The 51,780-nt window shown below is 64.7% G+C and carries 49 protein-coding genes and 2 pseudogenes; 19 read left to right on the top strand and 32 right to left on the bottom strand.

The features are described 5' to 3' along the window. Positions 1-889, bottom strand: a pseudogene (locus GTP41_RS25860) (hypothetical protein); the annotation flags it as partial. A gap of 115 nt (positions 890-1,004) precedes the next feature. Here GTP41_RS25860 and GTP41_RS27560 point away from each other — a divergent pair. Both GTP41_RS27560 and GTP41_RS25855 read left to right on the top strand, forming a co-directional pair. Then, a complete protein-coding gene (locus tag GTP41_RS27560; RefSeq protein WP_229503082.1) occupies positions 1,005-1,265 on the top strand; it encodes a hypothetical protein in 261 nt (86 codons plus the stop codon). Positions 1,266-1,278: 13 nt separating this feature from the next. Further along, positions 1,279-3,558, top strand: coding sequence for a catalase (locus tag GTP41_RS25855; RefSeq protein WP_371867421.1), 2,280 nt, complete (start codon positions 1,279-1,281; stop codon positions 3,556-3,558). Positions 3,559-3,573: 15 nt separating this feature from the next. Here GTP41_RS25855 and GTP41_RS25850 read toward each other — a convergent pair whose 3' ends face one another. The 3 genes from GTP41_RS25850 to GTP41_RS25840 are packed head-to-tail and all read right to left on the bottom strand — an operon-like array spanning position 3,574 to position 9,289. Further along, positions 3,574-6,699 (bottom strand): efflux RND transporter permease subunit, encoded by a 3,126-nt coding sequence (locus GTP41_RS25850; protein ID WP_161028473.1) that lies wholly within the window; start codon positions 6,697-6,699, stop codon positions 3,574-3,576. Between the two features lie 12 nt (positions 6,700-6,711). Beyond that, positions 6,712-7,869, bottom strand: a complete 1,158-nt coding sequence (locus GTP41_RS25845; RefSeq protein WP_161028472.1) for an efflux RND transporter periplasmic adaptor subunit — start codon at positions 7,867-7,869, stop codon at positions 6,712-6,714. A gap of 16 nt (positions 7,870-7,885) precedes the next feature. Then, on the bottom strand, positions 7,886-9,289 hold the full coding sequence (locus GTP41_RS25840) for an efflux transporter outer membrane subunit (RefSeq protein WP_161028471.1): 1,404 nt from the start codon (positions 9,287-9,289) through the stop codon (positions 7,886-7,888). A 140-nt stretch (positions 9,290-9,429) separates the two neighbouring features. Here GTP41_RS25840 and GTP41_RS25835 point away from each other — a divergent pair, with 140 nt between their 5' ends. Both GTP41_RS25835 and GTP41_RS25830 read left to right on the top strand, forming a co-directional pair. Beyond that, the gene (locus tag GTP41_RS25835; protein WP_161028470.1) at positions 9,430-10,791 is read left to right on the top strand and encodes a DUF1800 domain-containing protein; all 1,362 of its coding nucleotides are present in this window, start codon (positions 9,430-9,432) and stop codon (positions 10,789-10,791) included. A gap of 13 nt (positions 10,792-10,804) precedes the next feature. Then, on the top strand, positions 10,805-12,049 hold the full coding sequence (locus tag GTP41_RS25830) for a DUF1501 domain-containing protein (protein WP_161028469.1): 1,245 nt from the start codon (positions 10,805-10,807) through the stop codon (positions 12,047-12,049). Between the two features lie 176 nt (positions 12,050-12,225). Here GTP41_RS25830 and GTP41_RS25825 read toward each other — a convergent pair whose 3' ends face one another. From GTP41_RS25825 to GTP41_RS25790, 8 genes are all read right to left on the bottom strand, one after another. Continuing rightward, entirely contained in the window at positions 12,226-13,041 is an 816-nt protein-coding gene (locus GTP41_RS25825; protein WP_161028468.1) for a response regulator, read from the bottom strand. Beyond that, positions 13,023-14,384 carry a hybrid sensor histidine kinase/response regulator gene (locus GTP41_RS25820; protein ID WP_161028467.1) on the bottom strand — a complete coding sequence of 454 codons (1,362 nt, stop codon included), beginning with the start codon at positions 14,382-14,384 and terminating at the stop codon, positions 13,023-13,025. The genes GTP41_RS25825 and GTP41_RS25820 overlap by 19 nt, the downstream gene beginning before the upstream one ends. Before the next feature lie 42 nt (positions 14,385-14,426). Then, on the bottom strand, positions 14,427-15,137 hold the full coding sequence (locus tag GTP41_RS25815) for a 2OG-Fe dioxygenase family protein (protein ID WP_229503088.1): 711 nt from the start codon (positions 15,135-15,137) through the stop codon (positions 14,427-14,429). Between the two features lie 59 nt (positions 15,138-15,196). Further along, entirely contained in the window at positions 15,197-17,251 is a 2,055-nt protein-coding gene (locus GTP41_RS25810) for a TonB-dependent receptor (RefSeq protein WP_443094245.1), read from the bottom strand. After that, complete coding sequence (locus GTP41_RS25805; RefSeq protein ID WP_161028465.1) at positions 17,232-17,720, bottom strand: DUF6702 family protein; 489 nt, start codon at positions 17,718-17,720, stop codon at positions 17,232-17,234. Before GTP41_RS25805 ends, GTP41_RS25810 begins: the two co-directional genes overlap by 20 nt. Further along, positions 17,717-20,095, bottom strand: a complete 2,379-nt coding sequence (locus GTP41_RS25800; protein WP_161028464.1) for a M1 family aminopeptidase — start codon at positions 20,093-20,095, stop codon at positions 17,717-17,719. Before GTP41_RS25800 ends, GTP41_RS25805 begins: the two co-directional genes overlap by 4 nt. A 132-nt stretch (positions 20,096-20,227) precedes the next feature. After that, positions 20,228-21,226: an alpha/beta hydrolase gene (locus tag GTP41_RS25795; protein WP_161028463.1), complete on the bottom strand. Its 999-nt coding sequence runs from the start codon at positions 21,224-21,226 to the stop codon at positions 20,228-20,230. Positions 21,227-21,376: 150 nt separating this feature from the next. Further along, entirely contained in the window at positions 21,377-21,832 is a 456-nt protein-coding gene (locus tag GTP41_RS25790; RefSeq protein ID WP_161028462.1) for a MarR family winged helix-turn-helix transcriptional regulator, read from the bottom strand. Between the two features lie 123 nt (positions 21,833-21,955). Between GTP41_RS25790 and GTP41_RS25785 the strand changes: the two genes are divergently transcribed. From GTP41_RS25785 to GTP41_RS25775, 3 genes are all read left to right on the top strand, one after another. Beyond that, on the top strand, positions 21,956-22,267 hold the full coding sequence (locus GTP41_RS25785) for a hypothetical protein (protein WP_161028461.1): 312 nt from the start codon (positions 21,956-21,958) through the stop codon (positions 22,265-22,267). A 39-nt stretch (positions 22,268-22,306) separates the two neighbouring features. After that, positions 22,307-23,374, top strand: a complete 1,068-nt coding sequence (locus GTP41_RS25780; RefSeq protein WP_161028460.1) for an HD domain-containing phosphohydrolase — start codon at positions 22,307-22,309, stop codon at positions 23,372-23,374. A gap of 67 nt (positions 23,375-23,441) precedes the next feature. Beyond that, positions 23,442-25,757 (top strand): CHASE domain-containing protein, encoded by a 2,316-nt coding sequence (locus GTP41_RS25775; protein WP_161028459.1) that lies wholly within the window; start codon positions 23,442-23,444, stop codon positions 25,755-25,757. A gap of 3 nt (positions 25,758-25,760) precedes the next feature. On the opposite strand, the gene GTP41_RS25770 is transcribed toward GTP41_RS25775, so the two are convergent. Then, on the bottom strand, positions 25,761-26,117 hold the full coding sequence (locus GTP41_RS25770; protein WP_161028458.1) for a carboxymuconolactone decarboxylase family protein: 357 nt from the start codon (positions 26,115-26,117) through the stop codon (positions 25,761-25,763). A gap of 136 nt (positions 26,118-26,253) precedes the next feature. On the opposite strand from GTP41_RS25770, the gene GTP41_RS25765 reads away from it, so the two are divergent. Genes GTP41_RS25765 through GTP41_RS25755 form a run of 3 tightly spaced genes read left to right on the top strand, consistent with a single transcriptional unit; the run spans position 26,254 to position 28,842 of the window. After that, positions 26,254-27,966 (top strand): ribonucleoside triphosphate reductase, encoded by a 1,713-nt coding sequence (locus tag GTP41_RS25765; RefSeq protein ID WP_161028457.1) that lies wholly within the window; start codon positions 26,254-26,256, stop codon positions 27,964-27,966. After that, the gene (gene nrdD, locus GTP41_RS25760) at positions 27,963-28,142 is read left to right on the top strand and encodes an anaerobic ribonucleoside-triphosphate reductase (protein WP_161028456.1); all 180 of its coding nucleotides are present in this window, start codon (positions 27,963-27,965) and stop codon (positions 28,140-28,142) included. The genes GTP41_RS25765 and nrdD overlap by 4 nt, the downstream gene beginning before the upstream one ends. Beyond that, positions 28,135-28,842 carry an anaerobic ribonucleoside-triphosphate reductase activating protein gene (locus GTP41_RS25755; protein ID WP_161028455.1) on the top strand — a complete coding sequence of 236 codons (708 nt, stop codon included), beginning with the start codon at positions 28,135-28,137 and terminating at the stop codon, positions 28,840-28,842. Before nrdD ends, GTP41_RS25755 begins: the two co-directional genes overlap by 8 nt. Here GTP41_RS25755 and GTP41_RS25750 read toward each other — a convergent pair. The 8 genes from GTP41_RS25750 to GTP41_RS25715 form a co-directional block, all read right to left on the bottom strand. After that, entirely contained in the window at positions 28,820-29,266 is a 447-nt protein-coding gene (locus tag GTP41_RS25750) for a hypothetical protein (protein WP_161028454.1), read from the bottom strand. The genes GTP41_RS25755 and GTP41_RS25750 overlap by 23 nt on opposite strands. Positions 29,267-29,268: 2 nt before the next feature. Then, positions 29,269-29,700, bottom strand: a complete 432-nt coding sequence (locus GTP41_RS25745; RefSeq protein ID WP_161028453.1) for a hypothetical protein — start codon at positions 29,698-29,700, stop codon at positions 29,269-29,271. 131 nt (positions 29,701-29,831) lie between these two features. Beyond that, the gene (locus GTP41_RS25740; protein WP_229503086.1) at positions 29,832-30,803 is read right to left on the bottom strand and encodes a serine hydrolase domain-containing protein; all 972 of its coding nucleotides are present in this window, start codon (positions 30,801-30,803) and stop codon (positions 29,832-29,834) included. A 64-nt stretch (positions 30,804-30,867) separates the two neighbouring features. Next, positions 30,868-31,206 (bottom strand): GFA family protein, encoded by a 339-nt coding sequence (locus tag GTP41_RS28045; RefSeq protein ID WP_161028451.1) that lies wholly within the window; start codon positions 31,204-31,206, stop codon positions 30,868-30,870. 6 nt (positions 31,207-31,212) lie between these two features. Beyond that, positions 31,213-31,524, bottom strand: a complete 312-nt coding sequence (locus GTP41_RS25730) for a hypothetical protein (protein WP_161028450.1) — start codon at positions 31,522-31,524, stop codon at positions 31,213-31,215. A gap of 155 nt (positions 31,525-31,679) precedes the next feature. Next, positions 31,680-32,507, bottom strand: coding sequence for a transporter substrate-binding domain-containing protein (locus GTP41_RS25725; protein ID WP_202419887.1), 828 nt, complete (start codon positions 32,505-32,507; stop codon positions 31,680-31,682). 43 nt (positions 32,508-32,550) lie between these two features. After that, entirely contained in the window at positions 32,551-33,030 is a 480-nt protein-coding gene (locus GTP41_RS25720) for a hypothetical protein (RefSeq protein ID WP_161028449.1), read from the bottom strand. Between the two features lie 6 nt (positions 33,031-33,036). Beyond that, positions 33,037-33,501 (bottom strand): GNAT family N-acetyltransferase, encoded by a 465-nt coding sequence (locus GTP41_RS25715; protein WP_161028448.1) that lies wholly within the window; start codon positions 33,499-33,501, stop codon positions 33,037-33,039. 249 nt (positions 33,502-33,750) lie between these two features. On the opposite strand from GTP41_RS25715, the gene GTP41_RS25710 reads away from it, so the two are divergent. Beyond that, positions 33,751-35,025 (top strand): acetamidase/formamidase family protein, encoded by a 1,275-nt coding sequence (locus GTP41_RS25710; protein ID WP_161028447.1) that lies wholly within the window; start codon positions 33,751-33,753, stop codon positions 35,023-35,025. An 81-nt stretch (positions 35,026-35,106) separates the two neighbouring features. Here the strand turns inward: GTP41_RS25710 and GTP41_RS25705 are convergent, their stop codons facing one another. The 9 genes from GTP41_RS25705 to GTP41_RS25665 all read right to left on the bottom strand — a co-directional run bounded on the left by GTP41_RS25705 (position 35,107) and on the right by GTP41_RS25665 (position 41,403). Then, positions 35,107-36,087 carry a 2-dehydropantoate 2-reductase gene (locus GTP41_RS25705; RefSeq protein WP_161028446.1) on the bottom strand — a complete coding sequence of 327 codons (981 nt, stop codon included), beginning with the start codon at positions 36,085-36,087 and terminating at the stop codon, positions 35,107-35,109. Positions 36,088-36,090: 3 nt separating this feature from the next. Next, positions 36,091-36,711: a hypothetical protein gene (locus GTP41_RS25700; RefSeq protein ID WP_161028445.1), complete on the bottom strand. Its 621-nt coding sequence runs from the start codon at positions 36,709-36,711 to the stop codon at positions 36,091-36,093. A 68-nt stretch (positions 36,712-36,779) separates the two neighbouring features. Next, on the bottom strand, positions 36,780-37,397 hold the full coding sequence (locus GTP41_RS25695; RefSeq protein WP_371867422.1) for a response regulator transcription factor: 618 nt from the start codon (positions 37,395-37,397) through the stop codon (positions 36,780-36,782). Next, a complete protein-coding gene (locus GTP41_RS28040; protein ID WP_229503081.1) occupies positions 37,301-37,807 on the bottom strand; it encodes a response regulator transcription factor in 507 nt (168 codons plus the stop codon). The genes GTP41_RS25695 and GTP41_RS28040 overlap by 97 nt, the downstream gene beginning before the upstream one ends. Positions 37,808-37,812: 5 nt before the next feature. Continuing rightward, positions 37,813-38,481, bottom strand: coding sequence for a sensor histidine kinase (locus tag GTP41_RS25685; protein WP_161028443.1), 669 nt, complete (start codon positions 38,479-38,481; stop codon positions 37,813-37,815). 140 nt (positions 38,482-38,621) lie between these two features. Then, positions 38,622-38,963 (bottom strand): low molecular weight protein tyrosine phosphatase family protein, encoded by a 342-nt coding sequence (locus GTP41_RS25680; RefSeq protein WP_161028442.1) that lies wholly within the window; start codon positions 38,961-38,963, stop codon positions 38,622-38,624. 142 nt (positions 38,964-39,105) lie between these two features. Beyond that, positions 39,106-39,426, bottom strand: coding sequence for a ribonuclease E inhibitor RraB (locus GTP41_RS25675; RefSeq protein ID WP_161028441.1), 321 nt, complete (start codon positions 39,424-39,426; stop codon positions 39,106-39,108). 322 nt (positions 39,427-39,748) lie between these two features. Next, positions 39,749-40,567: a sugar phosphate isomerase/epimerase family protein gene (locus GTP41_RS25670; RefSeq protein WP_161028440.1), complete on the bottom strand. Its 819-nt coding sequence runs from the start codon at positions 40,565-40,567 to the stop codon at positions 39,749-39,751. Further along, positions 40,564-41,403, bottom strand: a complete 840-nt coding sequence (locus GTP41_RS25665; RefSeq protein ID WP_161028439.1) for a phytanoyl-CoA dioxygenase family protein — start codon at positions 41,401-41,403, stop codon at positions 40,564-40,566. Before GTP41_RS25665 ends, GTP41_RS25670 begins: the two co-directional genes overlap by 4 nt. Positions 41,404-41,518: 115 nt before the next feature. Between GTP41_RS25665 and GTP41_RS25660 the strand changes: the two genes are divergently transcribed. From GTP41_RS25660 to GTP41_RS25650, 3 genes are read left to right on the top strand one after another with little or no spacing between them, the layout of a single operon-like run. Then, positions 41,519-42,466: a LysR family transcriptional regulator gene (locus GTP41_RS25660; protein ID WP_229503080.1), complete on the top strand. Its 948-nt coding sequence runs from the start codon at positions 41,519-41,521 to the stop codon at positions 42,464-42,466. 7 nt (positions 42,467-42,473) lie between these two features. Then, positions 42,474-43,646 carry a DUF418 domain-containing protein gene (locus GTP41_RS25655; protein WP_161028438.1) on the top strand — a complete coding sequence of 391 codons (1,173 nt, stop codon included), beginning with the start codon at positions 42,474-42,476 and terminating at the stop codon, positions 43,644-43,646. Then, positions 43,643-44,830, top strand: coding sequence for a DUF418 domain-containing protein (locus tag GTP41_RS25650; protein WP_161028437.1), 1,188 nt, complete (start codon positions 43,643-43,645; stop codon positions 44,828-44,830). The genes GTP41_RS25655 and GTP41_RS25650 overlap by 4 nt, the downstream gene beginning before the upstream one ends. Before the next feature lie 40 nt (positions 44,831-44,870). Here the strand turns inward: GTP41_RS25650 and GTP41_RS25645 are convergent, their stop codons facing one another. Beyond that, positions 44,871-45,899: a M29 family metallopeptidase gene (locus GTP41_RS25645; RefSeq protein ID WP_229503079.1), complete on the bottom strand. Its 1,029-nt coding sequence runs from the start codon at positions 45,897-45,899 to the stop codon at positions 44,871-44,873. Positions 45,900-46,043: 144 nt separating this feature from the next. On the opposite strand from GTP41_RS25645, the gene GTP41_RS25640 reads away from it, so the two are divergent. From GTP41_RS25640 to GTP41_RS25630, 3 genes are read left to right on the top strand one after another with little or no spacing between them, the layout of a single operon-like run. Beyond that, positions 46,044-46,499 carry a hypothetical protein gene (locus GTP41_RS25640; protein ID WP_161028435.1) on the top strand — a complete coding sequence of 152 codons (456 nt, stop codon included), beginning with the start codon at positions 46,044-46,046 and terminating at the stop codon, positions 46,497-46,499. Positions 46,500-46,559: 60 nt separating this feature from the next. Next, positions 46,560-46,841, top strand: a complete 282-nt coding sequence (locus GTP41_RS25635; RefSeq protein WP_161028434.1) for a hypothetical protein — start codon at positions 46,560-46,562, stop codon at positions 46,839-46,841. Positions 46,842-46,879: 38 nt separating this feature from the next. Next, a complete protein-coding gene (locus GTP41_RS25630; RefSeq protein WP_161028433.1) occupies positions 46,880-47,173 on the top strand; it encodes a hypothetical protein in 294 nt (97 codons plus the stop codon). Positions 47,174-47,192: 19 nt separating this feature from the next. Here GTP41_RS25630 and GTP41_RS25625 read toward each other — a convergent pair whose 3' ends face one another. Continuing rightward, complete coding sequence (locus GTP41_RS25625; RefSeq protein WP_371867416.1) at positions 47,193-49,301, bottom strand: tetratricopeptide repeat-containing diguanylate cyclase; 2,109 nt, start codon at positions 49,299-49,301, stop codon at positions 47,193-47,195. 259 nt (positions 49,302-49,560) lie between these two features. On the opposite strand from GTP41_RS25625, the gene GTP41_RS25620 reads away from it, so the two are divergent. Further along, on the top strand, positions 49,561-50,424 hold the full coding sequence (locus tag GTP41_RS25620) for an ABC transporter ATP-binding protein (RefSeq protein ID WP_161028431.1): 864 nt from the start codon (positions 49,561-49,563) through the stop codon (positions 50,422-50,424). 1,253 nt (positions 50,425-51,677) lie between these two features. Further along, positions 51,678-51,780: pseudogene (locus GTP41_RS25615) on the top strand (methyl-accepting chemotaxis protein); the annotation flags it as partial.

Genomic DNA, 51,780 nt, shown 5'->3' with positions numbered 1-51,780 from the left:
GGCGCGCCAGCGCGAGGCGGGCCGCCAGCTGGTCCTCGGCTTCCGCCGTTGCCGCCTGCTGCGCCACCAGCTGGCGCGCGGCATCCAGGCGCTCGGCGGCGGCGCGTTCGGTACGGCTGCGGCTTGGCAACTGGCTGGCCTCGGCCTGCTGCTGCGCCGCCCGGCGCGCCGCCTCCAGGCGCTCGGCCAGGGCCTGCGCCGCCAGATCCTGCGCGCGCGTGCTCTCGAGCTGGCGCAGCTCGGCCACGCGCAATTCCGCCGCGCGCTGCTGCTGCGTATCTTCCAGCGCATTGTCGGCCAAGGCCTCTTGCGCCGCGCGCCGCGTCTGCGCCAGGCGCTCGGCGGCAGCGCGCTGCTGCACCGTGAGTTCCGCCAGGTTGGGCGAGGGCGCAAAGGCGGGCCCCGGGGCCGGGGCGGGCCCCGCCTCCGCTTCCGCCGGCAGCAACCCTTGCGCCGCCTGCGCCAGCCGGCCGATCGTATTCTCGAGCGCACCCAGCGCGCCTTGCGGTGCCGCGCGGAAAGCCGCGTTGAGCGTGTCCTCGCTGGACGCGAGCGCGCCATCGCTGCCGACGCCGATCCCGGCCTGCGCCAGCACCGGCCGCTGCGCGAACAGCACGCTATTTAGCGCCGGCGGCGCATTCGCGTTCACATTCGCCGTCAACTGCTGCGCCGCGCTGGCAAAGGCCGCCGCGTCGCCGCCATTGGCGGCCAGCTCGCGCACATTGCGTTGCGCCAGAACAAGGTTGGACAGGAAGAGGCCAAGCGAGGACACCGTCGGCGCGCTGGCGGCAGCGGCCGCCGCAGCTGGCAACGATGCCGGCTCCACCCGCGTTGGCAGGCTGGCCGGCACCGGCGCGGTCGCGCCGGCAACTGGATCGACGGGAATCATGCCAACAAGGTTGCCAGAAAACGCTGGCGCACATCGTTAGCTGGCGCACGGTGGATGCAGCGGGACGGCCTTATCGTGACCCTTCCACCCAACATTCACGAGAAGGATACTGATCATGGATCACAACATCAGCAAAACCGACAATCCCGCCAAAGACCTGCGCGCCGGCGTGCACAGCACGATTGACAAAGTGGCGGACAATATCAGCACGATCGGCGACACCATGGGCGTGCGCGGCGAGCAGCTCAACGCCGCCTACAAACGCTTCGCCGAATCCGGCCGCAACTACGTGCGCAAGAGCCCCGGCACGTCGCTGCTGGTCGCGCTGGCGGCCGGCTACGCCGTCTCCAAGCTGCTTGGCTCGCGCAAGCACTGAGCGGGAGAGCGCCGTGCCCACCTCCAAACCCGACCCGGCCAAGCGCGGCGCTGCATTGGCCGCGCAGTTTCCCTATAACGTCAATAAAGTAGCCGAGCATGGGGCGGGTGTGCCGCCGGCCGGCGCTGCGAGCAACACCAGCGACCCGCTGCAAACGGCCAGCACGGCCAGCGAAAGCGCCGTTTCGCCCAAGGTCGGCGACGGCGTGCCGCCGCAGGGGGTGAACCCGAACAACGGCCCGCTCGACCGTGTGCGCACCGACAGCGGCGGCCAGGTGCTCAGCACCAACCAGGGCGTCGCGGTTGCCGACAACCAGAACTCGCTCAAGGCCGGCCTGCGCGGGCCGGCACTGCTGGAAGACTTCATCCTGCGCGAAAAGATCACGCACTTCGACCATGAGCGCATTCCCGAGCGCATCGTGCACGCGCGCGGCTCGGCGGCGCATGGCTATTTCGAATGCTATAAGGAGTTGTCCGCCCTGACGTGCGCCGCGCCGTTCGCGGCGGCGGGCAAGCGCACGCCGGTCTTCGTGCGCTTCTCCACCGTGGCCGGCGAACGCGGCTCCACCGATACCGCGCGCGACGTGCGCGGCTTCGCCGTCAAGTTCTATTCCGACCAGGGCAACTGGGACCTGGTCGGCAACAACATCCCCGTTTTCTTCATCCAGGACGCGATGAAGTTCCCCGACCTGGTGCACGCGGTCAAGCCCGAACCGCACAACGCCATGCCGCAAGCGGCCAGCGCGCACGACACCTTCTGGGATTTCGTGTCGCTGATGCCGGAATCGATGCACATGCTGATGTGGGTCATGTCGGACCGCGCCATCCCGCGCAGCTACCGCACCATGCAGGGCTTCGGCGTGCACACCTTCCGCCTGGTGAACGCGCACGGGCAATCGCAGTTCGTGAAATTCCACTGGCAGCCCAAGCAGGGCACGCACTCCCTGGTGTGGGACGAGGCGGTGCGCATTTCCGGCGCCGACCCCGACTTCCACCGGCGCGACCTGTGGGAAGCGATCGAGCAGGGCGAATATCCGGAATGGGAGCTGGCGCTGCAAGTGTTCAGCGAAGAAGACGCCGCCGAATTCCCCTTCGACGTGCTGGACCCGACCAAGATCGTGCCGGAGGAAATGGTGCCGCTGCAGGTGGTGGGGCGCCTGGTACTGGACCGCAATCCGGACAATTTCTTCGCCGAGACCGAGCAGGTGGCGTTCTGCGCCGCCCACATCATCCCCGGCATCGATTTCAGCAATGACCCCTTGCTGGCCGGGCGTATCCATTCCTATGTGGACACCCAGATCAGCCGCCTGGGCGGACCGAACTTCCACGAACTCCCGATCAACGCGCCGCTGGCGCCGGTGCACAACAACCAGCGCGACGGCATGCACCGGCAAGCCATCCACCGGGGCAGGGTCGCCTATGAACCGAACTCGCTGGGCGGCGGCTGCCCGTTCCAGGCCGGGCGCATGGGCTTTATGAGCTTCCCGCAGCCGGTGGAAGAGGACAAGGTGCGCGGCAAGCCCGAACTGTTTGCCGAGCACTATGCGCAGGCCCGCCTGTTCTGGCACAGCCAGACGCCGGCCGAGCAAATGCATATCGCCCACGCCTTCAGTTTTGAGCTGAGCAAGGTGCAGGTGCCGGCCATCCGCGAACGCACCCTGGCCATGCTGGTGAATGTGGACGCCGCGCTGGCCGACATGGTCGCGCTGCGGCTCGGCACCCTGGTGCCCGACCCGCAGCCCATGGCCTATGCCGGCGAGCTGCCGGCGTACCCGCCGTCGCCCAGCCTGTCGCTCCTGTCGCGGCCCGGCGCAAGCGGCATCCATGGCCGCAAGGTCGCGATCCTGGTGGCGCCCGGCGTGGATGAGGTGATGGTGGCCACCCTGCAGGCTGAGCTTGAAGGGCAGGGCGCGGTCACGCGCCTGGTCGGCCCGCACGTCGGCATGGTCGGGGGGCTGGAAGCCGACATGTCGCTGGAAACCGGCCCCGCCGTGGTGTTCGACGCCGTCGTGGTGCCGGACGGCGAGGTGGCGGCGGACGATCTGTCCGGCAATGCGCTGGCAGTGGAATTCGTCACCTTGCAGTACCGCCACTGCAAGCCGCTGATGGTGGTGGGCGCCGGTGCCGGGCTGCTGGCGGCGGCCGGCATCCCGGCCACCTTGCCCGATGGCGCGCCCGATCCGGGCCTGGTGGGCAGCACCCCGGCCGACCTGCCGGCCGCGCTGGCCGCCTTCGTGCAGGCACTGGCCAGCCACCGCGTATTCGCGCGCGAGACGGACCCGCCGCGCGTGTGAAGCGTCTAGCCCACGTCAGCCACCGGGGGCAGCTTCGTTGGTGGACACGGAATCAGCGCTCGTGGCGTGGTGGTGGGGCTTTTTCACCTTGCGCACCAGGCGCTGGAACAGGTGCTCGGCGTCGTCGACGTAGGTGAAGACGGCGGGCACCACCAGCAGCGACAGCAGGGTGGAGGTGATCAGGCCGCCAATCACGGCAATCGCCATCGGCGAGCGGAAGCTCGGGTCGGCGCCCCAGCCCATGGCCAGCGGCATCATGCCGGCGCCCATGGCGATGGTGGTCATCAGGATCGGCCGGCTGCGCTTGTGGCAGGCGTCGACCAGGGCGTCGAAGCGGCTCATGCCCTCGGCGCGCGCCAGGATGGCGTAGTCCACCAGCAGGATCGAGTTCTTGGTCACAATCCCCATCAGCATGATCAGGCCGATCATGGACGGCATCGAGAGCGCCTTCTGCGTCACCAGCAGGGCGACGAAGGCGCCGCCGATCGACAGCGGCAGCGCGGCCAGAATGGTCAGCGGCTGCAGGAAATCGTGGAACAGCAGCACCAGCACGCCGTAGATGCACAGCACGCCGATCAGCATGGCGATGCCGAAGCTGGCGAACAGGGCTTGCATCTCCTGCGTGTCGCCCAGTTCAGCCTTGGTCACCGTGGGCGGCAGGTTCTTCATCGAGGGCAGCTGGCGCGTCTCCTCATCGAGCTCGCCCAGGGTGCGGCTGCCCAGCTCCACGTCGAGCGTGACGTTGCGGCTGCGGTTCAGGCGGTCGATCTGGGCCGGGCCGGATTCCATCGTGATGCTGGCGACGTTGGCCAGCATGACCGGGCCGTTGCGGCCCGGGACGGTCAGGCGGCCGATGGCGTCCAGGTCGGCGCGCACGCTGTCGGGCAGCTTGACGCGGATCGGCACCTGGCGTTCGGCCAGGTTCATCTTGGTCAGCTCGAAGTCGTAGTCGCCGGCGGTGGCCACGCGCACCGTTTCGCCGATGGCGTTGGCGGTCACGCCCAGGTCGGCGGCGCGCGCAAAGTCGGGGCGCACGATGATCTCGGGGCGCACCAGCGAGGCGCTGGAAGTAACGTTGCCGATGCCCTGCAAGGTGCGCAGGTCGCGTTCCACCTTGCGCGCCGAGTCGAGCAGGGCGACCGGGTCTTCCGAACGCAGCACCAGCTGCATCTTGACGCCGGTGTCCGGCGGGCCGACGGTGAAGCGGGCGCCGGGCAGGTTGGCCAGCTTGTCGCGGATCATATTGTCGATGTCGGAGATCGATTCGCTGCGCTCGCTGCGGTGCTTGGTGGTGATGGTCAGCACGGCGCGGCGCGCTTCGGCCGCCGCGCCCGGGGCGAAGGCGTCGCCCGAGGAGCCGCCGCCGATGGAGCTGAAGACATTGGTCACCGGCTTCACTTCCATGATGGCCAGGCGCGCGCGTTCTGCAACGGCGCGCGTCTCGGCCAGGGTGGAGCCGGGCGGCAGTTCCAGGTTGACCATGGTCTGGCCGCGGTCGGCCGGCGGCACGAAGCCGGTCGGCAGCAGGCCCACCAGCATGATGGAGCCGATGAAGAAGGCGCCCGCCGCCAGCGCGGTCTTGCCGCGGTTGTTCAGGCACCAGCGCATGGTCTGCATATAGCGCTGCATGATCCAGCCGTCTGCCTGCACCGGCTTGCTGGTCGGTTTCAGCAAGTGGGCCGCCATCATCGGCGTCAGCAGGCGCGCCACCACCAGGGAGGCCAGCACGGCGATCACGGCGGTCCAGCCGAACTGCTTGAAGAACTTGCCGGGGATGCCGCCCATGAAGGCGGTCGGCAGGAACACGGCGACCAGGGCGAAGGTGGTGGCGATCACCGCCATGCCGATTTCGTCGGCCGCTTCCATGGCGGCCTGCATCGGGCTTTTACCCATGTGCAGGTGGCGCTCGATGTTTTCGATTTCCACGATGGCGTCGTCCACCAGCACGCCCACCACCAGGGCCAGCGAGAGCAGGGTCACGGTGTTCAGGGTGTAGCCCATCCAGTACATGCCGAGGAAGGCCGGCAGCACCGACAGCGGCAGGGCGGAGGCGGCCACCAGGGTGGCGCGCCAGTCGCGCAGGAACCACCACACCACCAGCACCGCCAGCAGGGCGCCTTCGTACAGCAGCTCCATCGAGCCGTCGAAATTCTCGTCCACCGGGTCGGCGTTGTCGATGGTTTCCGTGACGGCGATGGTCGGATGCGCCTTGCGCAGCTCCTCCACCGCCGCGCGCGCGTCGGCGGCAACCTGGGTCTCGCTGGCGCCCTTGGTGCGGAAGATTTCAAAGGCCACCACCTTCTTGCCGTCCTGCGTCGCTTCCGAGCGCGGTTCGGCGATGGTGTCGCTGACCTTGGCCACCTGTTCCAGGCGGATGTGGCGGCCGTCGCCCAGCGGAATGTCCATCTGCGCCAGCTCCTGTGCGCTGCGCACGGTGGCGATGGTACGCACCGATTGCTCGGCGCCGCTGATGTCGCCGCGCCCGCCCGGCGCTTCCTTCTGCACCTGGCGCAGCATGCGCGACACGTCCAGCGCCGAGACGCGCAGGGCGGCCATGCGGTCGTCGTCGAGTTCCACGCGGATCTCGCGCGTCACGCCGCCGACGCGCTTGACCGCGCCCACGCCTTTCACCGACAGCAGCTTTTTCGAGACGGTGTTGTCGACGTACCAGCTCAGGTCGGCATCGTCGATCCGCGTGCCCTCCTTGGGGGCGGCGACGAAGGTCAGGATCACGCGGCCGGCGGTGGAGACTTTGCTCACCACCGGGTCGCGCATTTCGCCCGGCATGTCGGCGCGCACCTGGGTCACGGCGTCGCGCACCTCGTTCACCGCGTCGGACAGGTTTTTCTCGAGGATGAATTCGACCGTGATGGTGGCGGTGCCGTCCAATACCTTGGAATAGATGTTCTTCACGCCTTGCAGCGTGGCGACCGAGTCTTCGATCTTGCGCGCCACCTCGGTTTCCAGCTGGGCCGGCGCGGCGCCGGGCAGGGAGGCCGAGACGGTGACGATGGGCAGTTCAATATCGGGGAAGTCCTGCACCGGGTTGGCCACATAGGCCATCCATCCCGCCAGCGAGAGCAGGATGAAGAGCATGATGGCGGGAACCGGGTGCTTGATCGAGAGGGCGGAAAAATTCACGGCGCCTCCCTATCAGCGGGCCGGGGCCGGCTTGACGGCGGCGGCGGCCTGGCCCGGCGCGGGCGCGCCGACATTGCGTACCAGGTCGCCGTCGTTCAGGAAGCCGGCGCCGGCGGCCACGATCAGCGCCTCCGGCGCCAGGCCGGACAGCACTTCGATGCGGTCGCCCACGCGGCGGCCCGGCTGCACCTTGACCTGGCTCACGCGCTGGTCCTGGTTCAGGCGGAACACGTAGCTGAAGCCGTCGCGCACGGTGATGGCCTGCTGCGGCACGGTGAGCGCGTCGGAGGAGCCCAGCTCGAACTGGCCGGTGGCGAACATGCCGGCCTTGAACGGCGGCTGCTTGCCATGATTAGGGGGCAGGTCCACATACACCAGGGCGGAGCGGGTCTGCGGGTCGATGGTCGGCGCCACCATGCGCACCTTGCCGGTCAGTTCGCTGCCGTTGGCGGCTTTGACCAAGGCATTGGCGCCGATCTTGATGCTGCGCAGGTCGCTGGCGGTGACTTCGGCGCGCCACTCCAGGCGGCCCTGGCGGATCATGCGGAACAATTCGGTGCCGGGACCGGCCACGGCGCCGACGGTGGCATTGCGCGCCGAGATCACGCCGGCGTCGGGCGCCAGCACCTTGGTGTAGCGCAGGCGCAGTTCGGCGGCCGCCAGCATGGCGCGGGCGGAAGCGGCGCGCGCCTGGGCGGTGGCTTCGGCCGTGGTGTACTGGCTGATTTGCTGGGCGCTCAGGGCGCCCGTGCTTTCGATCGAGCGCGCGCGGTCGGCGTTGGCTTTTGCTTCCGCGGCGGCGGCTTGCGCTTCCATCAGCGCGGCCCTGGCCTGCGCCACTTCGGCTTGCGGGGTTTCCGGCGCGAACACGGCCAGCACTTCGCCTTTCTTGACTACATCGCCCACGTTGACCTCGACCTCGGACAGGCGCAGGCCGTTCGACTCGCTGCTGATGATGGCTTCCTGCCAGGCGGCGACGTTGCCGTTGGCGGTCAGGCGGATCGGCAGGCTGGTTTTCTGCGGCTTGACCGTGCTAACGGTCAGGGATGGTTTGGCGGCGGCCGGCTTCTTGTCGTCGGCCACGGCGACGGGCGCCTGCGCCAGGGCGGCGAGGGCGCTGGCGACAGCGATGGCGGCAATGGCGGACGGGGTGCGGTGCAGTGGTTTCATAAAAATTTTTCCGGTCTCAAGGGGCGGCGGGCGCGGTCCAGCCGCCGCCTGCTGCGCGGTACAGGGCGATCCAGGCGGCGCTGCGTTCGCGCTGCAAGCTCACCACCGTGTTTTCTGCCGCCAGCCGGGTGCGGCGGGCGTCTTCCAGTTCGAGCAGGCTGGCCAGCCCGTTCTTGTAGCGCTCCTCAGTCGCGCTGAAGAAGGTGCGGTAGCCGTCCAGCGCGGTCTGCGCGTCGGCGGCGCGCTCCTGGGTACTTTGCAGAGCCACCAGCGCCTGTTCCACTTCGGCCACGGCCTGGCGCACGCTGGCCTTGTAGGCGCTGACCGCCGCCTCGTAGCGGGCGCGCGAAGCGTCCACATTGGCGCGGCGCACGCCCCAGTCGATGATGGGCAGGGTCATTTGCAGCGGGCCGATGGTCCACACATTGGCGGTGATGTCGCGCCCTTCGCTATGCAGGCGGCCGCGCCCCACGGAGCCGGTCAGGCCCAGGCGCGGCAGGCGGTCGGCGCGCGCGCTGGCCACATCGTGGCTGGCGGCCGCCAGTTCGCGCTCGGCATTGAAGACGTCGGGGCGCTGCGCCAGCACCTGGGCCGGCAGCGAGTCGATGGCCACGCCGGAGGCGGGCGACAAGGGGGCGGCGGCGGCGCTGTCGGCCAGGCGGCTGCGCAGCTCCGGCTCGGTGATGGCGGTCAGCGCCACCAGCACTTTCAGTTCGCTGTCGCAGGCGGCGCGCTGGGCCACCGCGCGGTTGTTGCCGTCGGCGGCGCTGGCGCGCGCCAGCGCATTGGCGGAAGGCGACTGGAAACCGGCCTTGGTGGTGATGTCAGTCAGGCGCGCGGTGTGGGCGCGCGAGGCGGCGTCCATGCGCGCCACGGTCAGCAGCTTCTGGCAGGCGCGCAGGCTGTAGTACTGGTTGGCCGTTTCGGCCGCCACGCTGACGCGTGCCTCGTGCCAGCCGGCCTGGGCGCCTTCGGCGCGGGCGATGGCCGCCTGGCGGCGCGCGCGGCCGCCGCCGAACAGGTCGATCTCCCACTGCGCCTGGGCCAGCAGCTGGGTGGTGGTATTGGTGGCGGCGTCGGCCGACTGCCGGCTCATGCGGGTCGAGGTGAGCACGCCGGTCAGGGACGGGGCGAGGGCGGCGCCGGCTGCCGTGCGCTCGGCGCTGGCGGCGGCAAAGCGCGCCTGGGCGCTGGCAATGGTGGGACTGGCCGCCTGCGCGGCTTCGATCAGCTGCACCAGCAGCGGGTCGGACTGGCGCTGCCACCAGTTGGCCAGTTCACCCGTGCTGCCGTTGTGCGGCAGCGGCGTGTGCCATTGCTGCGGCGCGTCCTGCACCACCTTGCTCGCGGGCCCGGTCACGCCGCAGGCGCTGAGCGCCAGCGCGGCAAATACGGTTAGCGTGCCCTGGATTCTTTTCATGCTTCCCTTTCATTATGCGCAACGTGAATTAAAGCATATAAATCAACTAATTAACATCCCGATACAAAGGAGTCTTTGCCTTTAATTCGGCGCTTAGCGTATAAAGAAATCCAGCCAATTCATTGTATCGGGACGACACCATGCGACTTCGTTTGCTGCTGGCCGCCGCGGCGCTGCTTTCCCCCCTTGCCAGCTGGGCCGCGCCCCTGGCCGGCGACCAGGCCGCCGTGCATGTGCTGAACCGGGTGGCGTATGGGCCGCGTCCGGGCGATATCGACCAGCTGCGCCAGTCCGGCGTGCAGGCCTACATAGAGGAGCAACTGAACCCGCCGGCCCTACCGCTAGCGCTGGCGCAGCGCCTGGACCAGCTGGAAACCCTGAAGTGGAGCGCCGGCGAAGCCCTGGCCAAATTCCAGGAAGCGCGCGGCATGGAGCAGGGCGCGCGGCGCGCAGTGGTGGCGCAAATGGCCTCGGAGGCGGCGCAGGCGCGCCTGCTGCGCGCTATCGAAAGCCCGCGCCAGCTGGAGGAGGTGATGGTTGACTTTTGGTATAACCACTTCAACGTTTTCGCCGGCAAGGGCCAGGACCGCGCCCTGGTGGCGAGCTACGAGCGCGACGCCATCCGGCCCTACGTGTTCGGTTCCTTCCGCCAGATGCTGGGCGCCACGGCGCGCCACCCGGCCATGCTGTTCTACCTGGATAACTGGCTGTCGAAAGCCGGCGGCCTGAACGAAAATTACGCGCGCGAGCTGATGGAGCTGCATACGCTGGGGGTGGACGGCGGCTACACGCAGAAGGACGTGACCGAGCTGGCGCGCATGCTGACCGGCTGGACCTACGCGCCGCGGCGCGACGCGCAGTTCGTGTTCGACCCGCGCCGCCACGACAACGGCGCCAAGACCTGGCTGGGCAAGCCGGTCACGGCGCGCGGCGTGGCGGAGGGCGAGTACGCATTGGACGTGCTGGCCGCGCACCCGGCCACGGCGCGCCACATCAGCCGCAAGCTGGCGCAGTACTTCGTGGCCGACACGCCGCCCGCCGCGCTGGTGGAGCGCATGGCGCAAACCTGGAGCGCCAGCAACGGCGATATCCGCGCCGTGCTGCGCACCCTGTTCGCCAGCCAGGAATTCATGGACCAGCAGTACGCCGGGGCCAAGTTCAAGACCCCTTACCAGTACGTGGTGTCGGCAGCGCGCGCGGCGGCCCTGCCGACGGGCGAGGTGAAGCCGCTGGTGGGCATCCTGGGCCGCCTGGGCATGCCGCTGTACGGCTGCCAGACGCCGGACGGTTACAAAAATACGGAAAGCGCCTGGCTCAATCCGGATGGCCTGGGCCGCCGCATCAGCTACGCGGTGACGCTGGCGGGGGCCGCCGACGCCGGCACCTTGCAGCAGGCGCTGGGCCCGGCGATTTCCAAGCGCACGGCCGACATTGTGGCCGACAGCAATGAGCGCCTGCGCGCCGCCATGCTGCTCGGCAGCCCTGATTTCATGCAGCACTGACCCGGAGCCCGCTATGCAACGACGCCAATTCCTGAACGCTTTTGCCGCCAGCGCCGGCCTGCTGCTGCCCCTGGGACCGCACGCCTGGGCCGCCACCCTGGCGCCGGGCAGCGCGGCGCCCACGGCGAAAAAGCTGATCGTGGTCATGCTGCGCGGCGCGGTGGACGGCATGAACGTGGTGGCGCCGGTGGCCGACCCTGAATATGCGCGCCTGCGGCCCAGCATCGCCCTGGCGCGGCCAGGGCAGGAGGACGGCGCGCTGGACCTGGACGGCTATTTCGGCCTGCATCCGGCGCTGGCGCCCTTGCTGCCGTTGTGGCAGCAGAAGAAGCTGGCCTTTGTGCACGCCAGCGGTTCGGCCGATGCCAGCCGCTCGCATTTCGACGCGCAGGACTATATGGAGTCCGGCACACCGGGCGTGAAGGGCACGCAGGACGGCTGGATGAACCGCCTGCTGGGCGCTTTGCCGGGGGAAACCACGCCCACGCGCGCGCTGTCCATCGGCCCGCTGATGCCGCGCATCCTGGCCGGCGCCATGCCCGCCACCAACCTGGCCAACGGCGCCGCCGGCACCCGCGCCACGCCGCTCGACCGGCCCGCCGTGGGCCGCGCCTTCGACCGCCTGTATGCGGGCCATGAGCGCTACGGCAAGGTCTACAACGACGGCCGCATGGCGCACCAGGAAGTCATGAACGCGGCCAACGGCGGCATGCTGGCCGAAATGCAGGCGGCCGATAACGGCGCGCCGCTGCCGAACGGCTTTCCCGACGATGCTGCCCGGCTGGCAACGCTGATGCGCAACAAGCCGGATATCCAACTGGCCTTCATTGCGCTGGGCGGCTGGGACACCCACGCCAACCAGGGCGCGGGCAAGGGCCAACTGGCCAGCCGCCTGCAGCCGCTGGGGCAGGGGCTGGCGACCCTGGCGCAGCGCCTGGGGCCGCTGTTCGACGAGACGGTGATTGTGGTGATGTCCGAATTCGGCCGTACCGCGCGCGAGAACGGCAACCGCGGCACCGATCACGGCCACGGCAACGCCATGTGGCTGCTGGGCGGGAAAATCCAGGGCGGCAAGGTGGCGGGCGAGTGGCGCGGCCTGGCCGAGGCCCAGCTGAACGAGGGGCGCGACCTGCCGGTGACGACCGACTTCCGCCAGGTGCTGGCGCACGTGGCGGAGCGCCACCTGCGGCTCGACGGCAGCGCCCTGGCGCGCACTTTCCCCGGCCTGCCGGCGGGGGCGGGACTGCAGCTGATTTAAGCGCGGCGCGCTGCGCTGCCAGGTGCTAGACTGGACGCAGGAGGTTGCAATGCTGAGATTTCTCTGGAAACTCATCAGTGACGACGAGCGTTCGGAAGACGTGATGGCGCTGTTGCTGGTGGTGTTTAGCCTGGTGGCACTGGGCTGGTTCTCGCTGGGCTAGGGGCGGATTCACGCTAAGCCAGCAGGGCGTCGATCGCCGCCACCAGTTGCTGCGGCTCGAGCGGGTGCGTCAGCATGCTGCGGCGCCGTCCCGCGCCCAGGGTGCCCAGGTCCTCGTCATCGTCCGGGCGGATCAGCAGCACCGGCAAGCCCGGCGCCATCTCCAGCGCATCGGCCAGGAAGGACAGGCGGTGCGCTTCAAACAATCCCAGGTCGCAGACCGCCAGCTCGTAGGCATGGCCGTCCAGCAGGGCGCCCGCTTGCGCCGGGTTGACGGCGCTGTTTACCGCATAGCCGGTGTGGGCCAGGATGGCGGCCACCAGGCCGGCGTTTTCCGGCGCGGCGTCGAGCAGCAGCACGCGCCCACGCGGCGCGCCCTGCGCGGAAGGCGCGGGCGCTGCGGTTACCGGGGCGGGCGCCGCAGACGGGGCGCCCGACTGCGGCACGGCGCCGGCGCGCAGCTGCGGCGGCAGGAAGGTTTCCAGCGCCGGGAGCAGGACGTCGGGCTCCAGCGACTTGGGCAGGCAGCCGGAAAAGCCGGCACGGCGCAAGGCGGCGCAACCGTCGGTCACCGGCAGTGCGCTGGCGGCCAGGATGGGGATGGCGCGCGTGGCCGGGTCGGCGCGCAGTTTGGCCACCACGCCCAGGCCGTCCAGCTTGGGCAGGTGCAGGTCGCACAGGATCAGGTCGGGCCGTTCGCTGGCGGCCAGCGCGCAGCCCATCTCGCCGTCCGTCGCCAGCAGCGGGCGATGGCCGAAGGCCTGCAGCAGGTAGGTCATCAGGTCGATATTGGCCTGGTTGTCCTCGATGATCAGGATGCGTGCCGACATTTGAGCGCAAGCGTAAAGGTGCTGCCTTTGCCGAAATCGCTGCTGAAGAACAGCGAGCCGCCCAGCAGGTTGGCCAGGTTCTGGCTCAGGTACAAGCCCAGGCCCGCCCCTTCGGCGTGCCGGGTCGAGGTGCTGTCCAGCTGGGAGAAGGCCTGGAACAGTCTGGCCTGGTCTTCCTCCTTGATGCCGCTGCCGCTGTCGATCACATTGAATTCAGTGATGTCCTGGCCCTGGTCGTCCTTGTGCGTCGACAGGGTCAGCTTGACCATGCCTTTTTCCGTGAACTTGATGGCGTTGTTGGCCAGGTTGATCAGGATCTGGGCCAGGGCGCGGCGGTCGGTCTGCAGCATGATGGGCTGCTGCGGCAGCTCGATGAACACTTCCAGCCCTTTTTGCGCGGCCAGCGGGCGCAGGGTGTCGGCCACTTCGCCCATCAGCTGCTGGCAGTGCACCGGCTCCAGCGACAGGGTGACCTTGCCGGCCTCGATCTTGGCCACGTCCAGGATATCGTTGATCAGCGACAGCAGGTGGCGCGCGCTGGAGCGGATGGTGTTGAGCTGGCGGTCCTGTTCATCGGTCAGGGGACCGGGCAGCTTCATGAGCAGGGCGCCGGTGAAGCCGATGATGGCGTTCAGCGGCGTGCGCAGCTCGTGCGACATATTGGCGATGAAGGCCGACTTCATGCGGCTCGCTTCCGCCAGCTCCAGGTTCTTCAGCGCGATTTCGCGGTTGGTGATCTCCAGCTCGCCGGCGTGGTGCGCCAGGCGCATATTCAGCTCGATCACCTGCCGCTCGCGCGCCTGCAGTTCGCTGTTGACCTGCACCGCCTGTTCGTAGGTGGAGATCAGCAGGTCGAGGATTTGCTGCCGCTCGGCGTTGATGAAGTGCTTCTGGTCGCCCAGGTAGAGGGCGATGCCGACCTCCATATTCGCGTTCTTGCGCAGTTTCTGGTTGACCAGCATCTGGCCGATGCGGTTCAGCAGGTAGTCCTCGGCATAGGGCTTGCGGATGAAGTTGTCCGCGCCGCATTCAATGCCGCGGATGATGTCCTTGGGGTCGGTCAGGGAGGTGACCAGGATGACCGGGATATCGCGCAGTTCCGTGGCGGCCTTGATGGCGCGGCACAGCTCATAGCCGTTCATTTCCGGCATGACAATGTCGGACAGCACCAGGTGCGGCTTGCGCTCGTGGATTTCGGCCAGGGCCAGTTTGCCGTTGGCCGCCACCCGGGCGCGGTAGCCGGTGGACTGGATCAGCCGGCGCAGGCGCTCGGCCTGGGTCGGACTGTCTTCCACGATGAGTACTTCCAGCTCATCGGGCGCGATATCGTAGCTGGAGTCCAAGACGCCTCCTGAATGGTTGGGTGTTCAGACTATACCGTTTTTTTAACCGCCTTGGAAACCGCCATCGCGATAGGTGAGCACCAGGGTGTCGCGGTGGCCATGGCCGGCGAGCGGCTGGATCGGGGTGGATTCGTGGATGACAGCCGCATCATCAAGTAGTAAAAGCGTCCAGGGCTCGGTCATGGTGAAGCGCTTGCCGTTCGGGCCGTCGGCCTCGAAGACCCGGGTTTCGCCGCCCTTGATGCCATGCCGGCCCACCAGCAGCACAGCCACGAAATCGACGCCGTCGCGGTGCGCCCCTTCCGGGGTGGGGCGGCCGATGCCGTCGGTGGTGTCGATGCGGAACTGGTGGGCTTCCACATACCAGGGGCCCTGGCCGCGCACCTGGCCGCAGGCCTGGCCGATGGCCGCCAGCAGCTTGTGCCAGGCCGGGCTGGCCACAGTCTGCTCGCCGACCGGCTCGAACAGGCGGCGCATGCCGCCGTGCAGGGCGTTGTATTCGACCGGCTGCCAGTGGGCGCGGTGCGCTACCTGCTGCAGCGCGGCGCCGTCCTGCACGAAGCAGGAATGGCGGCGGCGGCGGTAGCGGCCGCCGTCCTTCAGGTAGTTGTCCGGGGCCAGGTCGTCCCAGGCCGGGACCAGGGCGTTCAGTTCATCCAGGGTGCAGTTGGCCAGGATGGCCACGTCGGCCGGCTTGAGCAGCGCGTAGCCGGCGCTGCGCAAGGTGTGGATCAATTGGGGCAAGGGCGTCATCATGCCCTTATTGTACTTAAATGGCGCTCCACGCGTGGCCAGACCCCTGGTTTCCCGGTTTAGAAGGCGCGGCTCAAGCTGGCGCGGAAGGAGCGCGCTTCGATCGGGTGGAAGTGGACGTCCGCCCGGGCTGCATCCTCGCCGCGCAAGCGCGATTCGTAGAAGTAGTCGATGGCCGAAACCTTGCGGTTGGCCAGGTTGAAGCCTTCCAGCTCCAGGGTGGTGCGGGCGTCCAGCTTATAGGCCAGGCGGCCGTTGAGGGTGGCGCTGGCCTTGGAGCGGACCGAGTTGTCCTCCACCAGCGGGCGCGGGCCGAACCAGCGCAGGCGCAGGGCGCCGGACCAGGGCCCGGCCGGGGTGAAGGTGGCGGCCAGCTGGGCCACGCCTTCCACCGCGCCGGGGATGCGCTCGCCTTCTCCCGGCCCGCTGTGGCGGAAACGGCCGCGCGCGAAGGCCAGGTCGGCGTCCAGCGACAGCCATTTGGCCAGCTTGTAATAATTGGAGAATTCAATGCCGTAGCGCCGGCTCGGGCGGCCGGCCTCGGTGCTGCCGGCATCGCCCAGGTAGACCAGTTCGGAGTCGAAATCCAGCTTATAGATGGCCAGCACGGTCTGCAGGCCTTTCACCGCCTCGCTGCGCAGGCCAAACTCCATGCCGCGCGATTTGGCCAGCGGGGTGGCCGGGTCCTGCGCCTGGGTCACGCCGCGCGCATCGTTGCTGTGGAAGCCGCGTCCGGCGTTGAAGTAAAACTCGGTGCGCGACCAGGGGCCGAAGGCCAGGCTGACGCTGGGGCTGAACAGGGTGGCGTCGGCACGCGCGGCGCCGCCGGCATCGCCATCGCGCCCGCGCACGTCGAAGCGGTAGCGGTCCAGGCGCAGGCCGGCTTCGCCGCGCAGCCAAGGCGCCAGGCGCAGGTGCTGCTCCAGGTAGAGGGCGGCGCTGGTTTCCGCGATATGGTCGGCGCGCGTGGTTTCCAGCACGCGGCGCGCCTCGGTGTGCTGCAGCGCGTTGAAGATATTGTCGTTCTGCGCCTGTACGCCCACGGTGGTGTGCCAGGCCATGTCGCCGGCGTGTTCGTGCCAGCTGTGGCTCGCTTCGAAACCGCTGGTCACGCGCCGGTCGGGCTGGGCGAACTGGTCGCCGTGGAGCGGGTCGTCCAGGAAGTAGGTGAAATTGGAGAACAGCTCCAGCCGGTTGTTGATGATGTAGGCGCTGGCGCGCGTGGTCTGCTGCTCATCGCTGCGGGCCCAGGCGGCGGACAGGCTGAAGCGGCGCGCCTGGCCGCCATCGGTCAGGTCGACGCCGTCGAAACGGCCCAGCAAGCCGCTGTCGACGGCGCGCTGCGGAATCTGGTCGGTGGCGTTCCACGCGCCGCGATAGGCCATGGCGGTGACGGTGTAGCCATTGTTGGCAAAGCCATCGCTGTAGCGCAGCACCGCATTCAGCTTGCGGAAGTTGTCGCCGCGCGTAAAGGGACCGTCGTTGTGCACCGCCTCCAGCGCGTACAGCCAGGCTCCCGGCGCGTCCGCGACCGCGCGTTCGCGCGTGCCCGCCAGCAGGACGCGGCCATAGCCACCCTGGCCGGCGCTCAGGCTGGCCTGGTCCTGCGCCAGGCGGCTGGAGTAATGGATCGCCGTGGCGCCGGCCGAGGAAAAGTCCCCCGTGCTGGCGTTGTACGGCCCCTTGTTGTAGTCCAGCCGCGCCACCAGTTCCGGGATGATGAAATTGAGGTCGGTCCAGCCCTGGCCGTGCGCATGGCTGCGCTGGTTGACCGGCATGCCATCGACCGTGGTGCGCAGGTCGGTGCCGTGGTCCAGGTTAAAGCCGCGCAGGTAGAACTGGTTGGCCTTGCCCTCGCCGCTATGCTGGCTGGCCACCAGCCCCGGCGTCGCCTCCAGCAGTTCGCCGGGACGGTATATGGTGCGCGCCTCCAGCTGGCGCCGGGACACGCTGCCCATGCCGGCCGAATCGGCCACGCCGACCTGGCTGGCGCGCGCGCCCTCGATCAGCACGCGTTGCAGGAAAGGGTCGTCGGCCTGGGCGGCCGGGGGCGCGAGCACGCCTGCCAGCGCCAGGGCTGGCAGCGGCGCGCGCTTAAGGAAGCGGTTGTTCACGGCGTTCGCGATTGAAAACGATGGATGCGGCAGGGCGGCCGAAACCGCTCACGTTCACATTATTGGCTTGTTGCGGCAGGAAGTCGGTCAGCACCGCGTTGAGCAAGGCGGCGCCCGCCGGCAGCGAGGTGCTCTCGATTTCCTGGAAGACGTTGATGGTGTCGACATTGGCCTGCATGCCGACCCATTGCAAGGGCAGGGGCTTGCCGTCGACGGAGATGCGGAACTGCTTCTCGATATAGCGGCGGAACACCGCCTGGTCCTCCTCCAGGCCAAGGTCGAAATGGCGCTGGTACAGGTTCATCAACAGTGCTTCCACATCATGCGCCGTGTAGGTGTGCACCACCTCCGTGTTGCCGGAACGGGGATTGAAGCTGATCTCCGTTAAACCTACGTGGAAATTATGGGCTTGCGCGGCGGCGCTGCACCAGAGCAGCGCCGCCCCGAGGACGGCTTTGAAACGCATCATTCCTTCTTGGCGCCTTCCGCGTCGGACTTCTCATCCTTCTTCTTCAGCGGGGTCTTGAAGTCCTTCATCATGTTCTCGCCGCCCGGACGCGACTTGAACAGCTCCAGGCGCGAAGGGGTGATCTTGCGCGGCCAGGCGTTGTTGGACTGGTCGATGTCGGCGGTTTCCCAGTACGGGTCCTGCACCAGCGACACCAGCGGCTCGTCGGTGACGATGACCTTGGTGATCTTCTTCGGCGAGTAGCGCCACACTTCGGCCGGAATGCGCTCGACGTACTTCTTGCCCGACTTCAGTTCGATCTGCAGCACCAGCGGGGTTACCAGGCCGCCCAGGTTGGAGAAGTCCACCAGGTACAGGTGCTTGCCCTGCGCCAGCAGGTCTTTTTCCCACTGTTCCAGGTCGGCGCTCTGCTCGGCGAACTTGTTGCGGTCCACATTGGTCACGGTGAAGTCGTCGTGCTCGTTGTAGAAGTCCTTCAGCTGCGGCTGCTCGTCCACCTTGCGCACCATGCCTTTGTTGCGCTGGTCGATGATGGAGACCGGCTCGCCGTCGCGCTGCGCCTTCTTCCAGGCCTTCTCGACTTCCGGATTCTTGGTGCTCACGCCGTATTCGGTGATGCCGTCGATCGACACGTCGACCGGATCGGTGGTGTAGAACCAGCCGCGCCAGAACCAGTCAAGGTCGGTGCCGGAAGCGTCTTCCATGGTGCGGAAGAAGTCGGCCGGGGTAGGGCGCTTGAACTTCCAGCGGCGCGCGTACTCGCGGAAGGCGTAATCGAACAGCTCGCGCCCCAGCACCGTCTCGCGCAGCACGTTCAGCGCGGCGGCCGGCTTGGCATAGGCGTTGTTGCCGAACTGGAGCAGCGACTCCGAGTTGGTCATGATCGGCACCTGGTTCTTGGAGCGCATATAGTCCACGATGAAGCGCGGATCGCCGCGGCCGGTCGGATAGTTGTCCTCCCACGCCTCCTGGGCCAGCGACTGCACGAAGGTGTTCAGGCCCTCGTCCATCCAGGTCCACTGGCGCTCATCGCTGTTGATGATCATCGGGTAGTAGTTGTGGCCGACCTCGTGGATGATCACGCCGATCAGGCCATACTTGGCGCGCTTGGTGTAGGTGATGTCGCCGGTCTTCTTATCCTTCACCGGGCGCGGGCCGTTGAAGGAGATCATCGGATACTCCATGCCGCCCACCGGACCGTTGACCGAGATCGCCGTCGGGTAAGGGTAGTCGAAGCTGTACTTGTTGTACTGCTCGATGGTGTGCACGATGGCCGCCGTCGAATACTTCTCCCACAGCGGGTTGCCCTCTTTCGGGTAGTAGGACATGGCCATGACGTTGGTGCCGTCCTTTTTGTAGCCCTGCGCGTCCCAGATGAACTTGCGCGACGACGCCCACGCGAAATCGCGCACGTTCTTAGCCTTGAAGTGCCAGGTCTTGCTGCCCTTGGCCACCGACTTTTCGGCCTGCTCGGCTTCCGCCTGGGTCACGATGACGACCGGGGTCTTGCTGGTGCGGGCCTTGGCCAGGCGCTCGCGCTGGGCGGCGCTCAACACCTCGTTCGGGTTTTGCAGCTCGCCGGTGGACGCCACGATATGGTCGGCCGGCACCGTGATCTGCACGTCATAGTCGCCGAATTCCAGCGTGAACTCGCCCGCGCCCAGGAACTGCTTGTGCTGCCAGCCGTAGACGTCGTAGTAAGCCGCCATGCGCGGGAACCACTGCGCGATTTCGAACAGCGCGTTCTTGTCCTCGCTGAAGTACTCGAAGCCCGAGCGCCCGCCCAGCACCTTCTGCTCATTGATCTTGTACGACCAGTCGATGGAGAAGGTGAACTTCTCGCCCGGCTTCAGCGGCTGCTGCAGGTCGATGCGCATCATGGTCTGGTTGACGGTGTACTTCAGCGGCGCACCGCCGGACGCCTTCACCGCGCCGATCTTGAAACCGCCGTCGAACTCACGGCCGGCCAGGATGCCGCGCAAGCCCTCGAATTTCATGCCCTCCTCATCGCTGCGGGCGCGGCCCCAGGCCTCGCGCGACGGCGCGGTCAGGGTCATGCGGGCATCGGAGTCCGGCTTGTAGATATTCTGGTCCAGCTGCAGCCACAGGTAGTGCAGGGTATCCGGCGAATTATTGTGGTACGTGACCTGGCCGCTGCCGCTGATGGCGCGGTTCGCCTCATCCAGCGTAGCGCGGATGGTGTAATCCGCACGCTGCTGCCAATACGCATGGCCCGGCGCACCGGACGCGGTGCGGTACTGATTAGCGGAAGGCAGCAGCTCCTCGAGCTGGCGGAACTTGTCATCAAAAGGCTCGGCAGCAAAGGCCGAAGCCGTCAGGCAGAGTGCGGCTAAACCGACGTGAATACGCTTCATCGAATCCCCAGGCGAATGTTATTAAATGCTGGGCTATTCTAGGGGAGCTTGCTATAAAACACTTTATTTATTTGTAAAAATCCTGAAACAAACAAATGGGGACGTACCCCATTTGTTTGGCAACTTTCCTTATTACTTCAGGCGATAACGCAGCTCCTGGCCGGCCTGGCGCATGGCGGCCTGGGTGCCGGGGACTTTGGCCAGCACGTTCAACAGGCCGAAGTCGTGGATCATGCCGTTGTAGCGGATGGTGGTGGTCTCCACGCCCGCCGCATCGAGCTTCTTGCCGTAGGCTTCGGCTTCGTCACGCAGCACGTCGAACTCGGCGGTCTGGATCAGGGTTGGCGGCAGGCCTTTCAGCTGTGCGGTGCTGGCTTGCAGGGGCGAGGCGTAGATCTCCTTGCGCTGTGCGAGGTCGGTGGTGTAATTGTCCCAGAACCATTTCATCGCATTGCGGGTCAGGAAATGGCCGTCCGCAAACTCCTTGTACGAAGCGGTGTCGAAGTTGGCATCGGTCACCGGCCACAGCAATACTTGGGCGCGCAGCTTGGGCTGGCCCTGGTCTTTGGCCATCAGCGCCACCACGGCCGCCATATTGCCGCCGACGCTATTGCCGGCCACGGCCAGACGCTTGCCATCGACATTGATTTCCTTGCCGTTGCGGGCCACCCACTTGGTGGCGCCATAGGCTTGCTTGATGGCGACGCCGTAGCCCGCTTCCGGTGACGGGGTGTAATCGACGAAGACGGCGGCGGCGCCGGAATTCACCACCAGGTCGCGCACCAGGCGCTCATGGGTCGGGAAATCGCCGAGCACCCAGCCGCCGCCGTGGAAGAACATGAAGACTGGCAAGGTGCCCTTGGCGCCAGCCGGGCGCACGATGTGCAGACGCACCTTTTCGCCATCGATTTCAACGACCTTGCTGCTGACATCGGCAGGTGGAAGCGGCGCGCCCTTCTGGGCACCGACCAGCACTTGCCGCGCATCGGCCGGGCTCAGCGATTCGAGCGGGGCGCCGCCTTCGATGGCTTTCAAGAACTGCGCAGTCTGCGGCTCCACCCCAGGCAGGCTGGCAGCGAAGGCGGAAGCGGTGAACAGGGACAGGGCGGAAGTGGCAAGAACGTTTTTCATGGTGGCTCTCCTTTAGTTGGCGATTAAATCGTGTACTACTTAATTGGTTTTAAAAAATGTCCACCTTTAGACCAGGAAGAAAAGTGGACATTTCTTCGCGGAACAAAATGTCCACATTTCTTCCTGACCCCAGGACGGACATTTGAGGGGTCAGGCGTTGTTCATCAGGCTGGCTCGCAGGACCGACAGCTCGCGCTGCAGGCGGATCACTTGCTCCAGGTCGCAGCCGCTGGCATTTAATACACAGGCCGGCAGCTTGGCGCCCTCATTCCGCAACTCGCTGCCGTGCGGGGTGAGGGCGATGATCACCTGGCGTTCGTCTTGCGGCGAGCGGGTGCGGGTGATCAGCTCGGCCTGCTCCATCCGCTTGAGCAGCGGGGTCAGCGTGGCCGAGTCGAGGAACAGGCGTTCGCCCAGGGCGGAAACGGTCTGCTCGTTCTGCTCCCACAACACCATCATGACCAGGTATTGGGAGTAGGTCAGGCCCAGCTTGCGCAGCAGCTTGCGATACAGCTTGTTCATCGCCAGGGACGTCGAGTACAGGGCGAAACACAATTGCTGGTCGAGCTTGGGAACTTGTTCCAGGTTGGGGGTCTTGGTGTCCATGTGAAGCAGTATAGATAGTGTGCGATTTAATTGCAAGCGAATTTTACCGCTGACCTTGCTACGGGGACTTTCTTTGACTATGGTTAAAGTGCCCGTAACCTGCGCTGGGCAAAGGGGATGACAATGAATCAAATGAATCACTATCATTCTGCCGCGTATCCGGTGCCCGATCAGCGCGGCCCGGAGCCCGAGCTGTTCCTGGTGGAGCTTGACCCGCAGCGGGTGGTCGATGGTGTGCGCTATGACGACAACTACCTGGCCGATGATGTGCTGGCCTGCGGCACCATGCGCGAAACCTGCCCGATCTGCGAGGAGGGCCACCTGCAGCTGGTGCTGCGCCAAAAGAATGTGCGGGTGGCGCATTTGTTCTGCATCGAGTGCACCCGTTGTTTCGGCGCCTTCCTGCCGGATGGCACGCCGGCCTTGTCGGACTGAACATTCCTGCGTCAAGTTCCTGTGCGGTATCATGCCGCCATGACTAGCCCACTCCCAAAGCCGTTGCTGCTGATCGTTGATGGATCGGCCGACCACTTGCGCCAGCTTAGCCATTTGCTGGAGGACCGCTACACCGTGCGCACCGTGCAGGACTGCGACACGGCCCAGGCCCTGGCCCAGCAACTGCCGCGGCCCGACCTGATCCTGGTGGACGTGCTGCACGATGGTTTTACCGTGTGCCAGGGCTTGCGCGCCAACCCCGACACCGCCAGCATCCCCCTGATCGCCATGATCGAGCGCGGCCGGCCGGAGCTGGAGAGCCGCGCCTTTGCCGAAGGCGTGGCGGACGTGGTGGCGCGGCCCTTGGTGCCGGAGCTGCTGCACGCGCGCATCGCCACCCACCTGCAGCTGCGCCAGGCGCGCGCCCAGGTGCAGCGCCAGCGCGGCCAGTTGCGCGAAATCAGCCAGATGGCCGATGCCGCCGTCTGGGCCATCGCCAGCCTGGCCGAGTGGCGCGATGAGGAGGACCCGTCCCACCTGCGCCGCATCCAGCACATCGTGCTGCTGCTGGCGCGCCGCCTGCAGGGCAACCCGCGTTTTGCCGACGAGCTGGTGGAGCCCTACCTGCCGCTCTTGTTCAAGGCGGCGCCGCTGCACGATATCGGCAAGGTGCGCATCCCGGACGCGATCCTGCTCAAGCCGGGCCGCCTGACGCCGGAGGAATTCGCGGTCATGAAGCTGCACACCGTGCACGGCCGCGACGCCATTGCCGGGGTCGAGCGCGAGCTGGGCTACTCCAACGCCTTCCTGCGCTTTGCGCGAGAAATCACTTACAGCCACCAGGAGCGCTACGACGGCTCCGGCTATCCGCAGGGCCTGGCCGGGGAGGCAATTCCCGTTGCCGCGCGCCTGGTGGCGGTGGCCGATGTGTACGATGCGCTGGTGTCGGAACGGGTCTACCGCCCGGCCTTCACGCACGAGACGGCCATCGAACTGATCCGCCAGGGCAGCGGCGAGCAGTTCGATCCGGATGTGGTCGATGCCCTGCTCGCTTCCGAGGAGGCAGTGCGGGAAATTGCCGCTCGATACCAGGGCGCGACAATGTAAAATTTCCCCGGCGCATTGCGCATTTCCCTATGCTATAGTCGTTCACACTATCCCGTCCGGAGCAAGCATGCGCATACACGGATACCTGGCCTTCATCGTCGGTATTTGCGTCACCGTGTGGGTCTGCATGTTTGTTATCGATGTGCAGGACCGCCAAACGAGCGAGACCTTCCAGCGCGACACGCAAAAGATTTCGCGCGACACCCAGGTGCGCCTGCAAACCTACTTCGACATGCTGCTGAGTATTAAAGGCGTGTTCGCGGTGGATGACGATGTCTCGCGCCTGGAGTTCACCCGCTATGTGCGCGAGCTGGACCTGAAGCGGCGCTATCCCGGTTTCCAGGCCATCCAGTTCGTGCGGCGCGTGCCGGCGGCCCAGCTGGAAGCCTACACGGCGCGCATCCGCGCCGACGACAGCCTGCAATCGGGCGGCTATCCGGACTATAAAGTACACCCGTCCTCGGTGCGGCGCGAGCATTTCCTGATCGAATACAACGAGCCGATGAAGGGCAATGAAAATGCCTTCGGCCTCGACCTGGCGGCGCTGCCGCCGCACTTCCAGGCGCTGCAGCTGGGCAAGGTCACCGGGCGTGTGGTGGCGACCGAGCGCATTACCCTGGTGCAGGACAACAGCGGCCAGCCCGGCTTTGTCGCGCGCGCGCCGATCTATAAGCGCGGCGCCTCGCTGCTGACCGAGGCCGAGCGCGACGCCGCCCTGGTCGGCTTTGTCGCCATCGTCTTCCGCGTCAATGATTTGATGTCGGAAGTGATCGACAGCCCCATGCTGCAGCATATGTATATCAGCATCAACGACGCCGGCTACCTGAACGGCGGCGGCAGCAAGCCGCCGTCGGTCGATAACCTGATGTTCGACAGCTTCGGCAAGGTCGGTTCCGGCAAGCGCTTGCCGGCCGTCCCGGGCCTCACGGCCAGGGTACCGCTGGACGTGGGCGAACGGCGCTGGGTCATGACCTTTGAAGGGCACGAGGGCGAACGCTATGGCCGCGACCTGGTGCTGGTGTCCGTCATCGGCCTGGCCGGCTTTATTATCAGCGCCTTGATCGGCGCCCAAATCATGACCTTGCAGCGACGCCGCGCGCTGGCGCAAAAACTGCGCGTGACGGCCGACGAATTGCGCGCCTTGCAGGACAGCGCGATCGTGGGCATCGGCCTGATCGCCAACGGCGTCATCGTGCGCTGCAATAGCGGGCTGGAAGAGATGATGGGATACAAGCCGGGCGAGCTGACCGGGCGTTCCAGTTCCGTGCTGACCGCCGGGTACGGCGATCCTTTCGAGCTCGGTCCCGATGGCGGCAATATGCATTTCGAACTGGAGCTGGCAGGCGCCAACGGCAAAAAGCTGTGGTGCATGGTGAATGGCCGCATGCTGGACCCGAAAGATGCGCGCAAGGGCTGCGTCTGGGTCATCATCGATATCACCGAGCGCAAACAGGCCGAAGCGGCGCTGGTCGATACCAAGCATGGCCTGGAGCGCAGCCTGACCGAGCTGGCGCTGCAGAAGGCCAATGTGGAAAACGCGCACAAGGATTTGTCGGCCGTGCTGCTCACGCTGAAACAGGCGCAGGCCAGCCTGATCACGTCCGAGAAAATGGCGTCGCTGGGCGCGCTGGTGGCGGGCATTGCGCACGAACTGAATACCCCGATCGGCAACAGCCTGCTGACGGCGACCGCGCTGAGCGATATGTGCCGCGAGTTCGAGCGGCAACTGGGCGAGGGCGGCATCAAACGCTCCGCGCTCGACACGCACCTGAAGGATGCGCGCATGGCGTGCTCCATCATCACCAATTCGCTGACGCGCGCGGCCGACCTGATCCACTCCTTCAAGCAGGTGGCGGTCGACCAGACTGCCGACAAGCGCCGTTCCTTCAACCTGTACGGTGTGGTGCACGATACCCTGGCCACCTATTCGGCCCAGCTGCGGCGCGCCAACTGCGAGGTGAAGGTGAATATGCCGGAAGCGCTAAGTTTCATCTCTTACCCCGGCAGCGTGGGACAGGTGCTGAGCAACTTGATCCAGAATGCGCTGATGCACGCCTTTGAAGGCCGCGAGCATGGCCGCATCACGATCAGCGTGGGCGAGGTGGACGAACACTCGGCCGAGTTGCGTTTCGCGGACGACGGCGTGGGCATGAACCCGCGCACCCTGCACCAGGTCTACGATCCCTTCTTCACCACCAAGATGGGGCAGGGCGGCTCGGGCCTGGGCATGAACATCGTCTACAACCTGGTGACCGGCGTGCTGCGCGGCACGATCCGGATCGAATCGGAGCCGGGCCAGGGCACGACCGTCATCCTGACGCTGCCGCGCAAAGTGCCGGCGCGTGAAGAGCTCGCCGAACACGACCTGCTGCACATGCAGTAGGGGCTAGGCGGCGGCCTTGAATTCTTCGTAGGCCGCGATGGCGTTGGCCGCGTACATCAGCGATGGTCCGCCGCCCATATAGACGGCCATGCCCAGCGCCTCCTCCACTTCCGCCTTGCTGGCGCCAAGCTGCACCAGCGCCTTGGCGTGGAAGCCGATGCAGGCGTCGCAATGCCCCGCCACGCCCAGGGCGAGAGCGATCAGTTCCTTGGTTTTCTTATCCAGCGCCCCATCGCGCGTGGCGGCCTTGGCCAGGGCGCTGAAGCCCTGCATGACATCGCCGATATCGGCGCGCAGGGTGGACAGGTTGTTCGACACCGACTGCGTCAGCGCGTGGTAATTGGGGGGGAATGTGCTCATTCCCGGAGTCTAGCACCGAGCTTTTTTCGCCAGACTTAAGCTGGATCAAGAAAATCAAATAATGGCCTGCTGAGGGTACGCGCTCACTATATTTAGTGTGTAAGATTTAAAAACACACAACATATAGTGGTGAAAAATGAAAACCAAGACCACGGTGGACGTTGAGTCCTCGATAAACGAATACCTGCAGCAGCTCGACTGGCGCGTCAACGCCAACGCCAACCAGGGCTATTCCCTGGGCGGCATGATCCTGAACATTTCCGGCAAAATGATCGCCAACTACTGGCTCGATCACGTCTATCCGCCGGCAGTAGGCCAGGCGCACCGCAATGCCGACATCCACATCCACGACCTCGATATGCTGGCCGGCTATTGCGCCGGCTGGTCGCTGCGCACCTTGTTGAACGAGGGCCTGAACGGCGTGCCGGGCAAGGTGGAATCCGGCCCGCCCAAGCACATGTCCAGTGCCATCGGCCAGATCGTGAACTTCCTCGGCACCTTGCAGAACGAATGGGCCGGCGCGCAGGCCTTCAGCTCCTTCGACACCTATATGGCGCCCTATGTGCGCAACGACCGCCTGGATTACGCGCAGGTGCTGCAATACATGCAGGAGCTGATCTACAACCTGAACGTGCCGTCGCGCTGGGGCACCCAGACCCCGTTCACCAACTTGACTTTCGACTGGACCTGCCCGGAAGACCTGCAGGAGCAGGTGCCCGTGATCGCCGGCCAGGAAATGCCGTTCACCTACGGCGACCTGCAGGGCGAGATGGACATGATCAACCGCGCCTACATCGAAGTGATGATGCGCGGCGATGCCAAAGGGCGCGCCTTCACCTTTCCGATCCCGACCTACAACATCACGCCGGACTTCGACTGGCACACGCCGAACGCGGAGCTGCTGTTCGAGATGACGGCGCGCTACGGCCTGCCGTACTTCCAGAATTTCGTGAACTCGGAATTAAAGCCGAACATGATCCGCTCCATGTGCTGCCGCCTGCAGCTGGACCTGCGCGAGCTGCTCAAGCGCGGCAACGGCTTGTTTGGCTCCGCCGAGCAAACCGGTTCGCTGGGTGTGGTCACCATCAACTGCGCCCGCCTGGGCTACCTGTACGCCGGCGATGAGGCCGCGCTGCTGGCGCGCGTGGACGAACTGCTGGAACTGGGCAAGACCAGCCTGGAAATCAAGCGCGCCGTGATCCAGCGCCTGATGGACGGCGGCCTGTTCCCCTATACCAAACGCTACCTGGGCACTTTGCGCAATCACTTCTCCACGCTGGGCGTGAACGGCATCAACGAGATGATTCGCAATTTCAGCGGCGACAAGGAAGACATCACCACCGAGGCCGGCGCCGCGCTGGCAATCCGCCTGCTGGACCACATCCGCGCGCGCATGCTGGAGTTCCAGGAGGAGACCGGCCATATGTACAACCTGGAGGCGACGCCGGCGGAAGGCACCACTTACCGCTTCGCCAAGGAAGACCGTGCGCGCCTGCCGCACATCCTGCAGGCTGGCACGCCGGATATGCCGTACTACACCAACTCCTCGCAGCTGCCGGTGGGCTTCACCGACGACCCGTTCGAGGCGCTGGAGCGGCAGGACGAGCTGCAAAGGAAGTACACCGGCGGCACCGTGCTGCACTTGTACATGACCGAGCAAGTCTCCAGCGCCGATGCCTGCCGCCGCCTGGTGCAGCGCGCGCTGACGCGCTTCCGCCTGCCGTATATCACCGTAACGCCGACCTTCTCGATCTGCCCGAAACACGGCTATCTGAGCGGCAAGCATGAATTCTGTCCCAAGTGCGATGAAGAGATCATCGCGCGCAAACTTCAAAAGGAGATCGCATGACCAAGCACGACACCAACCCATCGCCATCCATTGCGCTGACCGACGCCGAACGCCAGCCCTGCGAAATCTGGACCCGCGTCATGGGCTACCACCGCCCGTACTCGTCCTTCAACATCGGCAAGAAAGGCGAGTTCCGCGAACGCACTTACTTCGTTGAGCGCCCGAACAATGGATGAACGGGGACTGAAGGTCGGCGGCTACGCGCGCTTCACGTCCACCGACTATCCCGGCGAGTTGGCGGCAGTGGTGTTCGTCCAGGGCTGCCCCTGGCGTTGCAGCTACTGCCACAACCCGCACCTGCAGCCGCGCGGCAGCGAACCGCTGATGCGCTGGAAGGACTTGCTGACCTTCCTGGCCAGCAGGGCCGGGCTGCTCGACGCCGTGGTGTTCTCCGGCGGCGAGCCGACCCTGGACCCGGCGCTGGAGGATGCCATGCGCGACGTGAAAGCGCTCGGCTTCAAGATCGGCCTGCACACCGCCGGCATCTATCCCCAGCGCCTGCAGCAGGTGCTGCCACTGGTGGACTGGGTGGGACTGGACGTCAAGACATCGTTCGACGCCTACGATGAACTGACCGGCGCCCCCGGCAGCGCGCAAGCCGCCCAGGCCGCCGCGCGTATGGTGCTGGACAGCGGCGTGCCCTACGAGTTCCGCACCACGGTGCATCCCAAGCTGACCACAGCGCGGCATCTCACGGCCTTGACCGAGACGCTGGCGGAGATGGGGTGCACCTCGTACGCCTTGCAGGATTTTCGTCCGGTAGGCTGCCGCACGGAGAACTTGCTGACCCTGGGCAGCGAGGCCGCGCTGGATGCTGCTTTGGTCGGACAGGTCAAGTCGCGCTTCCCGCAATTCATCCTGCGGAAGGCGGAATGACATTGACCGCGTAGCCGGGAAAGCGCGAGCGGATCGCCCGCACCAGGCCCGGTTCGGGCGCCTGCCCGCTATGCTCGATCGCCACGGCCAGCACATGGTCGCCGCGATAGCGCACCAGCACATGCACCGGCCGCGACGCGCCGGGTGCGCTCAAGAGATACTGCCAGGCGCCTTCCTCCACCCGCTCCACCAATCCCGCCGCGCCCAGCGCACCCTTCAGAATGCGCTTTGCCTCGGTCGTTGGCCCGATCGCCACGCGGCCCGGCGCAATCGGGCGCGGGCTGCTCAGTGCGATCGCCATCCCGCGCAGCAATTCATCGACTTCAACGACAGCGACCGACGCCGGGCCCACCGGGCCGCGCGCGAAGGCTGCCAGGCCGGCCGTCAGGGCCGCCCCAATCGCCAGCCAGGTGGACTTTCGCATATTCAGCCTTTCGACTGGCTCAACTCTTCCAGAATGCCGACAGAATTCCCGCACTTCCCGACCAGCAGCGAGATAGGGCTGGAATATTTTTTCATTTCCGAATGGCGCGTCGCCGTGATGCGCGTATTGCCGCCTTCCGGCGAGAAGGCCACCTCTGAATAGGTGTTTACATCGCCCCTGGCTTTCGCCAGCGGCATGACATTGCGAATCAGCTCCTTGTACCTGGGGGCCGGCAGCTCCAGTGTGCGCTGCTGGCCATCCGGATAGCTGCGCACATTGCGGATCAGCGCCGTATCGCAATACAGGTTCACCAGCTCCGGATCAAAAGCGCGCTCCATGGCTTTGTACTTTGCAAAGAGCGCCTCCGCCTCGGACTGCGCAAGTGCCGGCGCCGCCAGCCCTAATGCCAATGCAGCAAACACGATATGTCTCATACGGTCCTCGTGAACAGAAAACAAGCGCCGGCCACCGTGTTGGGTAGGCTGATCAGCAAGGGCCACAGCCCGAACGGCAGGCCAAGCAGCAGAAGCGACAAGTAGTACAGCAGGTCCCAGACGTTCAGCATCTAAGCCACCCAGGGAAAACGGAAAGCATTGTGCTCCGCAGGCAGTATAGCGTGCGCGATGGACGCGGCGAGCGGCATGCCGTTCTCGCTGTTCGTCAGCACCACAAAGCCACCCTTCGAAACGACATTCGCCATGGCGAAAGCGCGGAAGCCGGGGTTGTTCCCCCACTGCCAGATGCATGGTCCGCCGGCGCTTTGCTCGATCCCCCAGCCTAGTCCCCATTTCAGCCCGAGCGGCTTATCCGTCTCCACGGTGCGGGACAGGATCAGCGCCAGGACCGCATCATCCGCCAGAACGGCAGCCATGAAGCGCGCATAATCCGCCGCCGTGGTGTATAGCGTGGACGCTGCCACCGCGCTATGGAAGCGGACACGCTGCTGTATCCCAAGCAGCATCGACCCGCCCACGGCCCGTGCGCCGAAGGAATCGCGCCATACCAGGCTGGTATCTCCCATGCCGAGGGGCGCGAACAGATGCCGCTCCAGATACCCCGCCAGGTCGGCTTGCGTGATCGCTTCGATCACGTTCTGTAGCAAAACATAGCCTTCGCCCGAGTAGCCCCAACGCTCGCCCGGCTCCGACTTGAAAGACAGCCTCCCGCTCGACCAGTTCGGAAAGCCCGAGCTGTGATTGAGCAGCTGCGCCACCGTGACGCGCGCCAGCGTGCTCGCCGGCAGCAGGTCGAACGCATCGCCCGGCGCGCGCCGCAGCGCGTTATGGAAGTGTTTGTAGCCGCCCGGCAGGTAGCGCGACACCGGCGCATCCAGTTCCAGCCGGCCCGCCTGCACCAGGCGCAGCGCAGCCAATGCCACGACCGGTTTGGTGAGCGACGCCGCCTGGAAGATCGCATCCGGCTGGCCCGCAAGTGGCACCGCCGCCACCGGCTTGCCGGCACCCAGCGCGGCATATGCCGCCGCCCCCAGGCCAAGCTCTTTGGCAAGCACCTGCGGCGGCCGGTCGCGTAGCGCCATCAAATCGTTCGCGCAGGAGGCGAGAAAGGGAAGCCCCGCCCCAGCCAGCAAGAAACTGCGGCGGCTAATCACTGGAATGCAAGGCTTCATCATCGGCCGCGTCGAAAGTCCCCACAAGCAAAGCGACGGTCGGCTTGTCGTCTATCGCACCCAGGGAACTGCCGCACACCGGGCAGAACGCCCGGCTGGACCACTCCGAAGAACGCCACGTAGCCAGCGCACCGCCTGCACCAAGCCATTGCACCGACGCTCGTGGAAACTCAACCCACGCCGCAGTCAACGCGCCCGTATGCCGCTGGCACATCTTGCACGAGCAACCGTGCCGGTTATGCGCCGGCCCAAGCGCGCGGAAGCGAATATTCCCGCACAGGCAGCCGCCATCGTATTCTTTTGAATTCGACATATCAGCTTACATCCACTGGACCGCAAAGCTCGCAACCAGCAGGAGCGTGCCAACCAGGCTTAGACGCTGCGGAATGCCTGCCGCCTGCGGGCGCGGTCGGGCACGGAATAAAGTGCTCACCCTGGTATTGCCATTAATTGGATCGAGGTATGCGTTCGGCGCAATCAGCAGGAAACCCAGCCCCATGATCAGATGATGCGTGGCCGTGCCGCCGCCTTGAACCCATATCGTCAACTCCAGAATGCCCAGCAGCAGAAATATGAGTGCCAGCAGCCGGAACGGCGATTGTTTAGGTTGGTTGGTGGAGTTCGGTGCCATATGCTGTTGAAGAGTCAAATGAACTTCCGTGGAAGTATGGCCGATCGGATCGGAATATCCAACTTGTCCAGGTTCAGACACTTACCCCCAGCAGTACAGAAGGCTGGATGGCAGCTTAATGGCTTCTTATATGTAAGTAAGGGGATGCGGGACCTTTAGTCTTTGGGCGCTGCGAGATGCAGGCGCATACGGCGTTTCAGGCCGAGCGCCTTGACGTCGGCGCCGAAGGCGTCCGCCAATAGGCGGGCCTTAAGTCCGCTCGCTTCCGCCGCCCGAAGCGCGCGCTCGATAACAGGCCTGTAGCCGGCAGCCGACGACGACAGATAGAACGCGAAGTCGCCCGGATACACCAGCAGCAGGCGTTTTTCCACAACCAGTTCGGGATGCTGGCGCGCTTCCTCCAACACCTCATTTACGCCGCGCGGCAGGTAATCGACATGCCGGTTCCCCGCTGCCACCATCCCATAAATGGTGGGCCATGGCGCTGCGTGTTCATACAGCGGCAAATCTGCCGCCTTCCAAACTTTGGTATCGCGCCAGCCAGCCCCGAACCCGGCGATAAGGCCAGTCGCCTTTAGATCTGCCACCGACTGCACGCGCGAAAAGACGTCCGTGTCGGAACGACGAATTAACAGCACGCGCTGGCCAATCAAGCCGTTGGTCAGGTCGTTGCGCACCTCGACGAGTTGTTTGCTGCGGCGCTTGTCCGTGCTTTGCATGCCGTAGAAGAGATTGATATCACCGCTCCCGAGCATCGACCACATGCGGCGGGCGGGGATGTCCTTCACGTACTCAATCTGATAGGGCTGCTGAATCGACTTCAGCGACTCTTCCAGCAGACGGACAAAGTAATTCGCATGACCGTCGGACGTGACGGGTATGCGTAACTTCAGCGGCGCCGTTTCCGCCACCTGCGCGAGCGCGGCAAACGGCACCAACAGTGCCAACGCAAGCAGATGCACGAATCGAGGGAAGAGATCCATGGCGAGACTGTAACTCAAATGATCGCCGTACGCGGGGCTGGCATTACCTCTTCTTGAAGAACAGGATCGTTAAGCCAAGGACACCGGAGGCAACACAAAACCAATGCAATGCCGGGAGCGACACTATCCGGAGCAACGGATTCGCACCGCTGAACGGCGCGAAGGGCAGCATGTCCGAATGCATAATGCTGTCGAAAACGATGTGCGTGTAAGTGCCAAGCACCGCGCCAGCCGCAACAAACGAGATGCTTAATGCCTGCCACCCAAACAGGTTTGGTAGCCAGAACCGCCTGGCAAAGGATCTCGCAGCCAGGAATAGCATCACAGCCAGGATCGCAACCAGTGTCGCGCCGATGTAGGTATGGAAGAACCTGTGGACCGGATACTGGTGGGTGCTCAAGTAGTAGAGCGACTCCACATCGATTAAAACGTTCGCTGCGCAAAACCCAAGGAAGCTGATTCGTTGCGGGGCGAGCGCGTGAATTGCGGCGCCAGGGCCAAAGTGAAATGGTGTGATTGGCATGGGCCTTTACGATACCGCTTTTCGCATGAAGAGAATGTCGTCGGTGGATTCGGTCGCGACCACAGAGAAGCCCAGACTCTCGTAAAGGGCGACTGCCGCAGCATTAGTTCGATAAGCCCGCAAGGTAATCGCCTTGGCCCGGGTAGCATCGAGTGCGGCCTCTATCAATTGCTGACAAAGACGCCGCCCGAGACCGCGTCCCCGCGCATGCGGGTCCACGATGATTCGGCCAAGATGTACCGCCTCCGCCTGGAATACCCAATGCTGGCCGAAGCCAAGCGGCGTTTGCTTGTCGTCAATCAGGCAGTAGCTGGTAGTCTCACAGCCAGGAATCGCCAATGCGGCCGGCAAGTCCTCTGCCAAAAACGGAAAGCATATAAGCGGACCAGCCCAGCGACGGGCAGCCGCAGCATCCGGAATCCAGGATGCGATAGTTTCGAAATCCGAGTTGTTTACGGTGCGCAGATACATGGTGTAAAAAGTGTACTAGCCCAAACTTGCCTGGCCGTCGGTCGATGGCAGGCGGTTGGCCAGTCATACTATAGGAAGTCATGACGCTTAGCAGCTTCGGCATACCAGATGCGCTCACTTCTAATCGGTCTTTGCCGCGCACCGGGGCGGCGAATAATTTCACTAGCAGCCGATGTAGAAAAAAACTTCTACTTCTGTTCTGTTGTTGCTAGAATTGCCTGCCACCCCAATTCGAGGCTAGCGAAATCCATGCGCAAAGTTCTATTCCTGATCTTTCTGAGCCTCACCACTTCGGCACAGGCTAGCGAGAGTTGGCTGCTTCAACTCGATCGTTGGGGTAACCCTTCCTTCAAGACACTGCATTTGCAGGATGATGGCGGAAGTCTGTCCGGTACGCTTGACGGCGATCGCCTGAGCGGCACACGCAAGAATGGCCAGATTTTACTGAGGGTTATCGACAAGGACGGCATGCGCTACGAATACAAAGGTAGTGTCAGTGCCAGTCGTTTGCAGGGCAGCGCGGATTTCCCGGACACGAATGATGCGCAAGCGCGCGCCAGCCATACCTTCAGCGCTCGCCGCTTACCGGAACGAACATCCAGCGCAACTCAGCGGCATGAGTTCAAGCCGAAGGATTATGCGAATGAGTTCAGCGCCACCCGCATGCCGGTCCTGACTGTTTGGCCGGGCGACACTGTCCACACCACCACCATTGATTCCGGCGGCGTCGATGAACGCGGCGTGACGCGCGCGCTATATGGCAATCCACAGACCGGCCCGTTCTTCGTGATGGGGGCGGAAGCAGGCGATACGCTGGTCGTCCACCTGCTCAAATTAAGGTTAAACCGCGCGTATGCGGACAGCCTTGATGCCATCGTCGGACGCGCCCAGACGGCTGGCCTTGCGGCCCGTAGCACTGCACTGGGCAGGCCGGTACGCTGGAAGCTTGACCTCGAACGCGGACTGGCAAGCCCCGAACAGTCGGGCGATGCGTTGCGCAGCTTTGCTGTGCCGGTGCGTCCCATGCTAGGCGGTCTGGCGGTAGCCCCGCCCGATGGTCCAGCCATTTCCACCGGTGATACGGGCCGGTTTGGCGGCAACATGGATTTCAATGAAGTCATCGAAGGCAACAAAATCTACCTTCCGGTCCAACAGCCCGGTGCCTTGCTTTACTTGGGCGATGCGCATGCGCTCCAGGGGGATGGTGAAACTTCGCAGTACGCGCTTGAAACATCAATGGATGTGGAGTTCAGCGTGGAAATCATCAAAGGCAAGGCAATCAGCATGCCTCGCGTGGAATCGCCAACCCATATTATGACGCTGGGCCAAGCCGGTTCACTCGATGATGCCCTGCGAGCGGCGACTGCCGGCATGACGCAATGGCTTGAGCAGGATTACGGCCTTAGCCTGTCGGACAGCGCAGTCGTGATGGGCAGTTCGGTTCAATACACGGTCGCCAACCTGGCCGGACGCAGCGTTGGCGTCGCCGCAAAAATCAGGAAAGAACTGCTGCCTCACCGTTAAGTTACCTGCCGCGCGATTCATGGGATCACGCAGGTATCAGTGTTGTCAAACCGACGGTAATCGTCAAGGCGGCAATAATCTTCACGCAGGGTACATTCCATGGCAGCGCGCAAACAGGCGCGCCAGGCCAAACAAGGCATCGATGTTCGGTGTCGCCACACCGACGCGCTGGCCGATTTCGCGCACTGCGCCAACAAGGCTGTCGAGTTCCAACGGCCGTCCGGCCTCGGCGTCCTGCAGCATGGAGGTCTTGAATGCCCCCAGCTTGCGGGTGACGTTGTGGCGGTCTTCCGGCGACTCGGTAATGTCGCAACCGATATGGCGACCAATCTCCGCCGCCTCGCGCATCGCTGCGATGCAGAAGGCGCTGGCGAGCGGATCGTCCAACAGCTTGTCGGCCGTTGCGCCTGTCATGGCCGTGACTGGATTCGTGGTCATATTCCCCCACAGCTTGTACCAGATGTCGTAACGGATACGCTGCGAAAGCGTGACGTTAAAGCCTGCGTGGATTAGCAGGTCTGCCACGCGGCGCGCTCGTTCGGATTCACCACCGAACGCTTCGCCAATGATCAAGCCACTGCCCATGACGTGCCGCACCAAGCCTGGCTCCGGTGTCTGCGTGCTGGCGTGGATCACGCAACCGAGCACACGGTGGGCGGGGAGGGCGGCCGATATGGCGCCGCCAGCGTCCACGCTCTCCAGTGGGGCCGCGCCGAGGGCTGGAGTGCCCTCGCCGAACCACCATGGCACGCCATTCATCGCCGGCAGCACCATGGTCTGCTCACCCAGCAGCGGAGCCAGTGTGGGCGCCAGTTCGCGCAAGGCGGGCCCTTTGACGGCGATGATCAGCAAATCCTGCGGCCCCAGTTCACGCGGGTCCGCCACGGCCCGTGCCGGAGCAGTCAGCGTTTCGCCTCCCATCTGCAGGCGCCAGCCGTGCTGCTGCAATGCCTGCAGGGTGGCGCCGCGCGCCAGGGTAGTCAGCTCGCACTGGCCTGCAGCGGCCAGTCGGGTTCCGATGAAGCCGCCGATCGCGCCGGCGCCGATAATGCAGACTTTCATTGCTTACTCCGTGAATTCGATCTCGAGGGTCGTTGGATTCAGCCAGCGGGTGGCGTCAGCCTTCTGTCCTGGCAAAAGAGGGGGCAGCGTCGTAACCAGGGCAAAGAACCTCTTGTAGACTGGCTTGGACACCGGGTGGCAGGCATCTTTCTCGCCGTCGTCGACGCATAGCTTGTCGATGGTGCGGGTGAGCAGCACGGTGCCATCGGCATTCACCACTCTCTTCTGGAAGCCGGAAATGTACTCTGGATCGTTCGGGCTGCTGTACGCCCACATGTTCCAGGAGCTCCATCCCTTGCCGATCACGCCAGGCGCGCTGATCGAGATCTTCGTATTCGGGTCATCCACAAACAGGCCGTTACCGAATCGGAAAACGGAACTGAGATCGCCGGACTTGGGCAATTCCTCCGCCTTGGTGGCGGCGGCCAGTCCGTAATCGTTTGCGGCGGGGCCACGAAACACCACTTCGAAAGGGGCGCGCTTTAGCTTGATCGGCGAGGTCGCTGGAAAAGCCTTGCCGTCTTGTTGAATCCAGACCTCATACTGATTGTTTTCCAGGGCGTACGCTTGAAGGGGTATCAACACGCTGACTGTGAGCGCGGACAGCAGTTTGCAAATTTTCATACCCAAGACTTTTCGTGAATTTCAATTGCGCCACGCTGGAATCGGTGGCGAGTTGATTAAATTGTAACTCACGAGTTTCCGGGTAGTCGAGCAGAGGGCAGTCCCACGCCGGCAAGTTTCTCAGACATTTTGACGAGATCGGCAAGGCTACTCGCATCCATTTTGCGCATCACGGATGCGCGATGAAGCTTGATGGTGATCTCGCTTAACCCCAGCTCGAACGCAACCTGCTTGTTAAGCAGCCCAGTGGTCACTAGCTGCATCACTTGCCGTTCCCGATCGGTGAGTCCTTCGAATCGCCTCAGCAGCAACTGACTGCTCGCTTGGGACTCCCGACGGGCAATGTCTTTTTCAATTGCTGCATTCACTGCGTCAAGCAAGTCCTGGTCGCGGAAGGGCTTTGGCAAGAAGTCGACCGCACCTGCTTTCATGGCCTGGACCGACATGGGTATGTCGCCATAGCCGGTCATGAAGATGACGGGAATATCAATGCCGAGCGCAATGAGCTGCGACTGGAACTCAAGGCCGCTTATGCCGGGCAAGCGTACATCGAGCAGCAAGCAACTTGGCACATCTGGCTTGGCGGCTTTCAGGAACTCCGTGCAAGAAGCGTAGTCCTCAGAATCCAGGCTGACGGAACGCAATAGCCTTTGCAAAGCGTTACGGAGCGTTGGGTCATCGTCAATAATGTGGGTGATGGATGGCGGCATGGTTTGTTACCGGAATCCGGCCCGCGTAGGGATAAGGCCCGGTCTACCCAGTATAGAAGGTCTGCGGCCTTGAATGGTTTTGGCAAGAAGCAAATTGCGCCATCCGCGAGGACCCGCTGCTTAAGCGCCTCTTCCGGGAACGCCGTCATAATCATCAGCGGAAGCTCGGGGCGCCGGACTTTCAGCGCGGCTTGCAGGTCCAGGCCGCTCAGCCCAGGCATCTGAATGTCGGTGATCGCAACGTCCGCCGGCGGAGTACGCTCATCACTTAAAAAAACTTCCGCGCTTGCATAAAGGCGTACATCAAAGCCGGCTGATCTAAGCAGGCTGGAAATGCCGTCTCGAATAGCGTGATCATCGTCTATCACGGCAACGAATTTTTCCATTGTTCTTAAGCCACTCTTCTTGGCAGTACAAGTTTGAACTGCGTACCTTGGTTTAGTTCGCTCTTCACTTCAATCCATCCACCGTGCCGTTCAACACAAGAACGGGAAATGGCCAGGCCCATGCCCATGCCATCAGACTTGGTTGAATAGAACGGCTCGAAAATGGCTTGCAATAAATCCTTCTCGATACCAGGACCGGTATCTGCAACCGTAATGGCAACGGCTTGTTCCTCATGAGCTACCTGAACCTGCAGCCGTCGTGGCCGATTCGAATTGCCCATCGCTTGAATCGCGTTCATGCACAGGTTCACAAGGGCTTGCTGTACCTGCACCGGATCGCACTTCAGTGACACTTCACTATCCAGCCGTAGCGCCACACTGACATCGTTCTGCAGCGCCTCATGCTCGATGAGCACCAGCGTGCGGCTTACCAGCATCCGGAGGTCAGTCTCCACGTGCTTGTTCTGGGCGCGGGTGAAGTAGGACTTGGTATGGATAACGACAGCCTGGGTGCGCTCGATTGCAGTCAGGGCAGCTTGTGCTGCCTCGCGGGCCTCGTGCAGGACGGGCGGCTCTTTGTCCAGCCAGCGCAGGCAGGCAGCAGCATTGCTGGCCACCGCAGCCAATGGCGATTTGATCTCGTGGGCGATTGTCGCCGCCAGTGTGCCGGCCATGATGACGCGTTGTGCGCGGGCCAGTTCTTCATACTCTCAAGGAAATGTCCGTCGCGCACGTAAGGCGCGATGTGGCGCATCCATTCTTTACTTAGAAACCCTCGCGCACGCTCTTTGCAAAGCGAATCCGGTTTGATTTACTACCCATTGAACGCTCCTGCCGGGAGGAACTTTGGTACTTTCGCTTCCATCAGCCTGACAAGGGCAGGGTCCATGTACTCGTATTCGTCTGGGATCTCCAGGCAAACAATCCGCTTGCCGTTCAAGGCAGCGCGAAACTTTTGCTGCAGCTTATTGCGGTGTGTCCGCTCCATGACGATGATGATGTCGGCCCACTCCAGGACTTCAGCAGTCACTGGATTCTCAGCATCGTTGTTCGTTCCGGCGGAAGTGACTTCAATGCCTCTCCAACTCGCGAAGACTTGCTCCGCCGTCGGGCTTCTTAACCGGTTCTGACTGCAAATAAAAAGCACGTTCTTCATGGCAGGCCTTTGGGTGTCCAGGCGCATGACAGTGCAATGGATCGCAGCGCGATTGCCAGTGTCTTCAGCAAAATTTGGCCCTCATGAGTGTTGGCGTGTCGATTGCCAGATTGCCGTAGCTGCTATGTCTGATCAAGCGCGTTTAGTCCTGCTGGAACGAACCCCAGCCATCATTTCGGCCATCCCACTTTGCAGCGTCCGTTGCGAGCAAGTTTTCGTAACCTGTGATGTTTTCGTGTGACGGAATCATGTTTGGATGCGCTGTCACTTCGTTCGGTGAAAGCGATACCTTTTGCCCGTTTTTCAGAAGATGGACAGCGAATTCCAGGGCTGCCTCGTCCGTTGGGAACACCACGGAGAAGTTGACTTCGCGCCGTTTGGAGAGGTTGTCGCCGTGCTCCATCATGCGAAACAATACATCGCCGTTTTCGTCGTCGGGGAACTGTTCGTAGTCGCGTGCCATTACTTCTCCGGAAATATTGATGAAGTGAAAGTATGACGGCTCATGGTTAAATGTCCAATTCGCGTCAGCAGGTGCGGCCGGCTGGTAGAGCGCATTCCATTGCCGGCGCCAATGTCGGCGTGGGCATTGAGGCCGTCGTCGCCGAGGGAGACTTGTTGCTCGAGGAGTTTGGTGAGGTGATGTGGAAGGGGGAGAGGGGGGCTTCTTCCGCGAAGGTGGCGTCGATATCCTGTTCAAGGATCTGGCGCGCTTCAGGGCATGGCTCGCTGAGCACGGCCATGCCCTGGCGGAGTAAGGCCCTGTTGAAAGGGCCTTTGCAGGCTTACTGGCAGTAGCGTTCGCGCAGGAGCTTCAGCATCGCCACATTCTGATCCCACGCATTGCTGACCGGCTGGCCGGTGTAGGGCAGGGTGTAGGTGTACGGTGCGGGGCCGAACTCCGGCGTCAGCGTCATGCGTTCCGCGCCGTCGTTGCGGCGTAGCTCGATAATGCGGTCCCACCATGCCAGGTGCGCTTTCAGCGCGTCGGCATTTTCCGGGGCGCGGAAGTCGGCTACTTGCGGGCCTTGCTGGTGGCCGACGCGGGCGTGGATGTGGCGCACGCGCGGCAGCACTTTATCCAGCGTCGCTGGCTGGTCTTCCAGCAGCGATTCGCAGGCCACGCACCAGTGCGAAAGGTCGGCGTTCAGCTGCAGCGCCGGCACGCGGTCAAGGTAGGGCAGCAGCAGCATCGGGTGCCCGCTGAAGCGGCTGCGGTGAATTTCGTGCACCACCGGCACGCCGTGTTCCTTCGAAATCTCGGCGGCGAGCGCGATCAGTTCTTCGTTCTGCTGCGGCGTGTACCAATCCTTGCCGGTGTGCGAGTTGACCAGCACCGGCTGCACTTCGCAGGCGTTGCGCAGCAGTTCGCCGAGCGCTTGCTTGTGTGCGGCGAAGTCGCTGTGGAACACGGTCTCCCATTGGGCGACAATCAAATCCAGCCCGGCGTTGGCGATCTTATAGGCCCAGTTGTCGCGCTGTGCGCGGTCCAGCGGCAGCGACATTTCGATGCCGTCGAAGCCTGCTTCTTTTACCTTGGCGATGAAGACGTCCGGCGGCAGGTCGTTGCTGCCCCAGTGCGGGGCGAAGATGCTGACTTTCACAGGAAGCCTCGCACAGGGAAGGCTGCGTCGCGCTGGATCCAGTTGCGTTTGGAATACTCGGTGCGGCCGTCGGTCACGTGCAGGGTGTAGGCGTGGCGCGAGACGGGCGAGCGGTTCGGCGCGCTGTAGTGCGGCAGCAGGCCGTGGAAGCAGACCAGCGAGCCGGCTTTGCATTCGAGCGGGACGGCGGTGGCGTCGGTCGGCCATGGCGTGTCGTCCAGTTTTTCAACGCGCACCTGGTCGCCCTCGCGGATGAAGCGCTCGCGCAGCGGCGTGCGGTGGCCGCCCGGTTCGGCCCACATGCAGCCGTTTTCCAGGGTGGCGTCTTCCAGCGCGAACCAGAAGGTGGTGACGCTGATCGGGGTGGTGTCGAAGTAGGTGGCGTCCTGGTGCCAGCGCACTTCGCCGCCGATGCCGGGCTGCTTGAAGATGTACATGGATTGCCAGACCTGCGGTTCGGCCAGGCCGATATCGCGCGCGATCTGCTCCAGGCGCGCGTCGGCGGTAAAGGCGCGGAACGCCGGGTCCAGGTCGTGCATGGCGTGGCCGATCTTGTTGATCGACAGTTCCTTGGCCTGTTTCAGCTGGCCGTCCGGGCCGAAGGCTTCTTCTTCAAAGAAGCAGCGCACGGTGTTGTCCGATGCCAGGAAGTAGTCGTCGGCCTTCTTTTCCTGCTCCTTGGTGGTGAAGATGCCTTGCGCCACCGTCGGGTCGAAGTCGTTCACGACTTGCGCGGCGCGGGCGCGCAGGGCGGCGATTTCCGCGGCGGTCTTAAAGCCGGGGATGACGATGAAGCCATCCTGGGCGTATTGGGCTTTCTGGGCGTCGGTCAGCATGTGCAGCACTCCTGATGTTGAATTCCTTGATGTAGGTCATTGTAGGGAAGTGATTGGGTGTGAACAATGTGCAAACGGTTGACACATTGTCTCCAAAATGGAGACAATCCTTTGCATGGACCAGCTCAAGGCAATGGAAATCTTCGTAGAGGTGGCGCGCCAGCGCAGCTTCAGCGGCGCCGCGCGCCGTCTGGGCATGTCGCGCGCCATGGTGAGCAAGCATGTGATCGCGCTGGAGGAGCGGCTGAACGCGCGCCTGCTGCACCGCTCCACGCGCGATGTGAGCCTGACCGACGTGGGCCAGGCTTACCTGGAGCCGTGCGCGCTGGCGGTCTTGCAGGCGCAGGAGGCGGCGCGCGTGGTCACCCACGCGGGCATCGAGCTGGCGGGGCCGCTGCGGATACAGGCGCCGTCCAGTTTCGGCAGCGAGTGGCTGGCCGATGCGCTGGCGCGTTTCAGTCTGCCGCATCCGCAGCTGGCGCCGCTGCTGCATGTGGATGATGCGCTGCTCGATCCGATCGAGCACGGCTTTGACCTGACCATCCGCGTGGGCGGCATTCCGGATAGCCGGGCGCTGGCGATCCGGCCGCTGGCGCCTTGCCGCGGCGTGCTGTGCGCCTCGCCGTCCTACCTGGCGCGCGCCGGCAGGCCGGATACGCCGGAGGACCTGCATCGCCACCAGTGCCTGCATTTCAGCCACCTGACGGGCGGCGTGGCCTGGCACTTCGCGCGCGGCGAGGAGCAGGCGACGGTGCGCGTGGCGCCCGTTTTCACCGCGAATAACGGGCTGGTGCTGCAGCATGCGGCGCTGCGCGGGCTGGGCATCGTCTACACCACCACCTTCCTGGCTTGGCGCGACATGCTGGAGGGGCGGCTGGTGCCGGTGCTGCAGGATTGGGAGCTGCCCCTGAATCATTTGAGCGCCCTGTATCCCGCCACGCGCCAGTTGTCGCCCAAGGTGCGGGCCCTGATCGATTTCCTGGTGGCGGAATACCAGCCGGTACCGCCGTGGGATAAGGCGCTGGCGGAGGCGGGTTTGCTAACAGGGTTGCAAAATATATAATCTCGGGATGAATCAGTCCCGTCTTCTCAATGTGGATGCCTTGCGCGGCTTTGCGCTGCTCGGCATCCTGGCCGTCAATATCTGGGCCTTCGCCGATCCGTACTTCCGCAGTGGTGCTTCGCACGGCGCGTCCAACGGCGCGCTGGACGAGGCCTTGCGCTTTCTCGTGGCGCTGCTTTTCGAGGGCAAGTTCTACCTGCTGTTCTCGCTCTTGTTCGGCTATAGCTTTTCGCTGCAGATGGATGCGGCGCGCCGTGCCGATGCGGATTTCAAGGCGCGCATGCGGCGCCGCGGCCTGGCCTTGTTCGCCCTGGGTGTGCTGCATGGCTGCCTACTGTTCGAAGGCGACATCCTCAACACCTATGGCTTACTCAGCCTGATGCTGCTGTCCTGGCGCGAACTGGAGACGCAGCGCGCGGTGAGGCGCGCATTGCGGCTATTGGTCCTGCCGGCCTTGCTGTTGGGGGCAATTGGCTCGTCCGCGCTCTTCATTGAGAGCACGGCGGGCGGACGGGATGCCGGGGAAATCGCCGCGAAGCTGGCCGCTTTCCAGGGCAGTGCGGCCGCGACGCAAGCCTATGTGATGGCGCAATTCCCGGGCAACCTGGCGAACCTGCCGTTCATGGGGCCAAGCTCGCTGGCCATGTTCCTGCTGGGCTTTGTGGCGGGACGCGAGCGGCTGCTGGCCCGGATCGACAGCTTCCGCCATTTGCTGCCGCGCGTGCTGTGGATTTGCCTGCCGGTCGGGCTGGTGGGGGAGGCGGTCATTGCCGCCTATGGCACATTGCATCCTTCCCTGGCGGGCGGCTTGATTGGCGTGTCGGCCAATATGCTGGTGGGGCCGTTCCTGACGCTGGCGTACATCGTGCTGCTCCTGATGCTGTTCGAGACCCGTGTCGGCGCGCGCCTGCAGGCTGCGCTGGCGCCGATGGGGCGCCTAGCCTTGAGCAACTACCTGTCGCAGTCGCTGGTGCTGGCTTTGCTGTTCACCGGCTATGGCCTGGGCTTGTGCAACCGCGTGCCGCCGCTCGGCCTGATTGGTATTGTGTTAGCCCTGTTCGGCGCGCAGATGGCGCTGAGCGCGTGGTGGCTCAAGCGGAATACCTACGGCCCGGCGGAATGGCTGCTGCGCGGGATCACCAACTGGAACTGGACTTCTTCAAGGCTGCGCACCGAATGAACCAACACCGCCTCCTGAATGTCGATGCCTTGCGCGGCTTTGCGCTGCTGGGCATCCTGGCCGTTAATATCTGGGCTTTCGCCGATCCCTTTTTTGGCCTCGGCATCAACAACCCGCGCTACGCGGGAGCGCTGGACCTGGCGGTGCGCTGCGTGGAGGCGCTGCTGTTTGAGACCAAGTTTTACCTGCTGTTCTCATTCCTGTTCGGCTACAGCTTTACCTTGCAGATGGCGGCGGCGGAACGCGCCGGCGCCGCATTCCGCCCGCGCATGCTGCGGCGCGCTTGCGGCCTGCTGGTGCTGGGCGTGCTGCACGGCTGCTTCCTGTTTTATGGCGATATCCTGCACCTCTATGGCTTGCTGAGTTTTGTGCTGGTGCTGTGGACTGCATCGGTGCGCGCGGCGGTGCGCGCGGCGCTGGCGCTGGTGCTGTTGTCGGCCTTGCTGCTGGCGGGGATTGGTGCGGTGATGCTGCTTGTGCCGGAGGGCATGGCGCCGGATGCCAAGCCGGCCCTGGCCAAGCTGCTTGCCTATCATGGCGACTGGCGCGCCACGCGGGCTTTCACTACGGGCGAATTCCCTTCGACTGTAGCCTTGCTGCTGTTGGCGCAGGGGCCGAGCGCGCTGGCCATGTTCCTGCTTGGCCGGGCGGCCGGCAGCGTGCAGCTGTTTGCGCATGTCGATGCCTTCCGCCATTTGCTGCCGCGCGTGTTGATGGTGGGCTTGCCGGTCGGGCTGGCGGGCGCCGCGCTGTATGCCGCGGCGTCCAAATACGATCCGGGCGGGGCGATGATCATGTTCGGCACCGCGCTCAGCTTCCTTACCGCGCCATTCCTCACCGCCGCTTATGTGGCGGGCTTGCTGATGCTGTTCGACGGCCGCTTCGGCGCGCGCCTGGTGGCGGCGCTGGCGCCCATGGGCAAGATCGCATTGACCAATTACTTGATGCAGTCGGTGATTCTGGCTTTGCTGTTCACCGGCTACGGCCTGCGCTTGTGCGATAAGCTGGCGCCGGCGACGGTGATGGCCCTGGTGTTCGTCATCTACTTTGCGCAAATGGCGCTCAGCGCCTGGTGGCTCAAGCGCCACACTTACGGCCCTGCGGAATGGCTCCTGCGCGCGCTGACCAACGGGAGTGTTGCGCGCCGCGCAAACGTCAATCAGAAGCGCGCTTCAACCGATTGAGGCCCGAGCCGGGCGACGTGTTGGCACGCAAGGGCTGAAGTTAGTACCCGGCCACCCAGCCGCCATCGCGGTAGATTTGATCGTCGTCAAGGTAGACGGCGTCGGTCTGGACGAAGACGTCGACGTGGTAGCGGGCGTCTTTGCGCTTGAACTGGGGCTTTTGGTATTGGCCGTGTTTGGCGCCCAGCGAGAGGTGGATGCCGCACATGCGCTCGTAGGTGCCGATGTCGTCCACCGTGCGTTCGCGCGAGAAGGCGCGGTTCATGCCGAAGCCCAGCTCGCGCACCCATACCTCGCCCTCGTGGGCGCGGATGATGGACAGCATATTGTCGAACTCCGGCGTGCTGTTCTCCGCGCCGACCACGCGGCCTTTTTCCACGATCATGGTGATCGGAGTGGCGGGGCGGTTGACGTGGAAGGTGGTGTCGCCGAACACGAACACCTTGCAGCGGCCGTTGACCGCTTCCAGGTCCTGCGCCTCGGTGAAGACTTCGCCGATCGGGAACAGGCCGCCCACGTTCTTCATGGCGCTGTAGTCGCCGATATTCAGCTTGGCTTCCTCAAACGGAGAAGCCCACACCAGACGCTCGCCGCCGCTTTCCACCACGCCGCCGCCGGCGCGGTCGATGCGCGCCTTGAGCGCGTGGCCCACGCCGCGGTAGTAGGACGGGTCGTAGGCCAGGGCGTCGATATAGACCAGGCCTTGCTCGCCCGGCATGCGCGACAAATGCATATGTTCGATCACCTTCAACCCGCGCTTGAACAGCTCCATGCGGATGCGGTATTCGTTCAGGCGGAAGCTGGTGGTTTGCACCAGCACCACCAGGTCGCCCGGCTGTAGTTGCTCGAATGCCGCAAGCACCTGCTCCGGCTGCACCGTGTCAAAGTCGATGAAACGGCCCGCCGGCAGGGCGGCGCGGTAAGCCGCCGCCAGCACTTCGGACAGCGCGCTGCGCTGGTCGAAAACCAGCAAAGCCCGTTGCGGCGGGGCGTATTCGATGGCGTGGGTCAGCAGGTCGCGCACATGGCGGGCTGCGGAATCCCATGCGGCAGGTGGAAAAGGCGTCATTTTGGAGCTATAAAGAGGATGGGGCCTGCGCATTATACGGTGTGGCGCCGCTTGTACCGGGAAGGGGGGCGAGGTAGAATCGGTCAAATATAGCCGGGGAGAAACATTATCAGGACCCGGCCCACCATCGTGCGGGGAGCAGCAATGGGTATACAGTTTGGCCAGGATTTGCCGCTGCAGCGGCCCGATAAGGATGACAGCCGCGCGGCCGTTTTCGTCCCTACCGCCAATATCAAGGAAGATATCCTGAGCCTGGTGCGCAAGGGCGCTGCGGTGGTCGGCTTTGGCAACCATGACCACACCTTGACCATTTACTACGAGAGCAACCGCTTCAACGAGCCGACCCTGGCCAAGTGGGAGCAGAAGGCGCGCAAGGCCTACGACCGCCTGCTGGACAACCTGCCCACCACGTCCAAGATGGTGTGCAAGCTGGAGAACTTCGAACAGATCGGCTATATCAGCACCAAGGGCATCAGCATCCGCCGCCGCGCCAGCCTGGATCGCTGGCTGGAATTCTCGGACGCGCAGGACAGCGCGCCGGACGGCGACACGGTCGCCTTTGCCCCGCCGCCGCCGCCCAAAAAGATCGTCGCCGAGTAAGCACCGGTGCTACCATTTGCCCCGGGGCCGCGCTTTCCGCGCGCCGTGAGGGAGGGGCAAATGCAGGACGGCTTGATCACAGTCGGCGGCGCATTCGTCTTGCTGTTGCTGGCATCCAACGCTTTGCGGCAGCTGTTCGCACGCCACGCGCGCGAACAGGGCGCCGACATGGCGGCCGCCGGCACGGCCGGCTGGCTGGGCTTCTTCGGCGTGCTCTTCCTCGGCAGCGCCGCGCTCGGGGTGCTGAACCTTTCCAAATTCCTCAACCTGGCCTTGTCCAGCACTTTGCTGGTATTCGGCCTGGCGGCGCTGGCGGGCGCCTTCCTGATCGGCCGCCGCTAACCCGGGACTTTATCGATGTGTATCAACAAGGAGAAAGTATGAAAAGCAGGATGACGGTGCTGCTGGCCAGCCTGGTGCTGGCCGCGGCGAGCGGCTGCCAGAAGCCGGACGACAAGCGCATCGGCCCGGCCGAACAGGCGGGACGCGAGATCGACCAGGCCGCCGTCAAGGCGGGCGAAAAGCTGGAGCAGGCCGGCGAAAAGCTCGATGCAGCCGCGCAGAAGGCCGGTGAAAAACTGAATCAGGCCACCGAAAGGATCGGCGAAAAGGTGGAGGAGGCGGGCAAGGATATCCAGGAAACGGCGCGCGAGGCGCGCAAGGACAAGGACTAGCGCGCCCTCAAGTTCCCGATCAATTGCCCGACTTGGATTTGAGCGGCACCACGTTGGAGGGCGGCGGTTCATCGGGCGCGCCGCCCAGCACCAGGGTCAGGTCGACAAAGCCGGCGCGCCAGGCCTGTTCCAGGTTCTGCTCGATGGCTTCCATCGAGGTCTGTTCAAAGTTCTCAAAGCCGCGCACCCCGTAGGCGCGGTTGCGGCCGTGGGCCTTGGCCAGGTAGAGCGCCATGTCCACCAGGTTGACCGCGCGTTCCCACGGCAGCGGCGTGCCGCCCGGCGCCAGCGGGAAGGGCGCGAAGCCGACCGACACGTTGACGTGGATCATATGGTCCTGGAACGGCACCGGCTGCGACGAAATGCTGTGCAGGATGCGGCGCGCGATTTCATCCACGCCGTTGCGCGGGATGGCCGGCAGGAAGGCCAGGAATTCCTCGCCGCCCCAGCGCACGATCATGTCGGTCTCGCGCAGCGCCACGCGCAGGCTTTCCGCGATCATCTTCAGCACGGCGTCGCCGGCGGCGTGGCCGTAGGTGTCGTTGACGTGCTTGAAGTGGTCGACGTCCATCAGGAACAGGGCGCCGACGATGTCCTCGCCGTTGGCGCCGCGCCGCTCCACCTGGTTATGCGTGCGCATGTATTCCTGGAAGTGGCGCCGGTTGTAGAGCGAAGTTAACGGGTCGAGCGAGGACTGCGCCTTCAGCTCCAGGTTCTTCACCTCCAGCTGGGCGTTGGCCTGGCGCACCTTGCGGTACAGCAGGCCGACAATCACGGCGGCCAGCGCGAACACCACCGCCAGCAGCCACCAGATGCGCTGCTGCAGGCGGCGCGCAGTGAGCTCGGCGCTCTTGACGTCGTTCTCGTGCGAGAGCGATTCGATCTGGCGCTTCTTCTTCTCGGTGTCGTACTTTTCCTGCAGCTCCCACATGGCTTTCTTGCGCTGGGCTTCGAACAACTCGTTCGAGATGGCGCGTTCGCGGTGGTAGGCTTCCACCGCGCCCTGGAAGTCGCCCACGCGCTCCAGCGCCTGGCCGTACTCGGTGAGCAGGGCTTGCAGCTCCGGCTTGTCGCCGGTCTTTTCGAAATACGCCATGCCGAGCGCGAAGGATTTTTTGCCTTCGGCGACCTTGCCGGTGCCCATATAGGCCTGGCCGGCGTTGATGCGCGAGGTCGCCTCGATGCTGTCGTCGCGGGCCTCGCGCGCGGCGGCGGCGGCTTCGTTGGCAAAGCGCAGCGCGGTCGTGAACTCGTGCAGCTTCAGGTTGATGTCGGACAGGTTCACCAGCGTGGTGGCGATCATGCGCTTGGCGCCGATCTTGCGCGTCAGCTCCAGGTTGTTGAGCAGGGCGCGCATGGCGCGCTTGTACTGGCGCGTATCGATGGCCAGGCCGTATTCGGTGTTGTTGGCGATCGACATGCGGCCGGGCGAATTCAGCGCTTCCGACACTTCGAAGGTCTCCGCCAGCGCTTCCCAGGCCTTGTCGTACTCGCGCATTTGCGTGTAGAGCAGGGTGAGGGCGTTCAGGGCGCTCGCCAGCGGCACCTTGTCGCTGCCCACCTGATGCGCCAGGTCCACGGCGGACTGCAGGCGGTTCAGCGCGACCGGGTAGTTGCCTTGCTCGGCGTAGCTCTGGCCGGCGGTGATGGTGGCCTGCACGCGCAGCACCAGGTCGCCGGCGGTGTTGGCCAGCTTCTCCGCTTCAAACGCCAGCTCATGCGACAGCTGGCGTTCGTTCATCGCGGAGCGCACATAGGCTTTGGTGAGCAGGCCCTTGGCGATGATGATCTTGTTGTCCTGCGCCAGGCCGTAGGCATGCAGTTCGTCCGCCAGTGCCAGCGCGCTGTCGAATTTACCCAGGCTGCGATGGGTCAGGGCCAGCTGGGACAGGAATTCGGCGCGCGTCTGGGCTGGCGCGCTGCGCGCCTGCGGCTCCATCTGCTGCAGCTGGACCAGCGCTTGTTCCGGCACAAAGCGCACCTGCTCGCGGATCTGGGCGATGTCCTGATCCAGCGGGGAAGGCGACGGCGCCTGGGCCGGGGCCAGGGTGCACACGGACGCAAGCAGGCAGGCGCCAACCAGCTGGTGGAGGCGCTTGGTAAAGGTCGAAACCGGAAAGCCTGGCACTTGGGTCCTTGAGTGTCGCATGAGCGTGAGGTGCGACCCATTATATTCCTGTTGCAGGCGGGAAAGCCGCATGGGGACTGACTATTTGCGGGGAAACGGTGCTAACTGTGGGGAAAATGCAAGTGGAAATTCCACTAGTGTAACTAGTTGCTCATTATTACAACTCATCCGCCGAAATCGACCATTCGTCGCAGCCTGGCTGTGCGCGCTTCCGGGCGCCGCTATAGTCGCGCTATCCAATACCAACCGGGGAAGAACAATGCTTGAGCTGCGCAATGTCTGCAAGGCCTACCGCGACCTGAAGGCGGTGGATGACGTGTCGTTGACGCTGGGTACCGGGGTGGTGGGGCTGGTCGGCCACAACGGTGCCGGCAAGACCACCCTGATGCAGCTGGTGGCCACGCTGGCGCGCCCCAGCGCAGGCAGCATCCTGTTCGACGGCGTGGACATCGTGCGCCAGCCCGACGCCATGCGCCGTCGCCTGGGCTTCCTGCCGCAGGAGTTCGGCGTCTATCCCAACCTGTCGGCGCTGGAGTGCATGCAGTACTTCGCGGCGCTGAAGGGCGTGCGCGATGCGGCGCGCATCCGCCACCTGCTGGAACTGGTCAACCTGGCCGAGCATGCGGCGCGGCCGGCGGCGTCCTTCTCGGGCGGCATGCGGCGCCGCCTGGGCATCGCGCAGGCTTTGCTGAACGACCCGGATATCCTGATCGTGGACGAGCCGACCGCCGGCCTTGACCCCGAGGAGCGCCTGCGCTTCCGCCGCCTGCTGTCGGAGCTGGGCTTCGGCAAGCTGGTGATCGTGTCCACCCATATCGTGCCGGACGTGGAGAGCATCGCCGGCCAGCTGGCGATCATGCGCAAGGGGCGCCTGGTGGCGCTGGAAACGCCGGACGAGATCCTGCAGCGGGCGCGCGGCCAGGTGTGGCAGGCCAGCGTGGATGCGGCGCAATACGAAGCGCTGCGCAGCCGGGTGCATGTGCTGCAGGCGCAGCGCCAGGGCGCGCTGGTGCAGCTGCGCGTGGCGCACCCCGGCTTGCCGTTCGCCGGCGCGCTGGCGGTGGAGCCGAGCCTGGAGGAAGCCTTGATGGCGCAGCGCTATGCGCTGGCGGAGGCGGCATGACCTGGCATGCCTTGCGCGTGATCGCGCTGAACGAAATGCGGCTGCGCATGCGGCGTTTTTCGACGCTGGTGGTGCTGTTGGCGGCGGTGGGCTTGTGCTGGCTGGCGATCGCCGATCCGGCCGACGGCGTTACCCTGATGGTGATCGAGCACCAGCGGGTGCTGTACAGCAGCCAGGCGCTGGCCTTTGGCAGCGCGCATATCGCGGGCATGCTGATCGGACTGGCCGGCTTCTACCTGCTGCGCGGGCGCACGGCGCAGGACCTGGAGAGCGGCATGGGGGCGGTGATCGGCGCGACCGGCGCCGGCAACGGCTTGCTGTCGGCGGGCCGCTGGCTGGGCGGGGTGGCGTACCTGCTGCTGGTGGTGCTGGCCTACCTGTGTTCGACGCTGGCCTTGCACGCCCTGCGCGGCGAGGGGCCGCTGCAGTTGCTGCTCTACCTGCAAACCTATGCGCTGATGCTGCTGCCGCTGGTGAGCTATTGCGCGGCCTGCGCGGTGCTGTTCGATAATGTCGGCCCGCTGGTGGGCAAGCGCGGCGATGTGCTGTTCTTTTTCCTGTGGTGCCTGCAGCTCGGGGCGCTGGTCGGGGTGATGGAAAACCCGGGCACGACCTGGCCCATGCTGTTTGATTTCTCCGGCTTGTCGGTGGCGCTGACCACGCTGGGCGAGCATTACGGGACCAATAATTTCAGCCTGGGCCGGAATGGCTTTGACAAGGCGCTGGCGCCGATCCTGATGCCGGAGCTGCTGTGGACCGGGCGCGCCGTGGCCCTGCGCGGCGCGACCATGGCCTTGTCGCTGCTGTTGCTGCTGCCGGCGGCGCTGTTCTTCCACCGCTATGCGCCGGACCGCGTGCGCCAGCGCTCGGCGCGCCGCAACCGCTTGCTGCTGCTGGCGGACCGCGTCCTGCGGCCGGTGGGCTGGCTGCTGCGCCCGTTGCCGGCGCTGGCGATGCGGGTGCCCGGTTTTGCGGGCGAGGTGCTGGCGGAAGTGGCGCTGGTGCTGGCGATGGCGCCGGCGGCCGCCCTGGCCTTGGCCGGCATCGGCTTGGCGGCGCTGTTTTCCGGCGGCGCGGCGCTGGCCGGCGTGATGATGGCGGGCGTTGCCTGCTGGGGCGTGGTGGTGTGCGGTATCGCGCCGCGCGACTGGCAGAACGGGGCCGATGCGATGACGGCGGTGCTGCCGGGTGGCGCGCTGCGGCGCTTCCTGCGCCAGTGGGCGGCCAGCCTGGTGCTGGCGGCGCCGCTGGGCGTGTTGGCCCTGAACGCGGCGGTGGAAGCGGCGCGCGCGGGCGAACAGGGGCGCGGCTTTGCGGTGGTGGCGTCCGAGGTGCGCAACCTGGCGCAGCGCAGCG

Origin of the sequence: Pseudoduganella guangdongensis, from assembly GCF_009857475.1 — a bacterium.
GTDB classification, from domain to species: Bacteria; Pseudomonadota; Gammaproteobacteria; order Burkholderiales; family Burkholderiaceae_D; genus Rugamonas; species Rugamonas guangdongensis.
This window is presented reverse-complemented; position numbering and strand designations above follow the sequence as displayed.

Excerpts from the sequence above, each read along its gene's own strand:
- GTP41_RS27560 (WP_229503082.1), top strand. The coding sequence starts at position 1,005 with ATGGATCACAACATCAGCAAAACCGACAATCCCGCCAAAGACCTGCGC.
- GTP41_RS25845 (WP_161028472.1), bottom strand. The coding sequence starts at position 7,869 with ATGAAACCACTGCACCGCACCCCGTCCGCCATTGCCGCCATCGCTGTC.
- GTP41_RS25840 (WP_161028471.1), bottom strand. The coding sequence starts at position 9,289 with ATGAAAAGAATCCAGGGCACGCTAACCGTATTTGCCGCGCTGGCGCTC.
- GTP41_RS25835 (WP_161028470.1), top strand. The coding sequence starts at position 9,430 with ATGCGACTTCGTTTGCTGCTGGCCGCCGCGGCGCTGCTTTCCCCCCTT.
- GTP41_RS25830 (WP_161028469.1), top strand. The coding sequence starts at position 10,805 with ATGCAACGACGCCAATTCCTGAACGCTTTTGCCGCCAGCGCCGGCCTG.
- GTP41_RS25825 (WP_161028468.1), bottom strand. The coding sequence starts at position 13,041 with ATGTCGGCACGCATCCTGATCATCGAGGACAACCAGGCCAATATCGAC.
- GTP41_RS25815 (WP_229503088.1), bottom strand. The coding sequence starts at position 15,137 with ATGACGCCCTTGCCCCAATTGATCCACACCTTGCGCAGCGCCGGCTAC.
- GTP41_RS25805 (WP_161028465.1), bottom strand. The coding sequence starts at position 17,720 with ATGATGCGTTTCAAAGCCGTCCTCGGGGCGGCGCTGCTCTGGTGCAGC.
- GTP41_RS25800 (WP_161028464.1), bottom strand. The coding sequence starts at position 20,095 with ATGAAGCGTATTCACGTCGGTTTAGCCGCACTCTGCCTGACGGCTTCG.
- GTP41_RS25795 (WP_161028463.1), bottom strand. The coding sequence starts at position 21,226 with ATGAAAAACGTTCTTGCCACTTCCGCCCTGTCCCTGTTCACCGCTTCC.
- GTP41_RS25790 (WP_161028462.1), bottom strand. The coding sequence starts at position 21,832 with ATGGACACCAAGACCCCCAACCTGGAACAAGTTCCCAAGCTCGACCAG.
- GTP41_RS25785 (WP_161028461.1), top strand. The coding sequence starts at position 21,956 with ATGAATCAAATGAATCACTATCATTCTGCCGCGTATCCGGTGCCCGAT.
- GTP41_RS25780 (WP_161028460.1), top strand. The coding sequence starts at position 22,307 with ATGACTAGCCCACTCCCAAAGCCGTTGCTGCTGATCGTTGATGGATCG.
- GTP41_RS25775 (WP_161028459.1), top strand. The coding sequence starts at position 23,442 with ATGCGCATACACGGATACCTGGCCTTCATCGTCGGTATTTGCGTCACC.
- GTP41_RS25770 (WP_161028458.1), bottom strand. The coding sequence starts at position 26,117 with ATGAGCACATTCCCCCCCAATTACCACGCGCTGACGCAGTCGGTGTCG.
- GTP41_RS25765 (WP_161028457.1), top strand. The coding sequence starts at position 26,254 with ATGAAAACCAAGACCACGGTGGACGTTGAGTCCTCGATAAACGAATAC.
- nrdD (WP_161028456.1), top strand. The coding sequence starts at position 27,963 with ATGACCAAGCACGACACCAACCCATCGCCATCCATTGCGCTGACCGAC.
- GTP41_RS25755 (WP_161028455.1), top strand. The coding sequence starts at position 28,135 with ATGGATGAACGGGGACTGAAGGTCGGCGGCTACGCGCGCTTCACGTCC.
- GTP41_RS25750 (WP_161028454.1), bottom strand. The coding sequence starts at position 29,266 with ATGCGAAAGTCCACCTGGCTGGCGATTGGGGCGGCCCTGACGGCCGGC.
- GTP41_RS25745 (WP_161028453.1), bottom strand. The coding sequence starts at position 29,700 with ATGAGACATATCGTGTTTGCTGCATTGGCATTAGGGCTGGCGGCGCCG.
- GTP41_RS25740 (WP_229503086.1), bottom strand. The coding sequence starts at position 30,803 with ATGGCGCTACGCGACCGGCCGCCGCAGGTGCTTGCCAAAGAGCTTGGC.
- GTP41_RS28045 (WP_161028451.1), bottom strand. The coding sequence starts at position 31,206 with ATGTCGAATTCAAAAGAATACGATGGCGGCTGCCTGTGCGGGAATATT.
- GTP41_RS25730 (WP_161028450.1), bottom strand. The coding sequence starts at position 31,524 with ATGGCACCGAACTCCACCAACCAACCTAAACAATCGCCGTTCCGGCTG.
- GTP41_RS25725 (WP_202419887.1), bottom strand. The coding sequence starts at position 32,507 with ATGGATCTCTTCCCTCGATTCGTGCATCTGCTTGCGTTGGCACTGTTG.
- GTP41_RS25720 (WP_161028449.1), bottom strand. The coding sequence starts at position 33,030 with ATGCCAATCACACCATTTCACTTTGGCCCTGGCGCCGCAATTCACGCG.
- GTP41_RS25715 (WP_161028448.1), bottom strand. The coding sequence starts at position 33,501 with ATGTATCTGCGCACCGTAAACAACTCGGATTTCGAAACTATCGCATCC.
- GTP41_RS25710 (WP_161028447.1), top strand. The coding sequence starts at position 33,751 with ATGCGCAAAGTTCTATTCCTGATCTTTCTGAGCCTCACCACTTCGGCA.
- GTP41_RS25705 (WP_161028446.1), bottom strand. The coding sequence starts at position 36,087 with ATGAAAGTCTGCATTATCGGCGCCGGCGCGATCGGCGGCTTCATCGGA.
- GTP41_RS25700 (WP_161028445.1), bottom strand. The coding sequence starts at position 36,711 with ATGAAAATTTGCAAACTGCTGTCCGCGCTCACAGTCAGCGTGTTGATA.
- GTP41_RS28040 (WP_229503081.1), bottom strand. The coding sequence starts at position 37,807 with ATGGAAAAATTCGTTGCCGTGATAGACGATGATCACGCTATTCGAGAC.
- GTP41_RS25685 (WP_161028443.1), bottom strand. The coding sequence starts at position 38,481 with ATGGCCGGCACACTGGCGGCGACAATCGCCCACGAGATCAAATCGCCA.
- GTP41_RS25680 (WP_161028442.1), bottom strand. The coding sequence starts at position 38,963 with ATGAAGAACGTGCTTTTTATTTGCAGTCAGAACCGGTTAAGAAGCCCG.
- GTP41_RS25675 (WP_161028441.1), bottom strand. The coding sequence starts at position 39,426 with ATGGCACGCGACTACGAACAGTTCCCCGACGACGAAAACGGCGATGTA.
- GTP41_RS25665 (WP_161028439.1), bottom strand. The coding sequence starts at position 41,403 with ATGCTGACCGACGCCCAGAAAGCCCAATACGCCCAGGATGGCTTCATC.
- GTP41_RS25660 (WP_229503080.1), top strand. The coding sequence starts at position 41,519 with ATGGACCAGCTCAAGGCAATGGAAATCTTCGTAGAGGTGGCGCGCCAG.
- GTP41_RS25655 (WP_161028438.1), top strand. The coding sequence starts at position 42,474 with ATGAATCAGTCCCGTCTTCTCAATGTGGATGCCTTGCGCGGCTTTGCG.
- GTP41_RS25650 (WP_161028437.1), top strand. The coding sequence starts at position 43,643 with ATGAACCAACACCGCCTCCTGAATGTCGATGCCTTGCGCGGCTTTGCG.
- GTP41_RS25645 (WP_229503079.1), bottom strand. The coding sequence starts at position 45,899 with ATGACGCCTTTTCCACCTGCCGCATGGGATTCCGCAGCCCGCCATGTG.
- GTP41_RS25640 (WP_161028435.1), top strand. The coding sequence starts at position 46,044 with ATGGGTATACAGTTTGGCCAGGATTTGCCGCTGCAGCGGCCCGATAAG.
- GTP41_RS25635 (WP_161028434.1), top strand. The coding sequence starts at position 46,560 with ATGCAGGACGGCTTGATCACAGTCGGCGGCGCATTCGTCTTGCTGTTG.
- GTP41_RS25630 (WP_161028433.1), top strand. The coding sequence starts at position 46,880 with ATGAAAAGCAGGATGACGGTGCTGCTGGCCAGCCTGGTGCTGGCCGCG.
- GTP41_RS25620 (WP_161028431.1), top strand. The coding sequence starts at position 49,561 with ATGCTTGAGCTGCGCAATGTCTGCAAGGCCTACCGCGACCTGAAGGCG.